The sequence below is a fragment of the Halovenus amylolytica genome (assembly GCA_004015825.1).
Lineage (GTDB): Archaea > Halobacteriota > Halobacteria > Halobacteriales > Haloarculaceae > Halovenus > Halovenus amylolytica.
This window is the reverse complement of record SAYS01000026.1, coordinates 1-44,399: the sequence shown is the minus strand read 5'-3', so window position 1 is coordinate 44,399 and position 44,399 is coordinate 1. Positions and strand designations below refer to the sequence as shown.

At 55.9% G+C, this 44,399-nt stretch carries 38 protein-coding genes; 16 read left to right on the top strand and 22 right to left on the bottom strand.

Going from position 1 to position 44,399, the window contains the following annotated elements:
- Positions 1–131 precede the first annotated feature (131 nt).
- Positions 132–974, top strand: coding sequence for an FAD-dependent oxidoreductase (locus EOW68_RS16870; RefSeq protein ID WP_431359023.1), 843 nt, complete (start codon positions 132–134; stop codon positions 972–974).
- A 181-nt stretch (positions 975–1,155) separates the two neighbouring features.
- Here the strand turns inward: EOW68_RS16870 and EOW68_RS16865 are convergent, their stop codons facing one another.
- From EOW68_RS16865 to EOW68_RS16845, 5 genes are all read right to left on the bottom strand, one after another.
- The gene (locus EOW68_RS16865; RefSeq protein ID WP_128226336.1) at positions 1,156–1,494 is read right to left on the bottom strand and encodes a 2Fe-2S iron-sulfur cluster-binding protein; all 339 of its coding nucleotides are present in this window, start codon (positions 1,492–1,494) and stop codon (positions 1,156–1,158) included.
- A gap of 68 nt (positions 1,495–1,562) precedes the next feature.
- Entirely contained in the window at positions 1,563–2,918 is a 1,356-nt protein-coding gene (locus tag EOW68_RS16860) for an NAD(P)/FAD-dependent oxidoreductase (RefSeq protein WP_128226335.1), read from the bottom strand.
- Between the two features lie 72 nt (positions 2,919–2,990).
- Complete coding sequence (locus EOW68_RS16855) at positions 2,991–3,605, bottom strand: response regulator (RefSeq protein ID WP_128226334.1); 615 nt, start codon at positions 3,603–3,605, stop codon at positions 2,991–2,993.
- Between the two features lie 170 nt (positions 3,606–3,775).
- Positions 3,776–4,813 (bottom strand): aspartate-semialdehyde dehydrogenase, encoded by a 1,038-nt coding sequence (gene asd, locus EOW68_RS16850; RefSeq protein ID WP_128226333.1) that lies wholly within the window; start codon positions 4,811–4,813, stop codon positions 3,776–3,778.
- A 74-nt stretch (positions 4,814–4,887) separates the two neighbouring features.
- Positions 4,888–7,071: a CDC48 family AAA ATPase gene (locus EOW68_RS16845; protein WP_128226332.1), complete on the bottom strand. Its 2,184-nt coding sequence runs from the start codon at positions 7,069–7,071 to the stop codon at positions 4,888–4,890.
- A gap of 117 nt (positions 7,072–7,188) precedes the next feature.
- On the opposite strand from EOW68_RS16845, the gene EOW68_RS18970 reads away from it, so the two are divergent.
- Positions 7,189–7,323 carry a DUF7128 family protein gene (locus EOW68_RS18970; RefSeq protein WP_431359022.1) on the top strand — a complete coding sequence of 45 codons (135 nt, stop codon included), beginning with the start codon at positions 7,189–7,191 and terminating at the stop codon, positions 7,321–7,323.
- Positions 7,324–7,326: 3 nt separating this feature from the next.
- Here EOW68_RS18970 and EOW68_RS16840 read toward each other — a convergent pair whose 3' ends face one another.
- Positions 7,327–7,755, bottom strand: coding sequence for a DUF5796 family protein (locus EOW68_RS16840; RefSeq protein ID WP_128226331.1), 429 nt, complete (start codon positions 7,753–7,755; stop codon positions 7,327–7,329).
- 39 nt (positions 7,756–7,794) lie between these two features.
- Positions 7,795–8,061, bottom strand: a complete 267-nt coding sequence (locus tag EOW68_RS16835; RefSeq protein WP_128226330.1) for a hypothetical protein — start codon at positions 8,059–8,061, stop codon at positions 7,795–7,797.
- 89 nt (positions 8,062–8,150) lie between these two features.
- On the opposite strand from EOW68_RS16835, the gene EOW68_RS16830 reads away from it, so the two are divergent.
- From EOW68_RS16830 to hemA, 5 genes are all read left to right on the top strand, one after another.
- A complete protein-coding gene (locus EOW68_RS16830; protein WP_128226329.1) occupies positions 8,151–9,005 on the top strand; it encodes a shikimate kinase in 855 nt (284 codons plus the stop codon).
- Positions 8,998–9,309 carry a chorismate mutase gene (locus EOW68_RS16825; RefSeq protein WP_128226328.1) on the top strand — a complete coding sequence of 104 codons (312 nt, stop codon included), beginning with the start codon at positions 8,998–9,000 and terminating at the stop codon, positions 9,307–9,309. Before EOW68_RS16830 ends, EOW68_RS16825 begins: the two co-directional genes overlap by 8 nt.
- Before the next feature lie 401 nt (positions 9,310–9,710).
- Entirely contained in the window at positions 9,711–12,191 is a 2,481-nt protein-coding gene (locus EOW68_RS16820; RefSeq protein ID WP_128226327.1) for an efflux RND transporter permease subunit, read from the top strand.
- Positions 12,192–12,408: 217 nt separating this feature from the next.
- The gene (locus tag EOW68_RS16815) at positions 12,409–14,346 is read left to right on the top strand and encodes an ethylbenzene dehydrogenase-related protein (RefSeq protein ID WP_431359021.1); all 1,938 of its coding nucleotides are present in this window, start codon (positions 12,409–12,411) and stop codon (positions 14,344–14,346) included.
- Positions 14,347–14,463: 117 nt separating this feature from the next.
- Positions 14,464–15,798 carry a glutamyl-tRNA reductase gene (gene hemA, locus EOW68_RS16810; protein WP_128226325.1) on the top strand — a complete coding sequence of 445 codons (1,335 nt, stop codon included), beginning with the start codon at positions 14,464–14,466 and terminating at the stop codon, positions 15,796–15,798.
- A 42-nt stretch (positions 15,799–15,840) separates the two neighbouring features.
- On the opposite strand, the gene EOW68_RS16805 is transcribed toward hemA, so the two are convergent.
- Positions 15,841–16,809, bottom strand: a complete 969-nt coding sequence (locus EOW68_RS16805; protein ID WP_431359020.1) for a pentapeptide repeat-containing protein — start codon at positions 16,807–16,809, stop codon at positions 15,841–15,843.
- 121 nt (positions 16,810–16,930) lie between these two features.
- On the opposite strand from EOW68_RS16805, the gene EOW68_RS18965 reads away from it, so the two are divergent.
- Positions 16,931–17,086: a hypothetical protein gene (locus EOW68_RS18965; RefSeq protein ID WP_431359024.1), complete on the top strand. Its 156-nt coding sequence runs from the start codon at positions 16,931–16,933 to the stop codon at positions 17,084–17,086.
- Between the two features lie 454 nt (positions 17,087–17,540).
- Here the strand turns inward: EOW68_RS18965 and ddfA are convergent, their stop codons facing one another.
- A complete protein-coding gene (ddfA, locus tag EOW68_RS16800; protein WP_128226323.1) occupies positions 17,541–17,792 on the bottom strand; it encodes a DdfA family disk-determining factor in 252 nt (83 codons plus the stop codon).
- Between the two features lie 79 nt (positions 17,793–17,871).
- Positions 17,872–18,363 (bottom strand): Lrp/AsnC family transcriptional regulator, encoded by a 492-nt coding sequence (locus EOW68_RS16795; protein WP_431359019.1) that lies wholly within the window; start codon positions 18,361–18,363, stop codon positions 17,872–17,874.
- A 411-nt stretch (positions 18,364–18,774) separates the two neighbouring features.
- On the opposite strand from EOW68_RS16795, the gene EOW68_RS16790 reads away from it, so the two are divergent.
- Entirely contained in the window at positions 18,775–19,005 is a 231-nt protein-coding gene (locus EOW68_RS16790; protein WP_128226321.1) for a hypothetical protein, read from the top strand.
- A 48-nt stretch (positions 19,006–19,053) separates the two neighbouring features.
- Here the strand turns inward: EOW68_RS16790 and EOW68_RS16785 are convergent, their stop codons facing one another.
- The 11 genes from EOW68_RS16785 to EOW68_RS18960 form a co-directional block, all read right to left on the bottom strand.
- Positions 19,054–19,500 (bottom strand): SPW repeat protein, encoded by a 447-nt coding sequence (locus EOW68_RS16785; RefSeq protein ID WP_128226320.1) that lies wholly within the window; start codon positions 19,498–19,500, stop codon positions 19,054–19,056.
- 436 nt (positions 19,501–19,936) lie between these two features.
- Positions 19,937–21,034, bottom strand: coding sequence for a tyrosine-type recombinase/integrase (locus EOW68_RS16780; protein ID WP_128226319.1), 1,098 nt, complete (start codon positions 21,032–21,034; stop codon positions 19,937–19,939).
- Positions 21,034–21,564, bottom strand: a complete 531-nt coding sequence (locus EOW68_RS16775) for a hypothetical protein (protein ID WP_128226318.1) — start codon at positions 21,562–21,564, stop codon at positions 21,034–21,036. The genes EOW68_RS16780 and EOW68_RS16775 overlap by 1 nt, the downstream gene beginning before the upstream one ends.
- On the bottom strand, positions 21,561–21,980 hold the full coding sequence (locus EOW68_RS16770) for a hypothetical protein (RefSeq protein ID WP_128226317.1): 420 nt from the start codon (positions 21,978–21,980) through the stop codon (positions 21,561–21,563). The genes EOW68_RS16775 and EOW68_RS16770 overlap by 4 nt, the downstream gene beginning before the upstream one ends.
- 16 nt (positions 21,981–21,996) lie before the next feature.
- Positions 21,997–22,254: a hypothetical protein gene (locus tag EOW68_RS16765; protein ID WP_128226316.1), complete on the bottom strand. Its 258-nt coding sequence runs from the start codon at positions 22,252–22,254 to the stop codon at positions 21,997–21,999.
- Positions 22,255–22,492: 238 nt separating this feature from the next.
- Positions 22,493–23,470 (bottom strand): hypothetical protein, encoded by a 978-nt coding sequence (locus EOW68_RS16760; RefSeq protein WP_128226315.1) that lies wholly within the window; start codon positions 23,468–23,470, stop codon positions 22,493–22,495.
- Between the two features lie 565 nt (positions 23,471–24,035).
- Positions 24,036–24,467 (bottom strand): hypothetical protein, encoded by a 432-nt coding sequence (locus tag EOW68_RS16755; RefSeq protein WP_128226314.1) that lies wholly within the window; start codon positions 24,465–24,467, stop codon positions 24,036–24,038.
- Positions 24,464–25,333 carry a hypothetical protein gene (locus EOW68_RS16750; protein ID WP_128226313.1) on the bottom strand — a complete coding sequence of 290 codons (870 nt, stop codon included), beginning with the start codon at positions 25,331–25,333 and terminating at the stop codon, positions 24,464–24,466. The genes EOW68_RS16755 and EOW68_RS16750 overlap by 4 nt, the downstream gene beginning before the upstream one ends.
- 788 nt (positions 25,334–26,121) lie before the next feature.
- Positions 26,122–28,275 (bottom strand): AAA family ATPase, encoded by a 2,154-nt coding sequence (locus tag EOW68_RS16745; protein WP_128226312.1) that lies wholly within the window; start codon positions 28,273–28,275, stop codon positions 26,122–26,124.
- Positions 28,275–28,784 (bottom strand): hypothetical protein, encoded by a 510-nt coding sequence (locus EOW68_RS16740; protein WP_128226311.1) that lies wholly within the window; start codon positions 28,782–28,784, stop codon positions 28,275–28,277. The genes EOW68_RS16745 and EOW68_RS16740 overlap by 1 nt, the downstream gene beginning before the upstream one ends.
- A 101-nt stretch (positions 28,785–28,885) precedes the next feature.
- Positions 28,886–29,038 (bottom strand): hypothetical protein, encoded by a 153-nt coding sequence (locus tag EOW68_RS18960; protein WP_431359018.1) that lies wholly within the window; start codon positions 29,036–29,038, stop codon positions 28,886–28,888.
- A 1,047-nt stretch (positions 29,039–30,085) separates the two neighbouring features.
- Between EOW68_RS18960 and EOW68_RS18955 the strand changes: the two genes are divergently transcribed.
- From EOW68_RS18955 to EOW68_RS16715, 6 genes are all read left to right on the top strand, one after another.
- Positions 30,086–30,280, top strand: coding sequence for a hypothetical protein (locus EOW68_RS18955; protein ID WP_431359017.1), 195 nt, complete (start codon positions 30,086–30,088; stop codon positions 30,278–30,280).
- Positions 30,281–30,440: 160 nt separating this feature from the next.
- Positions 30,441–30,881 (top strand): hypothetical protein, encoded by a 441-nt coding sequence (locus tag EOW68_RS16735; RefSeq protein ID WP_128226310.1) that lies wholly within the window; start codon positions 30,441–30,443, stop codon positions 30,879–30,881.
- Positions 30,882–31,091: 210 nt separating this feature from the next.
- Positions 31,092–31,934, top strand: a complete 843-nt coding sequence (locus EOW68_RS16730; protein WP_128226309.1) for a BrxA family protein — start codon at positions 31,092–31,094, stop codon at positions 31,932–31,934.
- Complete coding sequence (locus tag EOW68_RS16725; protein ID WP_128226308.1) at positions 31,931–35,611, top strand: DUF6079 family protein; 3,681 nt, start codon at positions 31,931–31,933, stop codon at positions 35,609–35,611. The genes EOW68_RS16730 and EOW68_RS16725 overlap by 4 nt, the downstream gene beginning before the upstream one ends.
- Complete coding sequence (locus EOW68_RS16720; protein ID WP_128226307.1) at positions 35,608–36,189, top strand: BREX protein BrxB domain-containing protein; 582 nt, start codon at positions 35,608–35,610, stop codon at positions 36,187–36,189. The genes EOW68_RS16725 and EOW68_RS16720 overlap by 4 nt, the downstream gene beginning before the upstream one ends.
- The gene (locus tag EOW68_RS16715) at positions 36,186–40,037 is read left to right on the top strand and encodes a hypothetical protein (protein WP_128226306.1); all 3,852 of its coding nucleotides are present in this window, start codon (positions 36,186–36,188) and stop codon (positions 40,035–40,037) included. The genes EOW68_RS16720 and EOW68_RS16715 overlap by 4 nt, the downstream gene beginning before the upstream one ends.
- Before the next feature lie 27 nt (positions 40,038–40,064).
- Here the strand turns inward: EOW68_RS16715 and EOW68_RS16710 are convergent, their stop codons facing one another.
- Entirely contained in the window at positions 40,065–40,658 is a 594-nt protein-coding gene (locus EOW68_RS16710; protein WP_128226305.1) for a TATA-box-binding protein, read from the bottom strand.
- A 405-nt stretch (positions 40,659–41,063) separates the two neighbouring features.
- Between EOW68_RS16710 and pglX the strand changes: the two genes are divergently transcribed.
- A complete protein-coding gene (pglX, locus tag EOW68_RS16705) occupies positions 41,064–44,198 on the top strand; it encodes a BREX-5 system adenine-specific DNA-methyltransferase PglX (protein ID WP_128226304.1) in 3,135 nt (1,044 codons plus the stop codon).
- The last annotated feature ends 201 nt before the right edge of the window (positions 44,199–44,399 follow it).

Here is a 44,399-nt window from a genome sequence, read left to right as displayed (position 1 = left end):
CCGCTGTTGGATCGGCTAATCGAAGATGCCCAAAAAATCCATCAGCAGCGTCTCGTGCTTCAGGAACGACTGGCTACCGGTATCCAGCCAAGAACCGCAGAGGTGGCTTAGCTAAAGACGGATGGACGGATCTGTTACACGCGATTGGTCTTGATCACCTGCTCTGGATCCCGGGTGACGAATACCTCAGGAATGAGGGGATCTCAGACCGGGCAATCGACGAGTTCGTGAGTGCAATCACACGAAATTTTTACGCACAGAACCCATCTGAAATCCACGCCTTCGCCTGTCTCGTCGCGCTCGTGGGGGGAGGGACGGTCGGATCGGTGTACACAGTGGAAGGAGGGACGATCCAGTTCTGTCAGCGGCTCCTCGAACGGTCGAACGCCACGGTAAAAACCGACACGGAGATTCGCTCGATCGAAGCAGATGGTTCCACCGTCTCCGTTGCAACTGACACAGAGGACTTCGAATTCGACGTATTATGTATCGCGGCGCCACTGGAATCGGCAGATATCTCGATTGGCAGGTCCCTCCGGGGGGTCGACCTCCCGGAGGATATCGACTTCGTGCGGCTGGAATCGCAGTTCGTGGTCGGGGAGTGCTCACCGGAATACTTCGGGAGTCCCGACGCACCACCCGGATCTGTAGTCACGACGGCGGATTCGACGGAACCATTCTACGACCTACACCGCCAGCCTACCGATGGAGATACGGGACCGTACGTTTTCGCCCTGGCGTCGCGAGAACCATCCGTCCCGGTAACTGAAACGGATATATTCTACGACGTCACCGAGGTGCAGACGATCCCATGGGATGCCTATCCGGAGTTCACGCCACGGTCGGACACCGCTCCGTTCCGGCTCCACCCGAACGTCTATTACATAAACGCGATGGAGCCAGTTATCTCGGCGATGGAGACGCAGGTAATCGCAAGCCGGAACGTGTGGAATTTGATGAAAGAGACCGATTAGTCACACATAGCTGGCACACAGACCGCCTGACGGTCCTACGACAGTGCTGGTTCCTGAGAGTTCGGATGCCATAGGTCTCGTGTTCAATCGGGGACTCACCGCTGAACGAGCGTGGTGTATCGGTCACAGCAGTTCTGACAGTGATCGGGGAGTATCTTGTTCGATTGAACGAACCCTGTTGTTAATCCCTATCACTTCGGGACCCATCTTCGGTATGCTGCCCCCAGAATCCCTCGTACTTGCGGACGGTCAGGTCGTCGGTGACAGCGACCTGGCAGGCGAGTCGGAGTCCACTGTCGGACGAGTGTGGTGGGAAGTTCAGCCGGGTGCGTTCGCGACGGGATGGCTCGGCAACCTCGCCCTCGATCTCGACGGCACACGTCCCGCAGGTCGCCAGCCCGTGACAGGAGAGTGCTGTCGGGCCGTTGTGAGGCGACAGGCCGGCGTCGAGGAGCACGTCCCGAAGATTCTTACCCGTCTCGCACTCGATCTGTTCGTCCTCGAAGGTGATCGTCGGCATGACGAGTTGTTTGATTGCTGTGACATTGAGAGTTTGGTCAACCTGCAGTGCTGACCGAAAACGAGAACTCAGACGCTGTATTCGGACTCGCGGAACTGGATGTAGTTGCCGTTTTTGAACCTGCTTTTCGTCCGTTTGTAGCCGTAGAGCATCTTCAGTCCAGTCAGGCCAGCGCGGGCGGTACTGCCGATCGAATACTCGCCACGGTTGAACATCGTCCTGGCGGCACCGAACGTGCGATCCCAGTCACTCGGCTGATAATCCTGGACCAGCTCCGCCATCGTCACGTTTCGCAGGAACTCGGTATCGAGTGCGTCGCGCCACTCACTGTTGTACTGTTCGAGGTGCTCCTGAGCAGCGAGGCGACCGGCGATCTTGCCGGTCCGGACTGCCACGTGGTCGCCACCCTCGTGGAAGGCAGATGTCCCCCCCATCGCGCCGCCGACCACTGCGATCCCTGCCGCGGTCGGTGATTCGATCGGCCGCGTCGAGGAGATGGGGTAGGTTTCCGTCCCGCCACGTTTTCCGCGATCCTCGACCAGCGGGAAATCGTCCAGCTCGTAGTCGGGATACTCCCGCTCCAGAAGTCGTCGAATGTAGACTTTTCCCTGGGGGATCTGTTCGTCGTCGCGGCGGAGCAGTTCCCAGTGGTCGGGGTTGTAGTCGCCGATATCGAGACCGATCGGCATCGTCAGCCCGATCCGAGCGATGTTCTCGTCGTTCGGGAACACCCACGGGTACGCGGTGTGCCCGGGCATGATCCCCCACCAGAACTTCAGGCGGGCGGGATCGTACAGTTCTTCTGGGACCCTGCGGTGTTCCTGATACGCGATATGATTGACTTTCGTCGGGTTGAGAACGTCCGCAATCTTCCGGTCGCCGGTGAACTGATCGAGCACGTCAGTGGTGATCGTCCGCTGTGGCCCATCGGCGAGGATCAGATACGTCGCGGTGATCTCCTCACCACTCGAAAGTAGGATTCGATGCTCGTGTGTGCCGTCGATCGTCGTTTCGACGTCAGTGACACTATCTCCGATCCGGTAGCTCGCTCCCGCGGCTTCGGCTTCCTCGCGCAGCCAGTCGTCGAACTTCGCACGGTGGAAGGCGACACCGAACGCCGGATACGAGGCGTCGATGCCCGTCTGATCGATCTGGAACGACTCCGAGGGGCCGATGAAATCCGCGCCATCGAGATCTCTGAGCCGCACATCCTCGGGGATCTCCTCGGTTCCGAACTCCATGATATCGATCCAGTAGTCGAGTAATCCGGCTGCATCGGTCGAATCGGGACCGGGACCGTCGCGGTCCGCACGTGGCACTCCCTTCTCGATGACGACGGCGTTCGCGCCGTGTTCTGCTGCCGTCCAAGCGGCAGCGGTTCCGGCCGGGCCGCCACCGACGACTGCAACGTCGACACGCTCCATATCTGGTAGGCACTCTCTCGTAGCATAAATCCCCTGCCATCCCGGACAGCGACGAGTCGGAAAGAATGAATGTCAGGAGTTCAGCAGAAGCGTCTGCGTCTCTGTCGCTTGCTCGGGTGTCTCCGGTGGTTCGGTCTCTTCGAGGACGGTGAATGCAGTCTTCCAGTCGATGACACTCTCTTCGAGGAGTCTCTCGACGGCCGCCCGCGACTGTTCGACGCGACGTCTGGCTCGTTCGTACTCCTGGCGCTCGTCGGCTTCCGAGTGCTGTGCTTCCAGCGTCGCCAGTGTGGCCGTCGAGGCGTAGTACTCGTTGAGTTTGTCCTGCAGTCGCTGCCGTGTCACGAACCGTTCGACCGCGTGTTCGAGATGATCTCTCTGTGCAGGTTTCTGGACGTAGTTGTCGAACGGTGACTGGGAGAGATCGAAATCAAGCGGCTGTGAACTCACCATGATGATGCCGCCGTCGTACCCGTCCTCTCGTAGCTTCTCCGCGACATCGACCCCGTTGGGACCAGGCATATTCCGATCGAGCAAAACCAGATCGATGTCGTCTGTCACCGTTTCGATCGCTGCAAGACCGTTTTCGGCTGTCTGGACGTCGTAGTTCCCGTCCAACCACAGCGCGTAGAGTTCCCGACAGCCCTCGTTGTCGTCTACCAACAGAATACGAAGATCACCATTCATCAGTCGTACTCGTCTCGATGGATAGATCTAGTATTAAACGTACGTACGGTACAGACTGTTTCGAAACCGTTTAAACCGTTTAATCGTCGAATAAAAAGGCCGAGACTGCCAGTTTCTCGAATAAGAGAATAGTGGCGATATCGGTACACCCGTTCGGGAGCCTCGCGTCGCTACAGATAGCCCTTTTCGAGGAGGAGTTCGCCGTTTAGTACGGATGCCCCGGCAGCACCGCGCATGGTGTTGTGTGCGAGACAGTTGAACTGGAGGCCAGCCTCGGTTTCCTGGAGGCCACCGGCGGCGATTGCCATCCCGTTCTCGCGGTCACGGTCGAGGCGTGGCTGTGGTCGTTCCGGCTCTTCGAACACGTGGACGAGCTGGTCCGGCGAGCTGTGCAGATCGAGCGTCGGATACTCCCGCATCGCCTCGGCGGCAGCCTCGGCGTCTACGTCCTCGGCCGTGTCGGTCCAGACGTTTTCGAGGTGGCCGTCGAGTGTCGGAATGCGGTTACAGGAGGCGTCGACCTGTGCGTCGTGCCAGTGGATTTCCGCGCCATCGAACTCGCCGAGCAGCTTTCGGGACTCGGTTTCCATCTTGTTCTCCTCGCCGCCGATGTGCGGGATGGCGTTGTCGATGATCTCCATCGACGTCACGCCGGAGTAGCCCGCACCGGAGACGGCCTGCAGCGTCGAGACGGTGATCCGTTCGAGGCCGAAGGCCTCTTCGAGTGCAGCCAGCGGCGGCACCATCGTGATCGTCGAGCAGTTTGGGTTCTTCACGAGCGCGCCGTCCCAGCCCCGGTTGTCGCGCTGGACCTCCAGCAGGTCGATGTGGTCGGCGTTGATCTCCGGGACCGTCAGGGGCACGTCGTCAGCCGTCCGGCTGTTCGAGGAGTTCGAGGAGACGACGTATCCCTCCTCACAGAACTCCGATTCGACCTGTTCGCCGACGCTCGACGGCAGCGACGAGAAGATGATATCGACATCGTCCGGCACGCTGTCGGGGTCGGTCGCCTGAACCGTCATCTCTGCGATCGACTCCGGGATCGGCATGTTGATGCGCCATTTCGATGCATCACGGTAGGATTTCCCGGCACTCGATTCGCTCGCGGTCAGCGCGGCGATCTCGAACTCGGGGTGTGGTTCCAGCAGCTGGATGAGTCGCTGTCCGACTGCGCCTGTCGCACCGATTATTCCTGCACGTACTGTCATACCCGGTCATAGGACAACCAGTCGACTAAACAGTTTGGAAACGGTTCGCACGAACGATCGGCGGTTGACAGGTTTCAGGACAGTCCATTCTGGGCGTCGAGTGTCTCCCGTGCCGCCTCGAAATGCGCCGGTGTGACGACGATCTCGTCGACGTGGTCGGCTGCAGTCTCGGGTTCGATCTCGGTCGCGATCTCCTGGACGGCACGCATCGACGCCTCCCGGACGAGCGATTCGATGTCTGCTCCGGAGTAGCCTGCCAGTTCCGACGCGAGCGCGTCGAGATCCACGTCGTCAGCGAGCGGCGTGTCACGGGTGTGCACCTGCAGAATCTCGCGCCGGGCCGGTTCGTCGGGATCGGGTACCTCGATGTGCTGTTCGAGCCGTCCGGGCCGCAACAGTGCGGGATCGATACCCTCTCGGCGGTTCGTCGCGGCGATGACGATCAGTTTCGGGTGGTCTGCCGCCCGATCCATCTCGGTCAGGAGCTGTGAGACGACACGTTCTGTCACCTCGTTTCCGGTCCCGCGGCTCCCGGCGATGGCGTCGATCTCGTCGAGAAAGATGATCGAGGGTGCGGTCTGGCGGGCACGGTCGAACAGTTCGCGGATCGATTTCTCCGTCTCGCCGACGTACCGATCGAGCAGTTCCGGCCCCGCGACGCGGATGAAGTTCACACCACTTTCGCCCGCGATCGCCTCCGCGAGCAGCGTCTTCCCCGTGCCGGGCGGACCGTACAGGAGGACACCAGACGGCGGGTCGGTCGCCGCCGCGTCGAACAGCGGCCCGTAGGAGAGGGGCCACTGAACCGCCTCTCGGAGTCGCTGTTTGGTCTCGTCGAGACCGCCGACGTCCGCGAAGGTCGTATCCGGCGATTCGGCGACGAACTCACGCATCGCAGAGGGTTCGACACCGGTCAGTGCGGTCTCGAAATCCGTGTTTCTGACGACCAGTTCTGCCGGTTCGGGTGCCGAATCGTCAGTCTGGGCGTCCTCACCTGCGTCCGTGCTGTCGGCAGGCTGTTCACGCTCGTGTTCGATCCGCCGGATGGCGACCATCCCGGCCTCGCGGGTCAGCGACGCCAGATCGGCTCCGACGAAGCCGTGGGTCCGGGATGCGAGCGTGTCGAGATCGACATCGTCGGCAAGCGGCATGTTCCGGGTGTGTACGTCGAGAATCTCGCGTCTGCCGGCCTGTCCGGGGACGCCGACCTCGATCTCGCGGTCGAAGCGGCCGCCACGCCGGAGCGCTGGATCGATCGAATCGACGCGGTTCGTCGCGCCGATGACGATCACCTGCTCCCGTTCTTCGAGGCCATCGAGCAGTGTCAGCAGTTGCGCGACGACGCGGTTTTCCATATCCGCATCTTCGTCCCGGGAGCCAGCGATCGAATCTACCTCGTCGAGAAAGAGGATCGCCGGGGCGTTCTCCCGCGCACGGTCGAAGGCACCCCTGAGTCGTTCCTCGGATTCACCTTTGTACTTCGAGACGATTTCCGGGCCGTCGATCGTCTCGAAGTAGGCGTCGACCTCGTTCGCGACCGCTCTGGCGATGAGGGTCTTGCCACTGCCGGGGGGTCCGTACAGCAGTACACCCTTCGGCGGGTCGATCCCGAGCCGTGTGAACAGTTCGGGCTCCGAGAGCGGGAGTTCGATCATCTCCCGGACGAGATCGAGCTCCTCGTCGAGCCCGCCGATGTCCTCGTACGTCGTACCAGTATCCGAAACGTTGCCAGAGTCTTCGGCGGCGTCCTGATCTGTCTCACTTGCCGAGACGACATCCGGTTCGACCGAGACTCTGGTCGAATCAGTCACACGAACCGACCCGCTGGGAGCCGTCTCGGTGACCACGTACGGTCCGTAGCCTTCGATCCGGACCCGTTTGCCGACCCGGACGAGTCGGTCGACCAGTTTCCGCCGGATCCCCTCTGTCGACGGAGAATCGTCCGCGTGTTCGGTCGCGGGCTGGAGCGTGACCTCGTAGGCGTCTTTCACCGATGCCTTGCGGATCTGAACTGTGTCGCCGATGTTCGCGTCGATACTGGCGCGTGTATCGCCATCAATCCGGACGACGGCGTCGTCGTCGCCGCTTGGCCACACTTTCGCGACAGTGAGCTGTCCGTTTTCGAGGATCACCGGGTCGCCACTGAGGATGCCGAGTTCCCGCTGGACTGCGTTCGACAGGCGTGCGATTCCACGCCCAGCATCGCGTTTGCGGGCACCCTCGACTCGGACCTCGACGACACCATCACCGGCGGTCATATCCACAGTTAGGGCTGCAACTAGTTAATTTCCTTGCGTTTCTGAGGGGAGTCAGTGGACCGACGAACGGGCGGGCCGGGAGAAACACATATGTCACCGCAACGAAGAAACGTAGATATGGTGTCTGAAACCACCGAGGATGGGGCGACCATGTACGAGTGCGAGGAGTGTGGGATGCTTTTCGAGGCACGTGAGGAGGCCAGAACGCACGAAGAGAACTGCGACGGCGAGGGACCGTCGTACATCCAGTGAGGATTACTCGTCGGATGGAACCAGTTCGTAGGAGTGTTCGACGAACTGGTCTTCTTCGAAGATGAATACTCGGCCGTCGATCTCGTCTTCGATGGCAATCTCGGATCGGAGGTTACCGCCGCGGACGACGACACCCGGAAATAGCGTCGACTCCTCGCCCTCGGAGAGCAGGAGTCGGCCGACGCCAGTACCCCGGAGGATATCCGCTTCGGTCGTTCGTTCGTCGACGTACATCAGGACGCCACTGGCGTCCGTTTCGTCGGTCACGAGGACGTGGACATCCTTGCCGGGCGTGGTGCTGTGCGGTGACTCGACGCGCTCCGGGACACCCCGGTAGAACACTTCACGGCCATCGGTGTACTCGACGACAATCCCATCCTCGATGAGTTCCACGGAGAGTGTCGACGGTGGGACTTCCTCGAAATCGGTCATATGGGAGCATACGGCGGGCCGAATAAAAACTGCAGCAATTCACTCGTCGTCGCCGGGAAACGTGCTATTTACAGCGAGTTTGTAGACAAAGAATGCACCCACGAGCCCCGCAACCACTGCAGCCACGATCTGCTCGGGGTACCGCTGGAGGACGATTATGGCGACCGCGACGCCGGAGAGGCCAGCGCCACCGAGTGCCACCTGCCGTTGCTGACGGCGGAGAGAGGTTGGTTGCAGTGTTGGTTCGTACTCCTCGCCGTCCTGATCGTCGTCCTGTGATTCAGTGCGCTCCCCGCTTTCGCCCATAGCTGGTTCTACTGCTGGGCAGTGAAAGGGGTGTCGAGTACGGCCGAACCATCAGGGGTAAATACCGGCGTGTGAGACAGTGAGACACGATGGAAGGGCAGGCGAAAGCACCCGCAGCTGGAACGGTGCTCAACGCGCTCGCGAACGGGACCGGGTCGGCCTTCGCGATCGACGAGTACACCACCGCGACTGTAGAGTTAGCGGACATCGACGGCGTCACGGGCACCATCTCGGGTGTCGAAGACGGCGACACACGGCTGGTCGAACGGTGTGTCGAACTCGTTACAGAGCGGTTCGGCGACGGCCGGGGTGGGACGGTCGAGACCGAAAGTGAGGTTCCGATGGCCTCTGGACTGAAATCCTCCAGTGCAGCGGCGAACGCCACCGTGATGGCGACACTCGATGCGCTGGATTGCACCGACGAGATCAGCCATGAAGACGCGGCCCGAATTGGCGTCACTGCTGCGAGAGATGTCGGTGTCACTGTCACGGGCGCGTTCGACGACGCCTCCGCGAGTATGCTCGGGGGGCTGACGATCACCGACAATCGGAACGACGAACTGCTCGCCCGCGAGACACCCAACTGGGACGTACTCGTCTGGACACCGCCCGAGCAGGCGTTCAGTGCCGACGCCGACGTTGGGCGCTGTGAGATGATCGCGCCGATAGCCGATCTGGTCGCAGATCTGGCGCTCGACGGTCGCTACCGGCAGGCGATGACCGTCAACGGGCTCGCGTTCTGTGCGGCGCTCGGATTCCCGGCCGAGCCGATGGTCGAGGCGATGGCGTACACCGACGGTGTCTCACTCTCGGGGACGGGACCGAGTTTCACCGCCGTCGGCAACCGGGAGGCACTGTCCGAACTGCGCGACCAGTGGGACCAGCGGGAGGGCCGGACATGGCTGACACATACACAAACAGAGGGAACTACGACAGATGTCTGAGAATCAAGACGACACTGGTGGAATCGATCCGGAAGAGATGTCACTCGACGAGTTGCGACGGGAGATCCGCGGTATCGACCGCGAGATCGTCGAACTCATCGCGCGACGGACCTACGTCGCGGATACGATCGCACAGGTCAAAGACCAGCAGGGGTTGCCGACGACCGACGAGGATCAGGAACAGCGTGTGATGGACCGGGCTGGCGAGAACGCGAAACAGTTCGACGTCGACGCAAATCTCGTGAAGGCGATTTTCCGACTCCTGATCGAACTGAACAAGGTCGAACAAAGACAAAACCGGTAAATCGCAAGACAGCGCGGTGATGGTAGTTCTAGCAAAAGTCCATTTAAATAGGGTATAAATCAACGAGGCAGAAAAGCAGTAGACAACTCAATTGAAAAATTCACCAGCTGACACTAATCGCGTGCGGAATACAGGACTCAAATGTTCCACGAGATTCGGCCCGATCTGCGAAGGAAGGAATCGCTCAGTACAGGCGGTGCAGTGATTGACGAGCGGCAAACATATCGGCGATCAATCAGAATCGGCGCGCAAGACTGAGAGCGTGTCTGCAACGGAGCAGTTCACGCCATCTGTTGCGATTGGAACGGTCCGGACGATTCCTCTGCCCACAACCGGCAGTCCGCTGAAGGTCCCGGTAGCGGCAGAAACATATATGCCAGGACCTCAAATTCCGGGTCGAGATGGATGAAGAGGGTGTCGTGGGCGGGTATACCGGGATCCTCGTCCGCTACAGCCGGGTCCTCGGACTGGCACTCGTGCTCACGACAGCAGTCGTCGGCGCGGGGGTCTTGGTCGCGGACAGCGGCCTGGAGATTACCCCTTTCGAAGTCGATTCCCCGGAAGAACGTGCCTACGAGGACGTGCAGTCGCGGTTTGTCACCGACGACCGGTCCTACAGCCAGGTGGTCGTGCGCGAGAACGGGAGCGAAAACGACACGCTGTCTCCCGAACGTCTGCTTGAGACCCTGGCACTCCAGGAGGCGATCCGAACGAACGAGACGGTAAACCGGACGCTCTCCGGGACACAGCCGACCATGGGCGTCGCGAACGCGATCGCGATCAGTTCCGACCCGCGGATCGGGTTCGATGGAGCGCCGCCGATCGACCTCCAGGTCGGCGTCCTGGAAAACCGAACGGACGAACTGAACAGGCGGGTCCTCGGGCTGTTACTCGCCGGGGACGTCGAAACGCCCGGGGACCAGCCGCCAGTGTCCACGCTGCTACCCGAGGAGTACGATCACGGGAACGCCACCGCGACCGCTCAACTGATCGTCGTCGTCCACGACGGGGGCGCGAGCGACGCAGCGCTTGCCCGGGCACAGCGGACAATCGAGACGCTCGCGGGCGAACACGTGTCGGCGGAGACGTTCGTCGTGGGACGGGAACTGGCCGTCGAGCGGGGGGCCGCGGCGACCGGCGAGAGTTTCCGACTGGTCGGTCCGCTCCTGCTCGTGGTCGTGGTGGTGCTGTTGTCCGTCGCGTACCGCGATCCGGTGGACGTCGCGCTGAGTGTGCTCGGGATCGGACTCGTACTACTGTGGACGGCCGGACTCGCGGGCTGGCTCGGCGTTACGTTCACGCAACTGCTCGTCGCTGTCCCGGCTCTGCTGGTGGGACTCTCGATCGACTACTCGCTGCATACGGCGATGCGCTACCGCGAAGCACAGAGCGCTGATCGATCACTGCCAGCCGATACGGCGATGGCCCGTGGTCTGGGCGGCGTGCTCCCGGCGATCGCCGTAACGACCGCGACCACCGCGATCGGTTTTCTCACCGGGCTCTTCAGTCCGATCACGATGCTCCGTGACTTCGGGGTGGTAGCCGCGCTGGGCGTGTGTTCCGCGCTGATCGTCTTCGGCGCCCTCATCCCGGCGCTCAGACTCGAGATCGAACGACTGCGTCCGGGCGAGTCCCGGCGGTTGTCAGTGGGTTCGCTGCCCAAGCTCACGAGACCCTTGCGGGTCGTTGCCGTCGCGGCCGACCGCGCACCGGTGTTGCTCGTGGTCCTGGCCGTCGTCTCCGCCGCCGGCGCGGTCGGCGCGGCCGAACTGGATACCACGACCGACCGGAACGACTTCCTGCCCGAGGAGCCACCGGCGTGGATGGACGTGCTTCCCGGACCGCTTCAGCCGACGGACTACGGAATCAGGTCCGACGCGGCGTTCGTCGCGGACACCTTCCAGGATCCCACGGATCCGACCGTCGATATCCTCGTCACCGGGAACGTGACCGATCCGAGCACCCTTATGGCGGTCTCCGAGGCCGCGGGTCTCGCAAACGAGTCGTCGGTTACGGTCGAACCCGTCGACCGCTCCGGGACGGTTACCGGACCGATGACTGCCATCGAGACCGTGGCGGACAACGACACCTTCGCGGGCCTCGTTGCGGCGTCCGACACTGACGGCGACGGTATCCCGGATCGAAACCTCACAGCGGTGTACGACGCCGCATTCGAAGGTGCGCCGGAGACGGCGGGGGAAACCATCGCCCGCGGTGACGGCGGCGAATACGAGGCGCTACGGCTGGTGGTAACGATCGACGAGGACGCCGAAGGCGCGGTGTTGACCCGGGAGATGCGGTCGGTCGCGGCGCGGATCGACGCGGCCCCGACGGCGAGTGCTGTGGCGACCGGCTTGCCTGTGCTCGATCACCTCCGCAGTCGGGCGATCCTCGAGACTGTGCTATCGGCGTTGCTGGTGGGTCTCGGGGCGATCACAGTGTTGCTAACGGGCGTGTTCCGACTGCGCTGGGGATCGTGGATACTCGGCATCGTCGCGGTCGCGCCGGTAGCGCTGTCACTCGCCTGGCTGATCGGTACCATGTCTCTGCTTTCGATCCCGTTCAACGCCGAGACGTCGCTTCTCGCCGCGATTTCTATCGGCATGGGCACTGACTACACCGTCCACATTACGGAGCGATACCTTCAGGAGCGCCACGAAACCGGCCGACAGGAGGCGCTGAAACGAACGCTGGTGGAGACCGGTGGGGTAGTGTTCGCAAGCGCCGCGACGACTGCGGGGGCGTTCGCTGTCCTGTGGCTCACCCCCGTGCCCTCGCTACAGCGGTTCGGGGTCGTTACTGGACTGGCGATTTCTTTCGCCTTCCTCGCCAGTATCACTGTCCTTCCCGGACTACTCGTCCTATTGAGCAAACGAGAATAGACGCCGCGAAAAATGTTTAGAAGATTATGTAAGAAATAATATATAAAGGGAAGTATGTCTTGTATAATAAGGTACTGCTTAATAGTTTCATAATTTATAAGCCAACTCATTATATAAGATTAAAAATACATTTTTTTATCGGCTTTTGTCTCGGTTATTAATTTTAGATTTCGTGAAATTGCGAACTTTTATGTGGTGGGACTATGATGGTCTGCCTATGTCGAACTCCGACAACGACCCAACGGGAGAGGAAGAAACACCCTCAACCGAAGAATTCGAAGGGCTACCGACGTTTCCCGCAGGGACGTCGAACGTTCACCGTCGTCGACTGCTGAAGGCGATGGCCGGCGGGAGTACTGTTGCGGTCGCCGGGTGTCTGGGCAACGGCGACGAAGACGGGGAAGATGACGGCGACGAGGACGACGGCGGTGACGACGGAGAGGAAGAACCGGAACCAGCCTCGTTCGAACTCAGCAACCTCGATCCCGAAGAGGCGACCGTCGAGGTCGGAGAGACGATCACGGTCAGCGCCGACGTGGCGAACACCGGCGAGGAGGCGGGAACGGCGACCGTCAACCTCGCCATCGATGGCGCGTCCCTCGCGAGTCAGGACGTCGAGGTCGAACCCGATGCCACCGAGACAGTCGAGTTCTCGGCGGGCACGGACGGGTTCAATACCCGGGAGTACGCCCACAGTCTCAGCCTCGACGACCAGGAACTCTCAGGGACCTTCACGCTCGAATCGTCCTACTGGGCGGCGGACACCCAGACGGCGTATGCCGAACAGGAGACCATGCGCCCGGACGTCCGTCCGGACACGCTCGTGAAGGACATCAACGTCCAGGTGGCGTTCAACGACGAGGAGATCATCTTCCGGTTCCACTGGGACCAGCCCAACGAGGGCGGGTGGCTCCACGACATGCTCGTGTACAACGGTGTGGAGTGGGTCAACCACCAGAACTGGGACCCGTGGAACCTCGACGAGGAGGGCGCACCCGAGGGCGCTATGCAACACCACCAGGGGATGTACGAGGACCGCCTCTCCTTTATGTGGGACGACGGCACCGTCGACGGCTTCGAGAACTTCGGCGGCTGGATGACGGTCATGGAGGGAGTGCGCCGTCTCCCCGGTGAGGCGGCCTCCGACGAGGTCACGGATCATCCCTTCTTCGGCGAGGACGGCGAGTCGGCGAACTCCTCCGGTAAAAGCGACATGCGGAAGTACATCCCTCAGTCCCGAAACGGGGAGTGGTGGGAACACGACTGGGACGACCCCAAATCCCAGGAGGAACTCGACCAGATGCTCGAAGACGGCGAGTACCTCGACTTCCCGATGTGGCGGGCCCACCGCTCGAACCCCGTCGGGTTCGGGACCAACCACTACGTCCTCGAGTACCGTAACGGGCAGGTCGAAGGCTCGAACACCTACGGGTCCCAGAGCTGGGATCCCGAGGCCGGTCCCGAGTACATGTTCGACCCCGACATCGTCGAGAACGGGGCGATGGACTACAACGAGATCATCACCGACGACAACGAGCCCGGTCCCGGCATTCCCGACCAGCAGGACTACGAGCAGTACGCACTGCTCGATGGCGAGAACGTGGTCGATTTCGATCCCGAGGTCGCCGAGTTCGAGGGCGCGATGATTCCCCGCCGGGTGCTGAGCGAGCCGACCGAAGGCGGTCGTTCCTGGCGCGCAGAGGGCGTCTGGGAGGACGGCACCTGGACCGTCGAGATGCGCCGCGACCTCGAGACGGAGTACGTCGACGACATGGACGTCGAGGAAGGCGAGGTCTACACCTGGTCGCCGGCCATCCACCACGGTTCCTCACAGCGCTGGCACTGGGTCGCCTACCCCTACAAACTCGGGCTTGGTGTCGAACCGGAGTACTACGGCGAGACCGAACACGGGGCGACCGAACTGGTCGCCGAGAACGTCGAGGACGAACCCGACTGGGAAGACGTCCAGACCTACACGATCCCGCTCATGTACCCCGGGATGGTCGACTGGACGTGGCTGACCAACGGCGAGCACCCGCGGGTCGACGAGGTACGAGACGCCGAGATCACCATCTGGGAACACCACGACGAGAACCCCGAGGACTTCGCCCAGCGGATGATCGACCTCGAGGAACTGATGGCGGCGCGGAAGTAACGCCTTCCGCGAGTGCGCCCCGACGCCGAGGGCACTCACCCGACGCTCTCGGCTCTTCGATCGACCGTCCGACCCTCTCGAGACACGACCAACTGACCGACACTCAAAGGAAGATACATGTACGACCGGATAGCCGGCCTTCGCGTCGCGCTCGAGACCGCCGGGTTCGAGCGGTTCGAGGCCGCCTGTGAACACGACGAGAAAACGATCCGCGAGCGCCTGCTGGGCCGGGACGACGTAGAGGAGGCACTGGTCATCCGGACCTGCCAGCGCTACGAGGTGTACGCAAGCGGGAGCGGCGCACGCTCGGCCCTCTCGACTACGGCAGCCGAACTCGGGATCGGCATGGCGGACGACGAGCGCACGCTGGTCGGTGAGGCGGCAGTCGAGCACCTCTTCCGGCTCGCCTGCGGGCTCGAAAGCGCCGTTCTCGGCGAGGACGAGATCCTCGGCCAGTTCCGGGACGCTCACTCGCGCGCCAGCGAGAGTGGCGCGCTGGACGGGACGCTCGGGCTCGTCGTCCGCAGAGCGATACGCGCGGGCAAGCGCGCCCGGACGGAGACTGTGATCAACGACGGCCGTGTCTCGCTGGGAAGCGTCACCGTCGACCGCGTCCGGCAGGAACTCGCGTCCCGTCCCGACGCCCCGGACACGCTGGCGGATTGTTCACTGCTGCTCGTCGGGGCAGGAGAGGTCGCCGAAATCGTCGTGAGCGCCGTTGCGAGCCGGCACCCTGCCGTGTCACTCACAGTGGCGAACCGGACGCTGGGGCCGGCCGAGGAGTTGGCCGGTCGCGTCGGGGGCGAGGCGATCGAACTGGACGAACTGAGTGAGGCGGCTTTCACCCGCGCGGACGTGCTTGTTAGCGCCACCGGTGCGGACCGGCGCGTCGTCACCGCGACGGACCTGGCGGGACACGAACTCGTCGCGGTCGACCTGGCGAACCCACGAGACGTAGCCGTCGAGGTGGAGGACCTTCCCGGTATCAAACTGGTCCGCATCGACGAGGTGCTCTCGACCCGCGAGGACGGCCTCGCACGGCGGCGCGGGGCGATCCCGGCAGTCGAGGAAATCATCGCCGCGGAAATCGAGCGCCTCGACGAACGGACGCGAATAGCACAGGTCGACGACGCGATCGGTGACCTGTACGCTCGCGCACATACGATCCGCGAGGAGGAACTCGAACGGGCACGTAACCGCCTGGCCGAGTCCGAGGACGAACTGACAGCACAGCAGGCGGCCGCAATCGAGGACTTCTCGACTGCCCTCGTGAACAAACTACTCCACCCCGAGACGGAGACGCTGCGCGAGGCGGCCGCCGCCGGCGACGAGGTGACAGTCGAGGCCTGGCTCGACCTGTTTTCCCGCGCGACGAACGCTGCCGTGCCCGAGCCTGAGACCACGGACGAAGACGGCGGCGGTTCGGAGCGGATCGAACAGGGGAGTCGGTGATCCCTCGACCGTCGCGAGGAGTCCGACGTCACCCCGGTCGGTTCATCGGATACCGCTCCTGTCGATGTCACCGATCTCGGCGAACTGGAAGCTCCGTTCCCCGTCGACAACTACGTCGGTAAACACCGCGTCACCGGTCGCTTTCATTCCAGTGAAGTCGGCGTCACGGCGAAACCGGACGGATTCGAACGTGACGTCCGAGTTGAACTCGGTCCGGACGAACGTCGCGTCGCCGTCGAACTCGGCGTCGCTGAAATCGGCGCCCCCGCCGAAGCGGGCGGACGCGAAGGTCGCTTCCCCACCGAACCGTCCGTTGTGAAAGTCGACAGCGTCAGTGAACGTCGCACCCCGGAAATCGGCCCCGCCGTCGACACGAACGTCCTCGAACGATGCGAGCCCGGTGAATTTCGACCGCTCGAACGATGTCCGGCCTTCGATACGCGCGCCCTCGAAGCTCACCTCGCGGTCGAACCGGACCGAACGGAAGTCCGCCTCGCGCGCTAACACCCCGTCGAAGCGGGTCCGACTCCCGAACGTGGCGCCCAGAAACCCCGCGTGCGTTTCGAGTTCCGAGTCGCTGAACGTCGCGGCGGCATCGAAACGTGCACCCAGGAGGTACAGGTACTCGGCGTCGAGGCTCGCGTTCGACCAGTCGAACGGCCCCGCGAACGTCGCGTGTGAGAGATCGATCCCACCGACGGTCCGTTCTACCGACCGCCGGTCCGCCGGCAACTCGAAGGCGCCAAAGCGCGCTCCGAGTAGTTCCAGGTCGCCGTTGCTGGTGTTCGCGACGGCATCGAGGAAAGCGTCGACGACAGCCCCGTCCGATTTGCGCTCTACTGGCAGGTGAAACGGACAACGCTTCTCCCCCTGTCGTGGTTCGTGGGGACACCGCCACACCCCGTCCGCCGTGAGTTTCCGCTCCTGAACGTAGCACGTGTCGTCCTCCGTTCCGTCCCATGTCTCGGGATCGTCGGGATCGAGTACGTACGTGCAGGTCCCTGTAGACATACGCGAGTTGAGGGAGCCTGGTGTCATCAAACCACGGGATCGCGCTACCGGCTCCGACGTGTCGGCTCCGCGAAACTGCCCGGCGATTTCACGAAAGTAACGCGGTGTTCCCGTAGCCCCGATGCCGCGTGATCGGACCACTGATGCGCTCGGGGGTGCCATCGCGTCGTTCGCCGAGTTCAGTTTCGCGGTCGGCCGGGCGCGGATGCACGGCCGGGAGATGGTCGAGAGCACCCGCGGGATCGCGAGTTCCGTTCGGCACGTCGAAGAGAACTAGCTTTGCCGATACTTCCACGGAGTTCTCGTCTCTCCCGGTCCGCACTGCCCGTGCCTGCGATAGAAGGGCTTTCCCGGGTTCGGTAGGAAGTGAGTACAGAGGAAGCACTAATCGTTCGGCGCAGAGAACAAGATATCACCCCAATGCCAGTAGTGCAACGTCTCTACCAGAAATCAGCGAGACTGGCCCTCGACTGCTACGCCACCGGCCACAACCACTTAGTCGTGGTAGATACTGAATCCCCCTGTCATTCTCAAAGTAGAGCTCACTACAGAATATCGAAGTTACCGTCGTTTCAGACGGATGATCGTGAGATCCCAGTCTGGTCTCGATTCATCAGTATCGAGAAGTTCATACCCACAATCGCTTACGCTCACTCCATTCTGATACGCCCGCCGGACGAGTTCGTCAAGGGATTCCTCTAATTCGGCTTTCGTACTTGGAGACCACTCACTCATTGGACAGACACGTAGCCGTCGCCGCTAACTGTAACTTCGTACCCGTTGTAGAAGAAGGTCATTTGGCCTTCTATCCCCCCAGCTGTCGGTGTACTGGCGAAGATTTGATCCAGGGCATCGGGGTCAATTACTTCATAGAGCGGGGGAGTTAGTTCGAGAGGGTCAACGTCTTCTGCTTCGGCTACTTTCTCAACTACTTCATTGGTTACACTACCGTCGTTCGCTGTTGAGAGTTTTGTTTGGGACACAGACCATTATAGTCTCTCACTCTTCTTGAACCTATTGGGTGATTGATAAATTCCAAAGCGACTTAAGAGGGGCTGGAAATTAGCCAGTGTCCTCCTCGTTCGCAAACTCCTTCCCGAAGTGGTTGTACGGGTTGGCTCGTTCCTGTTTCATCATCTCCATCCGTTCAATATCGACGCCGAGTGAGTCCAGAGCTTCGAGGGTGTCTTCAATGTCCTCCGATGTGCGACCCACTACTTCCAGTGACAGGTTCTCATTATTAGTCAATAGCTCACGAATGCTAACGACACCGGAGACCTCCATGAGGTCATCCATCATCTTCTCTCGGTTCTGGAGGGGGACTGTCGCGGTGACGAGAAGGTGGTGACCTAATCCCGTTTCACTGTACTTTATAATTGGGTGATAATCGATAATGACGCCACGCTCCTCGAGTCGATTAATTCGATTAGCGACCGTACTGGACGAAACACCGACTTTCTCAGCCATGTCTTCGGTCGTGTTACCCCGGGCATCTTTCTGAAGAAGGTACAGAATGCCTTTATCCACGTTGTCGAGTTCTTTGGAAACCATCATTACACTGTAGTGTTCGAAGCGGGAAGCGATTTTCCAGAATTGTTAGCACACATCGACCGCGCCGGTTGTTGACGTGTGGTTCTAATCAATAAAGATCGTACACAGACCGGGACAAGTGAGAACCCAATTGTAATCCGCCAGAAATTCGGTGAGACATGCAGAGCGTGTAGTCCGCACGAGAAGTGGGTTTATCTCGTTACATGATCCCTGAATCAGCCGCTAGCATGTGCCTGCGCACTCGTCGAATTTCGTTGTCAGCCCGTACTCTCTGCTGTGGTCAGTTTTCTGTTTCTTTTGATGTCAGCGAGAGAGTCCGTCAACGGCTTTTCAGCCGGGGAATTTCGAAGCGACTATACACTGATGTAAAGTACCACCGAGAGCAGAGACAAACACAAAATGTCCACACAAAGAATGAGCCGGATGGACGTGCTATTCAGAATGGTTCGTGAGTTTCCTGTCCGCACCGGAATCTTTACGTTTGGTCTGCCGTTGTTTGCGCTTCTACAGTTGGTCAACGGCATCGTGTACGGCGGTTCGATTCCGCTGATCGGTCTTTTTGCGGCGGTGATGGTTGCGCATTCAGTACAACTCACATCCTATCACATGGCTTCGTATCGGCGAGAACAGCTATCGCCTCGGTGATCGAAAACAAATGGCGAGGGATCCGAAGGTGATTCTCGGATTACCCTCTCAGCCTGCCGTTCTGTTGGACGCGACCTCTCGGCGCTCCTCACGGGCCTCGTATGCGCTGTAGGCACCAAGGGCGACCGCGAGCAGTCCGACAACGATGTCATTCCAGAACGCCAAGTCGTTGGTGGTCTCGGTCACGCCTGAGCCAGTGCCTAACAAGAATGGCGCTGCAACGAGCCACAGACCCAGCAGCACAGCGACCGAAGCGGTAGCGATGCTTCCAGCCTCCCTGTTCGACCGGCGATAGTAGTTGTATGCACCGACAGCAAACAGCAGAGCGCCGACGCCTATATCGTTCCAGAACTGCGTGGCGATAATGTCAACAAAAAGAGCCTGGACAATCATCCAGAGCCCAAGCAACGCGATGGCTGCCGATATTCCCTTGCCGCTCTTGTCCGGGTTCTCATTTCGGTTGTGTCCCTGCTCGTCAGTTGAATTGGTACTCATTGTTTTCCTCTCATAAGAGAATGCTGTCTATGGGGACGAGCATGCTGCCTGCAATAGCCTGCCCTGAAGGAAGCGGAACAACGTCACCCGATTTGCCCGGTGCCTGATGAATTTATGCCAACAATTTGATTGGTCAAAGCTCCGTGCAAGATACGCACCCTACATCTTGCAGCCCGCTTCTAACACTGCTGGAAAATAATAGAAGTGTCAGCGGTCAGTACGCACAAGTAGTGAGCAGATGAACCTCCAATTTTGACGGGAAATAAACGGGGTCGTCGTACTGACTGCACGCACTGGATCTTGCATAGTGTTGTCAGCTTCTTCTTTAATCATCAGTGTTGCCTGTGATCAATACGTGGTCTTCAGCGAACAGCTGTTTCGTACTGTGTTGTGTCTGAAGATTAAAATTTCAACAGAATCTAGCAGAACCGCGCATTCAAATACCGAGCTTGAAGACGCCTTCTCTATACTCCGACTCAACGTCATCATAGTACATGTGGACGTACCGATGGAACGCTGACCGGCTGTCATCAAGTTCTCCGCCCATGGTGTCACCGCGAAGATACTGCACCTTCGGTTCCTCCATCTCAGCCTGTGTCCGAAACCACGTCGACATCCAGTGGCGTGACCAGTGTGGTGTAATTGACCGGAATTCATCTCCTGCATCGAACTCGTACTCGGGCCACCAGTGCTTCCGCCACACGTGACCAAGACTCGATTTCTTCATTTGTTTCCCCTTCTGCGTCAGGAATAACCACGGAGCATCGTTGTCTGGCCGAATCAATAACCAGTCAATAAGCACACGACGCGTCTCGTCATCCAACGGAATGACCGTAGGGCGCTCACGCTTGTTGCCCTCTCTGGCATCTTCCGGAGGGATGTACACCGCATTCGCCGCGTCGTCCAACTGGTCGTGTGTCCCCATCGATTCGTAGTGATTCAACACGTCAGGATTGCTGATGTGAATATCTTCCATCCGAATGTTCGCCAGCTCCGAGGAACGGATTCCAGTTTTGAGTTGAAAAACAGTAACAGCGCGCTCGCCAACGTGCTTGATGCTCTTGACGACTTCACTCAGTTCTTCAAGTTCAACCTTCGGGTGATCGTTCGGCCTTTCGTTTTCCAGATCTGCTTCACGCTTCTCTTTGATGCGGAGGAACGGATTGTAGCTCGTCGGATGGGGGAACCTCGGATTCTGCTGCATCCACTCGTATACGCTCTTCACGTGGTTGAGCTTCTGCCGTACCTGTGTGCCCTTCATCCTGGACAGACAGGCATCAACGAACGCCTCAATTTGACGCTCGGTCGGTAGTGTCGGGTGACGATCGTATTGGCTCATGTGCTGCTTCCAGTCCCGGAATGACACCTGGTAGTGATCTTTCGTTTCCCCTGTGATGTCTTTGTTGTCAACAAACTCGCCGTAGTAGTACTCGAACCAATCCGTATCAATCGCCTTCATCTGCGGATTGAGTTCCGCGAGTGGATCACCTTCGAGACCGAACGCCTCAGCAACTGCGTCTTCTGGATTTTGCATTAATTCTCCTCTTGTGTTTGTGGAACGTTCTTCCGGTCGAACAACCGCGTTTGCCAAATGTCATGCACCGCACCACGCAGCAACACAGCCATCACGACCGGATTGTACCGGTGCGGATAGCCGGCGTGGTACTGCATCCACCGATACCAGCGGAATAGTGGCCGGAACCGGGCGTCATGGACTGTCTTCAGTTTCTCCATCTCGTCTCTCTGTTCTGCCAGGTGCTCTTCGATGTCCTGCGGGTCGGCGAGCGCTGGGTGTACGTCGTGTTCGTCACAATAGTTCTGCCATTCACGATACGCTTTGCCGTACACGTACCGTCTCGTGTGAGTGCTCAAGTCCGCCAATTCTTGTGCATCGTACTCATTCCAGGCATCTTCAGAGGTCACTTCAGACGTGTGGTTTTCGAGGTAGTACCGTGCTGGCACATCCTCGATAGTTTTGAAGACCCCGAGGAACGCGAGTGCATCCTGTTCGACAATCGATCCCTCATGGTATCCTGAGTTGTAGTCGTAGTTCGTTTCAATCATCTTCTGTACATTCTTCCTTGTTCGTCAATCTCGATTTCGTCGCCTTCGACGTCATCCAAAATCCGCGTCACCCGTGAATTGGCCGTGTTGACAACGTGTTGTACTACCTGTCCGTATTTTGCACCGGGGCTCTCGTCGATATAATCGATAACCGCTTTTCGTTCGCTTCTATGCACTTGCCCCTCTAATTCCTCTACACGGTCGCGTGCGCGCTGAAGCTCCCGGCGGAGATCGTTCAGTCGCTGGCGAAGATCGTCGCGCGATTCGGTCGGCTCAACATCTCGGTTGAACTTTTTCTGGCCAGCGCGCACCATAGACTTGATCCAGTCGCTCTTCGACATTCCCATCTCTTCGGCCTGTTCTTCCCAGTCCTCGTATTCATCATCGGGAATGTACGTAGCAACTTGTTTACTCATCGATAAAATTGAAAAGTTACGTAGCGGGTTTGATCAGCACGGCACCGTTTAAAATAGACGGTACAACTGCGTTGACGTCGTGCGAGATACCGAGACGGCGAAGATCATCGGCAGTCAGGTAGATGGCTACACCCTGCCGTTCGCCGTTCGGGTCGGTTGCAATGTTCGCAGGCTCCCGCTTGGATTCCGTATCGACTTCTTCATCAACCTCTTTAGAGTCATCTTCGGGTGCGTGCGTGGATGTAGATGTAGTAGTTGGCGTGTCGGTGCTCATTGGTCGATACCTCCGTGGGCGCGCGGAGAGCGGTAGAGAGTCTCAGTCATATATAGTTGTTACTCGTTCTGTCGTGTATCCCATTACAACCGTCACAGCGGGCGTGACCGTCGCTTCTGGGCATTTCTCACAACCTCGTTGGTTGCACTATTACTTACAAAACAACCAACCGTATTAAAACTATGGACTAGGATTTCGAGAATACAACCACTTCACAACTACGCCAAGGAGCCAGAGACTACTCTCCTTGCTCGATCAATTCGTCTAACCACTCGATCGTCTTCCGAGCGACGAACTCAGCATCGCCATTGTCAGTGTATTCAGCCTGCTCTTGGAGTAGTTCGAGCTTCTCAAGAACAGCATCGATTTCGGATGCCGGAACCATTCCCTCAACCTGCCCCCCAGACGTCTGCTTGCCCAACACTGAGTCACGACTATCTCGCTCCTTTTTGCCGCCCACCGCGCCTGACTCAAGTAACCGCTGTTCAACAGCGTCTCGTAGTTCCGGGTCAGGGTCTTCCTCTAAATCCCCTTCTTGGAGCTTCTTCCAGTCTTCCCGATCTCGTTTTTCGATATCGTTGAAAATCTGCCTCACGTACTCATACGACACGTTAAGCGCGTCAGCTACCGTATTCTTGTCCGCAGTTGGACTAACTCTGTGTGCCGCGATAATTCTGTTTTTTTTCGATGCAGCTTCGACGATGTCTTCCGCAGACGTTGTTTGTGCATTCATGGGCGTATTCTTACTGTTTTCTTCAGGTTCGTAATTGTGAAGTCGCTCTTCCAACTCTTTCTTGAGGCCATAGTCAATTACTTCGACCCACGTTTCCCGCGGAATCCCTCCCGAATCGAGATCATTCAATAATTGGGAGACGTACTGTTGACTGGCTCCGGAAACGTATTGAACAGCCTTTCGGTCGGGTTCACGTCCGCCAGCCAACCAACTGTTCACAATGATTTCGCGTTTGTCGTACTCGCCAATCGGGCCAGTAGGTTCCGTCGACACACCTTCGACACGATCTACAACCTCACCCTTCGGGCCGAAGGCAACGATATCTTGAGTAGGTTTCAGTCCGTCAACTCCTCGGTGCTCTCCCTCTGTTGATTCGGTTATATGTTCGCGGATATCGGAGACAGATTGACGTGTCTGATTGCAGTACGGACAAACCCATTCCTGAATATCTGTGTCTGAGTCAGTGGATAGCGGGTTGGTCATCGGGATTGTGAACGCAAACACCCGGGGTATGTCGCTTGTCTTTACCCCTCCAGGTTTGCTTGTACACAACTTCAATTGCAACTCACTTAATAGTTGGTATCGTGGTTGAATTGAACTCAACTATCGTCCGCGAGCATACAGGAACCCTGTCTGGTGACCTCGTGAATCCGGTCGTAGCCGCCGTCGAACGAACGCACCAAATTCAACTCTCGCAACTTGGTTATCGCCGTTGAATACTCCCGACCATCTACATCGGAATATTCCCGGTTGATACGGCTGAAGAGAACACTATTAGTGATTGACCCATGTTTCTCGACCGTCTCCAAGACCGTTCGAGCAATGTCTTTGTTGCGTTTTTTACTCATCTACCTATCTGTGTATGCTCATGCCACGGAGTTATATAAATAAATTAGCCACGAGGTGGTAGCAAAGCCAACAGACAACCGATTAGTCACCACTGGAATACGCCTGTGCTACACAACGGTTCGCCGTCATTGATATCGTGCGGAACGAGCAGAAAACCATTGTTATTGCCGAATGCAGTCATTCACTCAGCCAAAACTGCTCACAACTCGAATGTTTCGTCGACAACGACCATCGCACACGACACCGTCGCCGAAGATGCCCACAACGCCTTCACCCGCAACGACCCGTCTGCACAGTACTTCACCTGGAGTTCTCGACGACTCCCAGCAGCGGTCGCCTCAAACATCACGGCATCGTCACTGCTCAAGTGCCTTTCTTCGACTGGGGCAATCACGGACATCACCTCTTTGATATCGTTCCAAACCATTCGGTAGTCACTCGACTCAGCTACGATAACGGCGCGCCGGCCATCTACACCTTGGATCTCTCGTATCTCACTTTCGGCGAGCGCGACGCGATCAATAGTTCCTAGTTTTCGTGCTGCCTTCACCAGTTGCGGCTTTGAACTATCAATATTTTTGAGATGGCGACGCAATTTCAACGTACTTCCATCGGAGTACCGCTTTGTCATCGACTCTCACCTTGATGAAAATCACCAGATGCACCGTAAAACAGCTCAGGTCTCCACTGCTTCAAATCATCCACGAGTTGCTTGTACGTCATCACATGTTGTACCGGAGGATGGTTCAGCCATTCAATTTCAGGCTCGGATCCCTCCAAACGCGTATTATAGGTATCTCGGTGGTTCCGTACTGCCAACGTTTCCGGAATTGGACGGCTCAACCCCGTGTACCCTCGTAGCGTCAGTTCATCCAGCGCCTTGACAAGCACAGCTCTAGTCGGAAACACCCACCAGGAATCACCACGCAAGTACGCTAGCTTCTGTGCGTCCGACTCTATGCCGGAAACATCAGCTGTCCCAGTTTCTATTTCGAACGAATGACGTACATACTTGTCTATGTCTTCACCACCCACCATCTGAAATCCTCCCTTATTCCAGACAACGAAGTCCAACTCTGCACCATCGATTGTCGGGAATGACTCTATCTCAAGGAAGTCGTTATCGCCCCACTGCTCTTTTGCCCACCAGCGCGTCAGGTGGTGACCGAGTTTGTGTACGACGTGCTCTCCAGGATCACCGATATTCTTCCCAGAAAAATCGATGTCGACGAGATCTCGACCGGAAGACGTCAAGTCCCAGAACCTGCGCCGAATAATTCGTTCACGACTCTCGCCATCGATATACGGTTTCTGAATCAATTCGAGGTCTTGGAGCTTGTCGAGATCGGGATCGAAACGATTAACGACCCATCGGTGGCCCTCAGTCAAGTAATGGTCGCGTGTCTCGCGTTCGCCGGTCAAGTTTTTCAGATGTACTCCGCCTTGCACTTCGAGGTGCGCTAGACATTCGATGAACAGCAAGTCTGCTTCGCTCACTTCGAATTTCTCTCGGTAGTGCTTCTGCAAGTAGTTGACTTTGGCTGCGCGCCCGACTCGCCGTCGTCGTCGATCAGCACCTCGCTTGACGTCCGGATACGCTTCGTACAACTGATGGTGTCGGTCGTGCTCGCTGTGCTTTCGCTGACGGGGATCGCTTGTAGGGTGGCTAGACATACTTACACTATTTATTGGCTGTAATTAAGTGTTGTTACAGCTATATAAATAGGCGTTCGTCCAATTCATCTGATGGGTCTCGGCGAGCGCAAAAACCCCGGATTTGTTACAGCTATGTATTGCGTTACAGCTATACTCTCGATGGCTGAGCGCAGAACGTTCCGTTGTTACAGCTTCCGCAAATAGAGTAGAAAAACAATGAAAACAGACACCATGTAAAAAGAAATATAAAAATCTGACTCAGATCCGACGCGCTCAAAAACCGGTGGTGCCAGCAAAAGCGACCCCGACTCCTGACGGCATGGAAGAACTCGCCAGGACACTTAGAAATACGCACCACTACCCTATAAAAGGAACAACGCCCGACCGACCGGCTAGTACTCACGAATGCCCCAGTTCATCAAGACGCTCATACAACCGCTCATCGACTCTCCACCCATCCTCAGTCTGAAGGATCAGGTTCCGATGATTCAGTGCACACAGTAGCGCGTGCGAGACATCGATATCGACCCACTGCCACGTCCGCTTCGGCGCTGGAATCGCAGTAAGCTCGCTCCCATGACTGTGAATCCACACCGCATCCGACCGCGACAAACTCGGAGTTGACGACATTACCGACTACCCCCATTCACACGCAACTCGTCCTTCTCTGGATTGTACAGATCCCCCTGCTTCAGCATGTTGTGAATCACATGCCCAATCGTCGCTTCATCGTAATCGTGCTCTTCGACGATCTCCTCAATGACTTCCTCTTCCGGAGCCCCGGAATCCCGAGCTCCGAGTTCCTTCGTCTTCTCAACAATCAATTCACGTTGATACTCTCGATCCGAACTCCCCGACCGGCCAGCATACCGATCAGCATCGAACTTACCGGAATCAGGGTCAATCCCGAGCTCTTTGTAGCTCTCCATAAACATCTCAATCACCGCAGCGGCATCCTCAACAGACACGACATCCGACAAACGCATCCGAGCACGTGCCTCAGAGAACCGACGAAGTGCACCAAGCGCACGAGCACTCACTGCAACCGTATCATCATCTGAGAGATCGCGAATCGTGAGGTAGAAGTCCTTAATTCTCTCATACGCGTCTTCTGACAGATCTGGTCGATACTCCCGACGAGCATACGCGATGTACTTCTGCATCGTCTCAACCGCAAGCATCCCATCATCTCCTACAATCGACCCATCAGCAACCACCGCACCTTCACTCTGAGAGTCCACACAACACCCCTCCAGCATACTGTCGGCAATCGCTGCATCAGCCTCAGCATCAGGAATATCCTGGAACGTGATCACCATATCAGCACGATCCAACAAGGAATCTTCCAGACCGAACTGATCAATGAGCGCCTCATAAGGATCAAACCTACTGTACACTGGATTCGCAATCATCAGCGCCGACGGTCTCGTTCTCAACGTCGTGCTAATACCAGCCTTGTCGATAGACACTTCACGGTCGGCCAGTGCCTCGTTCAACGACGCTTGCACCTCTTCACCCATTTTGTCCAACTCGTCGATAGTAATGAACCCCTTATCCGCGAGTACCAACGCACCTGCTTCCAGCGTCCATTCAGTAGACCCAGCAATCTCTTTTCTCACAGCCGCAACAGTCATACCCGCCTCACTCGCACCCTTTCCAACAGACTTCACAGACCGTGGTGCGACGCGACGGCCCTGCGCAGCGAGCTTCGACTTCCCAGACCCGGGATCACCAACCCACGCCTGATGAATCTCCCCGGACTTGATCTCCCGATTCGGTTCATCCTTGAAGCGCGTGACACCACCAAACAACTGGTACAGTAATGCCTTCTTCGGCAACTCATATCCATAAATATCGGGCGCGAGCGTCTTCGTGAGAACCTCCAGCAAGTCATCACGCTCCGACAACTCCTCGAACTCCTGAATCTCCTCGTCCGTCAACTCCATCGACTCGAAATCATGGTCTTCGGATTCAATCGACTGTGCTTCCATTGACGAATCAATCAGCACTGCATTGTCGTCTTCCAGTTCCTTTTTCAAATTGCCCGTCACTTCGACACGATCACCAGGCACCGCTGAATCAGTCAGATCAGTACCTTCGATTTTCACCGTCATTTCCCGAGGATTACTCGTATCTGTTGCCTCACCGGGCTCTTCCTGAACGTGTAATTCCTGGTAGTCAACGTATTTCTCGGTGTCCGTCATCCGCCTCCAAGGGCCTTTCTTTTCACATTTTTCGCACTCATACGGTGATTGGACTTTGTCACCGCGTACGGGCACACGGTGTGTAGTTCCGCACCGTTGACATTCGAATATGGCTTGCTTTGTTTTGGTTTTCGGAGAAGACAGTTGACGAACGACACCGCGAATCTTCACGATCTCACCGAGACGGTCAGTACGCGGTTCACCGATATCCATCAGAACACTGTCTGGAACGTTCACCAGCGTAACGTCAATATCATCGCTGTTGTCTGGGGTACCTTCCCAGTCATCTGGCCAATCAACTTCATCGATGTCCCAGTCATCGTCGCTCTCAAATTCTTCGCAATTCTCGACGTAGCATCTCACTGCTTCCTTCCACCACATCTCCCATCCGCCGCTGCCGGGATTGTGCTTCATGAAGTGCCAAAGCGCCGCGTCGTAATGCTCAACATCACCACAATCAACACTGAACTTGTTCGTGTCTCCACGCGCAATCGCTTCCATATCGGACTCTTGGCAGTTCTGAATGTACTCGATGATTCGTTCCGTCTTGTCCATCACTTTATCGAACGGAGTCGCCATCAGATGTTACCCTCTTCGACAACAACACTCTGTGCTTTGACTTCACGGAACCGGCTCTCACTCATCTTGAGGTTGCGCTCGCTGGCACGGTCTTGCAATGCGTCGAGAACCGACTCTGGTGTCTCATCGTGAGAGCGTGCAATCTCGTCGACAAGTGGATGGCTAGAGAACACGTTCATGTCTCCGTCCTGCATGTCGTCGAGAAGTTCATTCAGGTCTTCTTCCCAGGAGTTCGATTCTTCTTTCAGCTTTTCAAGGTTCTCTGCGACAACGTCGCGCTGTGCTTCCAGCTCAGCAATCTTCTCTTCGATGGTCAGTTTCTGTTCGTTCCGGGCTTCGATACGCTGGTCAAGGTCGTCGAGGCGCCGACGAAGGCCGGTTTCATTGTCCATCGATGCGAGGTCTACATATTGACGTCCAGCTGTGTTCAGCGCGTCAACGATGGGTTCATCGAGGTTTCGGAGGGCCTCGTGGAGATCGTCGTCAAGGTTTACGTTATAGTTACCCATCGATGACACCTCCAGTGAGGGTTTCGGCGAGGGGTTGTGGTTGCGATACGGTCGTGTGCGTTGTGTAGGCTTGGGCGTTCATTGTTGGAGGGTTAAAGAGATTAGTCCTGGACGGGAACGAATTTCAGGACGCGTTCGCCGTCTTCGTTGGTTGTCTGTTCGATCATGTATCCGTCTTCTCCGCAGCGGTAGTCGGCAGGGACTGTGATCTGGCCCTGTGTGGAGAGGGGTCGGAAGATTCGTTTGTTAGCCATGTTGTCTTTCGCAGTTGGTTGTACAACGCCCAGATAAATAAATCTTTAGCCCCTTTAATGGTCTGGGTGTACTCAATCATATCGACGTACAACAACAACAACAATACACACAACCCTAACTCTGATGCGACCTCCCCTGAGGCCTGATCACCAAGGACTCGACGAACTCCGAAGGATTCGACAGGGCGATGGGCGGTGTCCGTCATCGTTCCTCTCTCTATTCTTCTCTTTCTCTTAGAGCGTATACTGTATCGAACAGTTTGTACATTGTACAAAATTTTGTACAAATTGCCCCGATTTCCGCTCTACTCCGAGAAAGCCGCCGATAGAAGTCCTATACCGTTTGTACAACACGATATTTCACGCATATAGCTTGTACCTTGTACAGAATTTTGTACAAGGTACGAAGTTCCATTCACTCCCGCAGACACATCGATCCCTCCATCGCCTCCCGGGTTTGTACAAACAGTAGAGGCCCTCCTCTGTCCGATAGTAGCTGGGAGATGGAAAACCGGTCTATTTTGTACAAATCGTTATATATTGTACAAGCAGAAAATGATCACACTCGCACCCTGAAATTCGACCCATCGAGAGGATTGGTGTTGGTACAAACGAGTTAGAGTCTATCGCGGTTACTGAGCGTAGGGAGAGGCGATATGGGTTCCTTTTGTACAGAATTTTGTACAATGTACAAATGGTAAGGTGGTTGGGCGTGTACTCATCAGGGTTTTTAAGAAGGTAGAACGCGAAGAAATACATGTGCGAACAGATAGGCTTGGGCGCACACCCTCATAGGGGCTTTCTCCCACTTTTCAACTTCTTTGAGCGCTGCCTGCTGCTGTGTCGACACTGGATCGGCACTCCCCTTGTTGTGAGTGGGGTCTTCCCGGAGTTTTATAAGTGACTGGTGGGGAATACAACTGTATGCCGTGGAAACAACAAACATTGGATGGCGAAATACTGAACTATAACCCAACACCGTCTTGTGCGTCGAGTCTGTCGAGGGTTGACCCGCCCGTGTGTCTGTTCCGGGTGATTTTCAACGCAGTGAGTGGTGGGATCACGTCGGAGAAGATTTGGCTTCAGGACTGTGAACGGGATGGTTTGTCGTTGCAGGAGCGTGCGCATATCGCAGCGAATCACCAGTCACCGTACGATGTCGCACAGGTTCGGAAAGTCGAGATGATCGAGGAGACGGAGCGGTCGATTGACGGCTCGGACGAATGGCGCGTTTCTGAATAGTTTTCCTGTCTGTTTTCGGCTTCTTTTTGATTCGAAACACCCGTAGTTGTGCAAGTGTTGTTATATTTTGGGTGCTCGTCCAACCATTTAAGTGGGTGTGAATTGTATGAATATGTACAAACAGTCGGGCGGTTCCGGTTTGTTCGACACCTGATAAATTATGTCTAAACAAGCAACACTAAGCAGCGATCAGTTCGATTCCAAGGTTACTCCACTCGATAGTATCGAGCACAGCTTCAAAACGGTTGACGGAGACGCTTACCGTTACAAGACGGTGATCGAGCTTGATGAGGAAGCTAACAGCAAGGTGGCGGCGTGGTATTTGAAAATACAGGGGACATACGGTGGGGATCCCGATGTTGATCGGACGACAGAGCTTCTCGATCATTTGAATGCTGATGGTGACGAGGTTTTGTCGGTGGTATTGGATCATACTGATTTGCGGACGACGAAAGTTGGTTCGGGTCTTGGGTGGGTGTTGGTCGATACGGATGGAGATATTATTGGGTTTGATCTCGTGGAGGCCTATCCAAATGCGCCGTCGGTGAAGATCGCGCATGAGGAGCTTGTTGAAGATCTCCGTGCTTTGAATCCTGAATAGTTTTTGCGAGCTTGATGAGCCTCATCTATACATATGAGATCTCGATACGCCATCCGTACTTCATTGCTATCGCACTGGATTTTCGAGGGGCGTTTCTCATCGAGATATTCGAGGCCCTGATTGTCGCTCCATCTCAAGCATTCTACGGCCACCTCAATTCCCCAATCCCATCCATATCAACTAAGTGGTGTGGATGGTTTGGGATTTAGTATGACTATCCGCACCGACGGGAGGGGGATTTCTCTACCGTCGCTCGACTCTACATTCGCTCACGAAGAGGTGTCGATGGCGCTCACTAGATGCGGACTTCTTGTAGAACGGGCAGAGACGCTCGCCCGGCTATACGCCCAACACCGGGACTGGACAGTTGTCGAAGAGCAATGGCTCGAAGAACGGTTTGACGAGCGTAGTACGCGCGGTAGTTCGAAGGGCATCTATCGCGCTCTCAGCTCGCGATTCAAGACTGCTGGAAGCGAACTCCCGTCGATCGTCCAACTTCCTACCGTATTCGATCGGTGCGAGACGAAACGCGACAAGGCGCAGGTACTGTACTTCTACTTAGTGGAGGACGATGCTCTCGTGAAGTATACTGTCCACCGATACGTCAATCGACTTCAGGAGTCCGGCGTCGACGGGCTGGACTTCGAGCAGGACGCAGTTGAACGCCTTCTGGACGAATTCCATTACGACGATGGAAGCGAGTTTGACTACGCGGAATCGACGACGCGTCGGTGGGGCGAAGGACTCCGCTCCGTGATGCGAGAAATCGAGGTTCTTGATACACAGCAGACACTCCAAGGGCAAATACCCAATATCGGAACAGTGCCGCTGCTCGTTGCATCAGGATATTCGTGGGAGACCTATGGCGATGAATGGCTCTCACAGCCGACCGGCTGGCTCTATCTCTTCCAGCCAGAACAATACTGGGATTCCCTAGCCGAACGTGTGAGCGACAAACCAACCTGGGAAGCGAGCGGAATTCACGGTGAACTGAGACTCCAGCCTATCAATGATACGTACGACTGGGCTGAGCCATGGGAGGGAAGCCTATGACTGACGGGAGTTGGTTCACTGCCGACGTGGAGAGCGACTTCGAAGAGTCAGTGCGAATTGACCGCGAAGACGATGGCCGCGACCATCGGCTGGAGTCCATCGACACCTACCACGTGACAGATGAGGCTGAGGAGTTTATGACCGACTTCTTTTCGCGACTCCTCGGTCGCTCGGAAGATATGCGGTCTGGCGCGAACTATTGGCTCTATGGTTACTACGGCAGCGGGAAGAGTCACCTTCTTAGCGTGCTTCGGGGTCTGCTGGATAGCGAGTGGCTCCGCCGTCAGGACGCCATTTGGGGGCAACTGATAGATGGAAGCGAACTTTCGACACTGGAGCAGACCACGTGGGAATCAATCCATAATGACTACGAGGTTATCCCGATCTCGGTGAATCTGCTGAAGCATCAGGGCCAGAAAGAACTCAGCTTCAGTGAAATCGTCCTAAAAGCAGCACACACCTCGGAGCAACTCACGGGAGTCAAGGGAGGTCTGTCAACACAACTTGACGTCGCATACTTTGAGGACTGGTACCGAACGACCGACGCGTGGCCTGATCGGACGGAACATATCCAGTCAGCACTCCGGGGAACAGTTGCCAACCCAACCAAGTACGACTGGCAGGATGTTCAGGAGTACAAGGCACTCGCTGAGGTAGCGTTGCCAGCACTCTTCGAGGAACAGACCGGAACGGCAGATGGGTTAGACGACCTGACGCCGTCCGACCTCGATCCGGAGGCGATGGTTGAACGACTTGAAGAACTACGAAGCGAGCGCGAGGCAGAGATTAATCGGCCTGTCAAGCTCGTCTTGTTGCTTGACGAGGTTAGTCTCTTTATCGGAACTGACTTCGACCGTCTGACTGAACTCCAGACACTCGCCGAAAGCATTGATGAGATTGGCGACGGAAACATCCAGTTGGTTGCGACGGCCCAAGCCAAAATCGAAGACGTCCAACCACAGTTTGCAGCACGCGGTGCTGATTTCAGCATCGTAAAGGATCGCTTCCCTCACAGATTTGGGCTCCCGAGCAGACACGTCGGCGAAATATCGACGCAACGACTGTTGAAAAAGAAAGAGACAGGAAGGCGAGAAACGGAACGCGTCCTTGAACACACACGAAACGAACCCGAAACTCTGCTCGTGTACTCGGGTATCGAGCAGAACACGGAGCCCCCGCTGGACAATATCGACCGCGAGCAATTCCTCGACTTTTACCCATTTCTTCCGTACCAGCCGTCGTTATTCCTTGAGATTCTCTCGAACCTGCGTCAGAAGGCTTCGGATCCTGCTAAATCTATTTTCTCGGGGACTGCCCGAGCGATTCTGGCCCTCGTTCACGGACTCCTGCAAAAGTGGTTCGACGATGGCGAGGAGACACACGTCGTTTCCCTGGTCGACTTCTATGACCTCATTGAGCCCGAACTCAAGGACATCACACCACAGGACGTGGAGGTCATCAAGGATATCCAAGCGAAACACGAGGACGGCGAGTTGGAGGATACCGATGTGGATGTCGCAAAGGCAGTACTGCTACTACAGCATGTACCGGAGACAATCCCAATGTCGGAACGGAATCTTGCAGTTGCCATACTGAGCGATCTTGATGGCCCGACCCAGTTCCAAATGGAGAATCGCGTCGAAGAGTCACTCAAACGGCTCCGAAAGTTCATTCGCCCGATTCACGAAGAAACTGGGCCAAAGTACGGGTTCGCTCCACAAGAAGTTCGGGAGATTATGGAAGAGGCGGAAGAGAATCTCAACGACCCAGACTGGGATGAGATCATTGACTCTGTGGACACATTCCTCTGGGCCGATGTTATCCGAGACCTTTCGTTGCCAACATCAGCCGAGTACGGTGACACCGGAGAAGAATATCCGGTTCGCTATGAGTTCAGCATCGACGGTGTCAAACTTGATACAGCAGTCGACGCGGAAGATGCGCTCGACGTGGACATAGCGATAAAGGGGATCTCTCCGACGAAAGGGGATGTCGACCACGATAACCACCCGCTTGAGTGGACAATCGGTGGAGACGGTCTCGATGACATCCGAGACACTCTCATCGAGTGGTGGGCACTCAGGGCCGCCGTGGGTGACACTATTCCAGAGTCTGTTGATCGCGACCTCTCGGAGAGAGCTGCCCGCGTTCGTAGCAAACTCGTCGAAACGCTCAAGAGCGGAACTTTCGAAATCAAGGATCGGACGGACATCCGTGGACAGACCGCAGCTGTAGAGGAATTTGTTGATGTTCGATATCCCGACGACTTCCACCCGGTAATGCTCCAGATCAACGAGGAACATTTGCGTGAACTCCAGCGCCTGACAGCCCAAGAACCGCTGCCTGAGTGGGCGGCTCAAATCGAGGTTGCGACAGAGGATCCCGAGACTCACGGTGGCTCTATACAAAACAACGTGCGTGCTTTCACAGGCCGACAACTGAAGCAGCGGGGTGGAAACCTCGCGATGGTTAGTATTCTCGACGGAATCATCGAACGAAAGCCGATCTACGAGGAGGCACGACCCGCATTGTGTGCGATTATCTGGGGACTCTGTCGCAAGGGCGATTTCCTTCCCGTCGACGAGACCGGTGATTCGATTCCACTTGACGCTGTCATCGATCTCGATGAGCTAACGACAACGAGACTCAAGATCGCTGAGGGATCCGGTGTCCGGGAAGCACTTGAGGCTGGGGGGTACCTTGAGACGACAGAGACTGTCCCGGACGGCATCGTGAAGTTACAACAAGCGAACGAAACCCTCGCGGGTCGCCTCGGAAGCCTCGCCGAAGACGTCGAGTTAGTCGCAGATAGTGATATTGAGACACACACTGTTCGCGGCCTGCTCGAATCGTTCGTAGATGCTCTCGAAGAACAGAATCGCAGAGCGACCGAGCGACGGAAAGCGGTGAAATCCGGCGATACAGACTGGTATGAGATAGTCGAGAACACGAATGATGCACGCGAATGGTATGAGGATGCGAAAGAGGTCTGGAACCTTCGTCTGGCCGCACTGGCCCAACTCGATGCTCAACTCTCACTCGCCCAGCAGTCATATCACTGGCTCACTGACGAGTGCGAAACCGCCGATCGAAAGCTCCGGGACAGTGTCAACGAATACGATGGTGAATGGTGGACGCACGACGGATGGGATCAGTTCAACGACGCCCGAACTGTTTCGCCGTCGTTAGCCGACGCCATCGAAGGCGCGTGGGACACGTTCCAGGAGTCCACCGGCATAGACACGCTGATAAACGACCTCCGAGAGCATTCGTGGATCCGTCCGTTGAGCGACTTCGAGTCGAACGTGCGACCTGCCTTCGAGGGCGAATATATCAAGCCGCTCTACAGTGCCGCCTCATGGTACGACGATGTCTCCGAGTCAGTCAATACCGTCACCGGCGGGACGACAAATGCAGATGAAGATGAGTTCATTCGAGCCACGGACAGACTGATCGATACTGAGCCGCTCCGCACTGTCGCCGGCGACGGAGTAAGCGAGTTACAGACAACGTTCGATGAACTCCAAGATATTGTCGGTGACCGGTCACCGTCAGAAGTCACAGCAATCGGCCTTCTTCCCTCGGATCGAGACTCCTTGGATGCAGAACTCGAACGGCTGTCAAAACGCCATGACCTCGGTATCGAGCGCACGGAGTCAGGGGTGATTGTCCGATGACGAGTAAGAATCCACTCGACGACTTCACGGAACGACTAGGCCACTTTGCAGACGGTCGTCGTGGTATCCGGAATCCGTTTGTGATTGTCCCCGTGCAGCCGAAATACGAACGACGCGTTGCAGACCGTCTCGGTGAATGGGCGACAAGGCCACATGAAACGGAGGGGTTCCCAGAAGATGGAGCAGTCCAAGTCCTTCGACTGGACGAACTGCTCGTCGAAACCCGTGTGTTCGATCTCGCGGTCGACCTTGGCGAGCAACCCGACCCAGCGACAATCACAGACACGATGCAAGACCGACTCGCTGAGGAACTCGTCGAAGTGATGATCGAGGAGATTGCTGCTCCCGACAAGCAGCGTCACGTGGTGGTATTGACACACCTCGGGAGTCTCTATCCGTTCACGCGTGCCTCGGAACTGTTAGACGAACTCGACCGCCGTAACGTCCAATCCACGATTGGCATTCCATTCCCAGGAGACATCGTCGGCGGGAAGTTGAGTTTCTTCGGCGAAGAATCGCGCAACTACTATCCAGCCCATCAGATCGACGGGCGAATTGAAGGGGTGCATCTCCAATGAGCGAAGACCGTATTCACGATATCTTTCAACAGACACCGACTCGCGAACTCGAGGAAGTCCAGAAGGTCAACGCTCGTGAGCGGGCCAAGAATGACGTGCGGGAGTTTTACGAGACCGACAGCGCACGAGACGTCCTCACCACGCTGGGGAACCTTGTCAACAAGTACCCACAAGAGGAATCCCGCTTCCTCTACATCTCAGCAACGTTCGGCTCAGGTAAGACACACCTCCTGAAGCTCATCGGGTTTGCTGCCGACACGGAGTCAGACTTCGATGACCTTGGCGAAGAGTTGGCGAGCCGATGGCCGGGCTTCCAGTCCTTCCGCCAGAGTATCGCCGACTCTCACGTCGACCGTCTGAAACCGGTGTTCCTCAACCTACTCAACCGAGATGCATCACAGGAGCCGCCGCTCCCGTATCTCATCTACGAGGCAATCGGACGGGAACTCGGCTATCCGACTGATCCCAACTGGCTGCTGGAGTGGGCGTGGCAACTCGACATGAATCACGGTGACTGCTGGGAGCAGCTACAGCAAATCGAACACGACAGTCAAACGTTTGACGAGGTGTACGACGAGAGAGCCATGCTCCGGAGTTGGCTCTACGATGCCTTGCCGACGCTTGACGCCTCGCCGTTCGAATCGAGCGACGAGGTGAAAGCTTCTATTGACGAAGCCATCGAAGAGGTTGACCCCGACGAGTTCGAGGCCGAGGAACTCGTCAATCGGATCGAAGCGGCGCAAGACGCACTGAGTACTGACAGTACTGAGACAGAGCTGTTGATAGGTCTGGACGAGGTGGCACTGTTCATCGGCGATGGCCGCAACCGGTACCGGGAGTTCCAACAAACGATGGAGGCACTGACCGACGTGGTAACCGGGCCGAATCCGCCGATCATCGGGACAGGCCAGTATCCGATCGAAAAGATTCACGGCGAATTCGACGATTCGGATGTCACAGACGAGCCGTGGTACGGGGAACAGGAACCGCTGGAAGGGGCCGACACTGAGATTATCGTCCGCAAACGCTGGCTTCAGAAAGATTCGGATGGCGAGCAGGCAGTCACCTCCGCTATCAACCAGATGCCTGATCTGACGCTCGAAGCCTACGGTGATGTCGCCGGAGCGGATCCAAATCCGGTCGAATCCTATCCGTTCCGCGAATACGACCTCGGATTATTACGCAAAGTAATCCAGCAGTTGATGCCACGGGGACGCGTAACCGAAGAAGAATACGTGCAAGGCCGGGCACTGCTCATCCTCGTCAGGTCGCTGTTCACTCGTTTCGAGTGGGGTGAGAAACCCGTCGGTGCCATCGTGACGTGGGACGAACTGTTCGACCTTCTAATTGAGGAAACAACGTATGTCCCACTGTGGGTGCAGGAAATGGTCGACAAAATCGACAAGTTACCTGATGGAGACGAAAGCGTCACTCCCGTCAGCGTCGCAAAGGCACTCTATCTGTTGAATCAGGTACGGTCAGATGTGCCGTCGACACCGGAGAATCTCGCTCGGCTCATGATTGACTCGACGGACGCGTCACTCGACTCTGTCCGTGATGATGTCGAGACAGCACTCAGAGACCCCGATCGGGGACTCGTCGAGAACAGGTATGTGCTGACAGAAACCAACGATCGAGGGGACGAAGAATACTTGCTGGTCTCTGAAGAGCAGGAGGACATCCTAACCCGAGCGAGCACACGGGCACAGCAGATTTCCTCGCACAGACTCTCGGCCAAATTGGAGACTTATCTACAGGACGGCAGTGATCACCTACTCTCGGAAGGAAGTCGTCACGAGGTCGACTTCGAGGATGAGCGGAACGTTCCGCTTCGGTTCGGATACTCCATCCTCGACCCAATCGAGCGTGCCCCCACGAAAGAGTTCGATGCCATCCGAGTTCGGTTGATTGCTGACCGCCCTGAGCAGGTAAACGAGCAGGTGGATGCGTGGCAATCAACCAATGATGATCGCGATGGCGGAGAACACGTCCTCGTCGCGGTCGACATTCCCGGATCGATGGTCGAACGACTACGGGATGTCATGGGGATGCAAGAAGTCCTGTCGGAGGAGACAGAAACCTACACCGATTTGCAGTCTGATCACCGTGACGAACAGCGTGCCCTCGAATCGGGAGTACGTGAGCAACTCGACGAGGCAGCCGTTCACGTGCGGACAGGGGGTACGATGGGAGACTACAGTGATGTGTTCGAACAGGTCGTAACGCAACAGGTACAATCGGTGTTTGGCCAGACGCGTTATGTCCTGACGGATGGGATCACGGAAGTCAACGATGCGAAGCAGATGGCGGGGTTCTTCCGAGGTGCCGCCGACTGGGCCCTGTCGAACGAGGATGCCGTCACGCTCGGCGTGGACACTGATAGTGGAGAACTCACTGATGGCTGGTGTCAGGACTTCCTCGACGAATACGAGAACAAGCAGTCCCTCCGGGGTGAGGATCTGCTCGCACAAACTGTCCAGCGTGGGGGTACGTATCGTGGAACTCCGCGGGAATCCATCTCTGCGTTACTCATCACGCTCGCGACGGCCAACGAGATTGCGCTCCGTCGCGACGGCGAGTACATCACTGAGCCCGGAGAGATTGGCCGTGCGGTCAGGAATAAGACGAACCTGACCGATGTCCAGATTCGGTTTGAATCCTTGGACGGGATCGATCCCGACCAAATTCGAGCGGTAGTGGAGGTACTCACGGGTGAATCTCCATCCGGGAGCGATCCGGACGCATGGCTCGCCGAGCTGGCCGACTGGGTAGACGAGAACAGTGTTCTCGTGAAGCGAGTCCTCCGCGGAGTCAGTAGGGAATTCGGCGCGGAAACGTCGCTAAACGAATTGGAGCAAGCACTCGAGCCGGCACTCAGTGGTGAGTCTCTCGAGACGGAAGACTTCGCAACCGACGAGATTGAGGCGCAGGCAGATCAATTCGCCCGCGCCAAAGTTCTGTTCCGGCCGGTCGAAGATGGTGAGACCTTGTGGGATCAGTTCAGCGAGTGGACGGCTGAGATGCAGCGTCTCTACCCCGGCGCAGATGTCACTGGTGACATGCAGGGCATCGCCCGTGGTAACGAGGTGGTCGGTGCCGAGCAACTACGGGCGACGATTGACGAGGCTGATGCCCACAGACAGCGCGTCGTTCGGAGGCAGTACGAGCGCATCACCGGCAAGATGCCATCCGATGGGGAGCCAGATAGCGTTGTCTCAACCCTCGTAACATGGCTCTACGCCCACGACGAGAGCAGCAAAGAAACCGCCGATCGAGTGTCCGTCGAATTCGAAGGCGTGACGATTAATGACCTGTATGAACTCTTCGAGACGGCATGGGACGGCGGCTCGTTTTCGGAGGAAGATCTCGTTGATCCGACGATCGTTCAGCAGGCCAAGCGATATGTGAGAGCGAGGCAGCTTCTTGAAGCGTCCAGCAACGATGCCAGTCTCTGGTCGCAGCTCCGCGACGCGTCGAGGCGGCTCGAAGAGGAGTATCCGAATCACCCGGTTACGAGCGACGTAGAGGAGACACTCTCTCGATCACAGCCTCCGAGCGTGGACGAGGTGGAGCAACTCCTTGAAGAGGCCGAGGATCCATTCAAAGTCGACGAACGGCTGGCGGAACTCACCGACGAACTGCGGGCCGATTATCCCAATCACGAAGTTACCGCAGCAGTCGTTGATGCCGTTGAGGGAACAAGTCCACCGAGTGACGAGCGGGTTGGCGACCTAATCGAGGAGGCCGAACAGCTGCTTGCGGGCGTGGACGAGCAATTAAAGCGGATTCGAGAGACGATGGACGAACTTGAAGATGGCTCCATAGTGTTGGTAGAACCACTCGAATAAACAGATACTGCACCGACTTAGAAAGACTCAGCTTAGGAGACTTTTTAACCGGTTCTCTAATTGGTCAAACGCTTGTTGCGCCGTGTCTTTATTCTGAACACCAGTGATGACTACTTTCCCTGTTGCGAATAGAAGAATAGTACAACTGTGGTTATCTGGTCTATAGATAACTCCGGGGAATTGCTCAGGTTCGTATTCTGTATTTTCGAGCCCTAGCCCGATAGCTATTGCATTAAGATTGATTTCTTTTCTAAGGTCGGCAGTACAAACCACATTTTGGGTTTCGAAGACATCTATAATTTCGTCAGATGTGGGATTAGAGCTAGATATAATTCCAAGGGTTGACAAGGACTCTGATAACTTTGAACGAGCATCATCGATCTTTTCGTGATTCTTAGCCCCTGTAAAGACATATACTCCGGAAGGTGAAAGGATCCCCCGAGCTTCATTATTAGTGAAATCTATCAGAAGCCGATTTCCATTATTTCGGCTGTGTTCTACCTCATCAATCCACCTATCTAATTCCCTCAAGTCCTCAGCTACTGCGGCAAGATCTAATTCTATGTTAAACCTGCCAGAAGCAACGATATTCACCGTTTCTACTTTTTGAGATTCAAGCATGAGTACCCATCATAGCCCTCTGGGATGATTTTATTTTGCCATGGCATACTTAGAAGGGTATCGTTGTTCCGCAGGCCAAAATGGAGGGGTTGATTACTCCCACCAACACGCTTAATTAGGTGTGGAAAGAATGTGTCGATGACGCTTCGTCTTGGAGGGCCGAAGCGTCAGCGGGGACTAATTCAGGGCGGCAACACGGTTGGTTTTCCCAGCCGTGCTCTACGTTTCCATGTTCGATGTTATGAACAGCCAGAGATGCCAATTGATACGCTTGTTTGCAATTGACGCAAATGACTATATTTTGGAGAATCTACATTCTCCCTTCCTAGGCACTCTCTGATTCGAGCGGATGGGCAATCTTCAAGACATCCCCGTGAGATTGAGTAATATATCGACGAGTTTCGCATGTTTCAGGATTCTAATCAGTTTCAGAATGTTCAGCTCGATAATGAAGAACGAACGCTGCTTGAGGAAACGGTCACTCGAATGCGAGACCGAGTCGAGGCAAACGTTCGATATCAGCTCGAAGAGTATAATCTCGAAGAGAGGCCCGATGAAAATACATCTCTAAACGAGGAGGAGGAAGACCTAGTTGAGGCGATCGAGCTTGAAGCAATCGACGGCAACGAATGGACAGAAGGATACGAGCAGTATATTACGAGCGTCGGTTATACCATTGTCAATCGTCTTGCTGCCCTTCGTTGTATGGAAGTCAGAGATTTTATCGATAACGAAGTGACTGTGTTTCGAGATGATGGCCTTACTCCCGCGGCCGCTCGCTTGGTGGATGAACAATACATGCTGGAAGAGGAAGCTGTTCTTGAGGCTTATCGGGACGCATGTGACTATCTTGGTGAGGAAATCGAGATCCTCTTCGACCGGACGACTGCCTACAGTCTGATTGATCCAGATGATGATACTTTTGAAGATTTGTGTAAATTGCTTGATGAAATTTCCAACGAAATCTGGAGAGCTGATGATGTTCTTGGTTGGGTTTATGAATATTATAATTCTGAAGAAATGGAAGATCTTCGACGGAAAGGTGACTATGAAGGGCTTCGCCCGATGGACGTCCCTCCTGCGAATCAATTTTATACACCCCATTGGGTCGTGAGGATGTTGACCGATAACAGTCTGGGTCGACTTTATCTCGAAGAGACGGGAGAATTGGAAGAGGTAGTCTCCAAACAGGAATCTATGTCAGCCGATGATAGGAAGAATCGGGAAGCCACAAGTACCGATACCGGGCTGGCAGGACTATGCACATATTTAGTTCCCTCTGCGGACGAGGGTAACCCGCCAGATTTTGACAAACCAGAAGAAATCAGTGTCATCGATCCGGCCTGTGGAAGTGGTCATTTTCTTCTCTATGCCTTTGATATTTTAGAGAAGATTTGGATGAAAGAGTATCCCGATATGGAGCCAGCGGATATTCCAAGAAAGATTCTCAAACACAACCTATACGGAATTGATCTTGATATGCGGGCTTGTCAATTAGCAGCTTTTAATCTTTACCTGAAATCTCGTCATCGGGCGGAACAAGCAGGAGCAAGTGACTTCGAATTGCCAGAAATTAGCATTGTTTGTGCTGATGCAAAGATTGCTGATGTGAGCGGCGCAGAAGATGTTTTTGATGAAATTGCTGATGGCCGAGATGATGTCCGCGATGCACTGAGTTCCATTCTCGACGCCTTTGAAGAGGTTCATGGACTTGGAAGTCTTTTAGATGTTCGAGGGACTCTTCGGGAACTATTCGATGAAGAAGGGGGGCAACAACTGACTCTTACCGATGACTTCTCGATGGATCACACGCTAAGTAGTTTCTTAAGATCCCTCCGTGAAGCAACCGCTGAACACCGCGACGAAGATTCATTTCTCGCTCAAGATCTACGAAGCTTCGTTCGATTACTAGATGTTCTTTCGCAAGATTATGATGTTGCTCTTATGAATCCACCCTACGGTTCTGGGAATCGGATGCCAGATGAAGTACAAGCATACGTTGACGACCATTACGAGTATAAATCCGAATTTTATATCAATTTCTTTGAAGTATGCGAAAGACTGGTTAAAGACAAGGGGAGAATCGGTATGATTGTCCCCCGAACGTTCATGTTCAAACGAACCTTCCAAGATTTCCGGGAAGATTTCATCGGAGACCGAGGTTCATTTGATTTCCTTGCTGAATTTGGAATCGGTGTTTTGGATAAGGCAACGGTTCGTACAGCAGGAACTGTAGTTCGAGTAAATCAAGAGCAGAAATCATCAGGAGATTTCTATAGATTACATGACTTAGATAAAGGGAAAAAAGAAGACGCTTTCCTATCTGCTGCATTCGAGACTACAGAAGGGCCGATCCGGCGTCATTATACAAGGGATGTAGCTGTATTTTCTGAAATACCGGGCACCCCACTATCCTATTGGGTTCCAGATAACATCCGAGCCATCTACAACACAGATACCTATTTTGATGCCGATAATGCAGATATTGATGCCAATAGCTTAGGAAACGTCAAGCAGGGGTTAGCAACTGGGAACAACGCACGCTATCTCCGTCGGTTCTGGGAATCTCCCAACTATTCTGACTGGGTACCTTTCGCCAAGGGTGGAAGTGATGCTTGGATTCTACCTCGGATTACGCGCACTGTCTTCTGGGGTGATAATGGAAGTGACGTAAAGAGATACGACGGGTCGTACCCCCGAAGTGAGCAACACTATTTCACCGAGGGTCTTACCTATACCAATATAAAGGAAGGAGGGCGTCGATTCGGCTATCTTCACGAAGATTCCATATTTGGTACGGCTGGTCAAGCCCTCCTTCCTCAGAAATCGATTTGGCAGACCCTCTCATACGCTAATAGCCATCTTGTGACATATCTTGTTCTTGCACTCACTACCGGTCGCCATTGGCAAGTAGGGGAAGTATCGAGAATACCGTGGGATGAAGCACTTGATAATAATGAGGAGTTGGCCAAATCGTCAAGGGAAATACTAGGCTCCCTCATTAGTTTGCGGCGTCATGATTTTATTTCACCGTATTATATTGGGCCACTCTTATTGAGTATTATTGACTCAAATGAGGTTCCTTTAACTTCCAACAATCATCCTCATCGTGACCTGTTAGAGCTTGTTGATCTTCCTGATTTGCCATCTGTCGATCCGGCGGAGTCCATTACACAGATGGGAATAATTGCAGCAAAGCATCGGGAGCGTATTCAAGCAGATATTCAAACATGTTCAAATGATATAGAAACGAAATTATTCAGCCACTTCGATTTAAAAGAGAATAAAGAAGACATCTACCGGGAAATATCGATACGGACGAATCAGAATCCTCTAAAAGAACCGGAATATGACCCATCTGCAATTAACGAGCCACCTGAAGATTTCAAGAGGATGATGAAAGATACTCTTCTTCATTTAGCGATAAAGGCAGTCCAGACCAGTTATCATGGCATCATCCCACAAAACTTCGAAGCAGAAAGTCCCAACATCCGGTACTTCCCAACCAGCGTAATCAGTGGAATTGAATCGCTGAATTAACCATCAGAAAGTGTCTGGATCTGGATGTGTTCAAGATCCCCGATCCAGACAGGTACCTTTCGGCGTCGGACGTGACTGTACTTCTGCGGTTTAATCACCAGTCAGTCAACCCCTTCACCATGGCCTCTCCAACTTCTTGAGCTTGCAGCAGTTCTAACCCTTCAGATTCCGCGATCTGGGTTGCCATTTCATACACCAGAG

Excerpts from the sequence above, each read along its gene's own strand:
- hemA (WP_128226325.1), top strand. The coding sequence starts at position 14,464 with ATGTACGACCGGATAGCCGGCCTTCGCGTCGCGCTCGAGACCGCCGGG.
- EOW68_RS16840 (WP_128226331.1), bottom strand. The coding sequence starts at position 7,755 with ATGACCGATTTCGAGGAAGTCCCACCGTCGACACTCTCCGTGGAACTC.
- EOW68_RS16765 (WP_128226316.1), bottom strand. The coding sequence starts at position 22,254 with ATGAGCACCGACACGCCAACTACTACATCTACATCCACGCACGCACCC.
- EOW68_RS16710 (WP_128226305.1), bottom strand. The coding sequence starts at position 40,658 with ATGCTTGAATCTCAAAAAGTAGAAACGGTGAATATCGTTGCTTCTGGC.
- EOW68_RS16725 (WP_128226308.1), top strand. The coding sequence starts at position 31,931 with ATGACTGACGGGAGTTGGTTCACTGCCGACGTGGAGAGCGACTTCGAA.
- EOW68_RS16825 (WP_128226328.1), top strand. The coding sequence starts at position 8,998 with ATGTCTGAGAATCAAGACGACACTGGTGGAATCGATCCGGAAGAGATG.
- EOW68_RS16865 (WP_128226336.1), bottom strand. The coding sequence starts at position 1,494 with ATGCCGACGATCACCTTCGAGGACGAACAGATCGAGTGCGAGACGGGT.
- EOW68_RS16780 (WP_128226319.1), bottom strand. The coding sequence starts at position 21,034 with ATGCAAAATCCAGAAGACGCAGTTGCTGAGGCGTTCGGTCTCGAAGGT.
- EOW68_RS16815 (WP_431359021.1), top strand. The coding sequence starts at position 12,409 with ATGTCGAACTCCGACAACGACCCAACGGGAGAGGAAGAAACACCCTCA.
- EOW68_RS16755 (WP_128226314.1), bottom strand. The coding sequence starts at position 24,467 with ATGACAAAGCGGTACTCCGATGGAAGTACGTTGAAATTGCGTCGCCAT.
- EOW68_RS16785 (WP_128226320.1), bottom strand. The coding sequence starts at position 19,500 with ATGAGTACCAATTCAACTGACGAGCAGGGACACAACCGAAATGAGAAC.
- EOW68_RS16835 (WP_128226330.1), bottom strand. The coding sequence starts at position 8,061 with ATGGGCGAAAGCGGGGAGCGCACTGAATCACAGGACGACGATCAGGAC.
- EOW68_RS16860 (WP_128226335.1), bottom strand. The coding sequence starts at position 2,918 with ATGGAGCGTGTCGACGTTGCAGTCGTCGGTGGCGGCCCGGCCGGAACC.
- EOW68_RS16770 (WP_128226317.1), bottom strand. The coding sequence starts at position 21,980 with ATGAGTAAACAAGTTGCTACGTACATTCCCGATGATGAATACGAGGAC.
- EOW68_RS16795 (WP_431359019.1), bottom strand. The coding sequence starts at position 18,363 with ATGATGGTTTCCAAAGAACTCGACAACGTGGATAAAGGCATTCTGTAC.
- EOW68_RS16720 (WP_128226307.1), top strand. The coding sequence starts at position 35,608 with ATGACGAGTAAGAATCCACTCGACGACTTCACGGAACGACTAGGCCAC.
- EOW68_RS18970 (WP_431359022.1), top strand. The coding sequence starts at position 7,189 with ATGGTGTCTGAAACCACCGAGGATGGGGCGACCATGTACGAGTGCGAG.
- EOW68_RS16730 (WP_128226309.1), top strand. The coding sequence starts at position 31,092 with ATGACTATCCGCACCGACGGGAGGGGGATTTCTCTACCGTCGCTCGAC.
- EOW68_RS16735 (WP_128226310.1), top strand. The coding sequence starts at position 30,441 with ATGTCTAAACAAGCAACACTAAGCAGCGATCAGTTCGATTCCAAGGTT.
- EOW68_RS16845 (WP_128226332.1), bottom strand. The coding sequence starts at position 7,071 with ATGACCGCCGGTGATGGTGTCGTCGAGGTCCGAGTCGAGGGTGCCCGC.
- pglX (WP_128226304.1), top strand. The coding sequence starts at position 41,064 with ATGTTTCAGGATTCTAATCAGTTTCAGAATGTTCAGCTCGATAATGAA.
- EOW68_RS16760 (WP_128226315.1), bottom strand. The coding sequence starts at position 23,470 with ATGACCAACCCGCTATCCACTGACTCAGACACAGATATTCAGGAATGG.
- EOW68_RS16745 (WP_128226312.1), bottom strand. The coding sequence starts at position 28,275 with ATGGCGACTCCGTTCGATAAAGTGATGGACAAGACGGAACGAATCATC.
- asd (WP_128226333.1), bottom strand. The coding sequence starts at position 4,813 with ATGACAGTACGTGCAGGAATAATCGGTGCGACAGGCGCAGTCGGACAG.
- EOW68_RS16820 (WP_128226327.1), top strand. The coding sequence starts at position 9,711 with ATGGATGAAGAGGGTGTCGTGGGCGGGTATACCGGGATCCTCGTCCGC.
- EOW68_RS16740 (WP_128226311.1), bottom strand. The coding sequence starts at position 28,784 with ATGGGTAACTATAACGTAAACCTTGACGACGATCTCCACGAGGCCCTC.
- EOW68_RS18960 (WP_431359018.1), bottom strand. The coding sequence starts at position 29,038 with ATGGCTAACAAACGAATCTTCCGACCCCTCTCCACACAGGGCCAGATC.
- EOW68_RS16830 (WP_128226329.1), top strand. The coding sequence starts at position 8,151 with ATGGAAGGGCAGGCGAAAGCACCCGCAGCTGGAACGGTGCTCAACGCG.
- EOW68_RS16715 (WP_128226306.1), top strand. The coding sequence starts at position 36,186 with ATGAGCGAAGACCGTATTCACGATATCTTTCAACAGACACCGACTCGC.
- EOW68_RS16855 (WP_128226334.1), bottom strand. The coding sequence starts at position 3,605 with ATGAATGGTGATCTTCGTATTCTGTTGGTAGACGACAACGAGGGCTGT.
- EOW68_RS16790 (WP_128226321.1), top strand. The coding sequence starts at position 18,775 with ATGAGCCGGATGGACGTGCTATTCAGAATGGTTCGTGAGTTTCCTGTC.
- EOW68_RS18965 (WP_431359024.1), top strand. The coding sequence starts at position 16,931 with ATGCCGCGTGATCGGACCACTGATGCGCTCGGGGGTGCCATCGCGTCG.
- EOW68_RS16775 (WP_128226318.1), bottom strand. The coding sequence starts at position 21,564 with ATGATTGAAACGAACTACGACTACAACTCAGGATACCATGAGGGATCG.
- EOW68_RS16805 (WP_431359020.1), bottom strand. The coding sequence starts at position 16,809 with ATGTCTACAGGGACCTGCACGTACGTACTCGATCCCGACGATCCCGAG.